Genomic DNA, 54059 nt, shown 5'->3' on the forward strand with positions numbered 1-54059 from the left:
CAAGGACCTCACCCCCGTCCTCGAATAGCCATTCGCGGGCTTATGGACGTTTTCTGAGGCCCGGAGAGGTCCATAAGCCCGCGAATGGCCGTGTCAGGCAGGGACGCGGGAGTTGAGGCCGAGCGTCTCGCGGGCGACGAGGACCCCGCCGACGAACGCGACGGGCATCACGATGATCCCGGCCACCGGGATCATGCACAGCAGCGTGGTCGGCAGGCCGAGGCCCATGCCCAGCATCCTGCGCTTGCGCAGCAGCTCCCGCCGCTCCTTCAACGCCATGCCGCGCCGGTAGAACGGCACTCCCACCAGTTCGAGCGCCATGAACCACGAGGTCACCAACGCCAGCAGGACCGGGACCACGAACTGGCCGACCAGCGGGATGAACCCGGCGAAGAACAGCGGCACCGTGAACAGCAGCGAGCGGCCGAGCAGGCGGACCGCGTCCGCGATGCCCATCCACAGCAGCGTGAAGAAGCCGAGGTCGACCGCGTCGGGGACGCCGCCGAGGTCGTCCTCGACCTTCTCCGCGATGTTCTCGTAGAACGGCCCGCCGATGGCGAGGGTGAGCGCCGAGAACAGGAAGGAGCTGAGCATCAGGCCGGCCGCGAACAGCAGGACCGATGCCGCGAAGCGCAGGACGTCCCGCGCCGTCTCCGCCCACGTGTCGGCGAACGGCGTGATCAGCAGCGCCAGCTCGTCAAGTGAGAAGAACAGCGTGACGAGCCCGCTGACCAGCAACACCGTGGTGATCACCGCGGGCAGCGCGCCGATCAGCAGCAGCCTCGGTGTACGAAGAAGAATGCCCAGTCCTTGACCGAACATCCGAAGTCCCTTGAAGAAATCGCGCACCGGGCAAATCTGTCACAACCGGACACCCGCGTGCTCGAAGTCAGTCCTTTTCAGCCTCCAATTCAACCGCGATGGCCGCCGCGATCGCGTACGTGTCGCCCACCGGGCGGGTCGGGTGGGTGGCGGCGCGCCTGCTCCAGTTGTCCGCCCGCGCGCACCAGTCGGTGAACACCGGCGGGACGCCCAGGTCCACCGTCTTGGCGAGCTCGGTGAACCACCGCTCCCAGCGGGCCCGGTAGTAGTTGCCGACCAAGCCGTGCCAGTCCCGGTTCGCGTACTCGTGGAAGACGCCGCAGCCCTTGACCGTCCAGATCGTGAGCATCGATCGGGCGTTCCACACGAGGATCTCCTCCTCGTGCGGTGTGCTCGCCCATGCGCGCGCACGCTTCTCCCACGGGCCGAGCATCCACTGCTCGTTCGTGCCGAGGATTCGGTCCGTCAGGTCGGCGTAGTGCAGGAAGCGCGCGCCGAGCCGTTCCACTTCGGGCCGGTTCTTGGCCTGGTAGGCCGCGCGCACGCGGTCGAGCACCAGTCGGGCGCGATTGGCGAGCACCTGCCGGGTCACGTCGACCAGGTCGTAGCGGTAGGTCTTGAGCTGCCGCAGCAGCGGGTGAACCCGAAGCAGCGCGGCGAGCGCGGGCTCGAACTGGTCCGGCGGGTACCGCCACGTCTTCGGCGCGAACGACGACGACGAGGTCACCGTCAGCGCCGGCTCGGCGGCGAAAGGCGTCTCGTGTGGTCCTTCGCCGCTGGTGTGGTTGGTGGACTTGTACGAGTACGCCGTGTGCAGCAGCACCCGCCACGCGGTCAGCGCGTGCTGGTCGGAGGACCCGTAGCGCCGCCGCACGTAGTCGGCGATCCAGCCGTCGAGCTCCACCGGCTGGTCGCGCCAGGTCATCTCGGTGAGCAGGTCGGCGACGACGGGGTTGTGGTAGGTGCCCTCCAACACCATCGCGGTGCCGGTGAGCCGTCCGCGGTCGTTCGCCTCGCGCACCGCGGGCAGCGTCCGGCCGGGCTCGACGAGGTTGCCGAACATGCCGAGCCGCCCGCCGAAGTTCTGGATCGTGCCCCAAGCCCAAGGGGCGCCCCAGAAGGCGTTGGTCTTGTTCCACAGCGGACCGTCGTCGGAGTCCAGGTCCAGCACGATCACGCGGTCCTTGTCGATGGACTCGATCAGCTCCTTGCGCGGGTTGCCCTGCCACGCCTGGAGCAGCCACGTCGCGTTGGGCACCGCCTTGGTGAGCGCGGCCTGCACCGCCCGCCCCGCGTCACCGATCTTGACGTCGCCGAGCACCCCGCCCTCGTGCATCAGGTCGTTGGAGTAGTGCGTCGTCGTGCCGAAGTGCTTGGCCTGCAAGCGGTAGAACTGCTCGGCCACCTGTGTCCACAACGGATCGGTTGCCGCGAGCCACCACGGGCGCGGGTGCCCGCCGTAGTCCTCCTGCGGAATCACCTTGGCGAAGGGGTTGCGCTGGGAGAAGACCTGGTCCGGCACGTGGCCGATGAACGCGGGGAAGACCGGGGTGATCCCGAGCTGCCACATGCGCTCGTTGATCCGCTGACCGAGCTCGGCGCGCTTGCGCAGCAGCTCGACGCTCACCGGGCCGCTGTATGCGGACTCGCCGTGGTCGTGGCCGGTGATCTCGCCGTACCACTGCCACGGCTGGTGCGCCGGCTGCGCGATCCACTGCCGCACCTCGAGCTCGGTGAGCCCGAAGCCCTGGAACAGCTCGTACCAGATGATCTCCTGGCCCACCAGGGACAGCGCCCGGTTGTAGCCGCTGGCCGCGAGCAGGTCGAGCTCGCGCTCCCAGTCCGCCCACGACCAGAACGGCATGGTGTAGCCGAAGACCGTGAAGTTGTAGGCATAACGGTCGGTCAGCGACGTCGTCCTGGTGATCGGTCGTCTCGGTGCGGGCAGTGTGGCGGGCAGGTCGAGCCGGTCACCGTTGGTCGACAGGTGCGCGTGCGCGACGTACTTGAGCCACCAGTGGAATCCCGACATCAGTGCGACCGGGCTGCTGGCCTTCAGCTCGATGTGGCCGTGTTTGCCCGCGATGTCGAATACGTCGAAGGCTCCGTTCGGCGGATCCATCGGGCGCAGGTCGAACTGTTGCGCCCATGCGGTATTTCCGCCGAGCAAACGGGTGATCGCGGTCCGGAGCGCTGCAGTGTCGAATGTGCGTGGACGCGAGGAATCCGCTGACGCCACACCGGGAGTGGCCGCTACCAATGCTCCGGCCAGTGCGGTCTGCAGGAAGCCGCGTCGGTGGAAACGGGTCATGTGATCGCCCCCGAATGCCGGTTTTCCCACTCACTGTCCGGGTTTCTCCGCCCGCTGGCCAGAGGCGTCATGCGAATGCAGGAGTCACACCCGCGCAGAGGATGGAAGGTTCACCGTCAGGCCGGAGGCGAGAACGCCGGAGTTCGGCAGCAGCAGCGTGCCGTCCTCGGTGGACAGCGTCACGTAGGTCAGCCCCAACGCGATCACCCGACCGGTGAACGGTCCGTTCAGCGCACCGGAGCGCACCTCGATGGTGTCGCCGACCTTGAACGGCCGCACGAACAGCACGACCAGCCCGGCGAAGACGTTGGCGAGCGTCTGCTGCGCGGCGATGCCCACGACCACACCGGTGATCGCGCCGCCGAGCAGCAGCTGCTGGATCGGCACCGCCATCAGCCCGAGCGCGGTCAGCGCGACCAGCACGTATCCGACCACCGTCACCACGATCTTGACGATGGAGCCGGGGGCCTGGAGCCCGCGTTGGCCGAAGCGGCGGTCGATGTCCCCTGCGACGAGGCGGGTCAGCGCGATCCCGCCGACCAGGAACAGCACGGTGCCACCGATGAGGAGGGTCTTGGCGAGGGCGCGGTCGTCGGGGTCGAGCAAGGAGCCCGGGGCTCCGGCCAGCGCGAGGCCGGAGACAGCAGTGACCACGGCGATGCCCAGCGGGAGAACTCTCATGCGCTTCCGGGTACCCAACGCCCCCCGCTCGGCTAACAGCCCATCGGAGGGCAGCCAGTCCCGAGCGCAGGGGATTATCCTTGGCGGAATCACCGGAATACGCGGGGAGCCGACGATGAAGTTGCGCAGAACCCCATTGGCCCTGGCGGCGGTGTGCGCCGTCGTGGTCGGGTCGGCAGTGCCGGTACTGGCGAAATCCGACGGCGCGACCATCACCAGCGGCTCGGCTCGCTTCGAGGTGCTCTCACCCACGTTGATCCGAATGGAATACGCCGCTGACCGCCGTTTCGAGGACCGCCCCACATTCAACGCGGTGAATCGAGGGCTGTCGGAGCACTCGTTCAGCAAGGCCGAGGAAAACGGTTCACTCGTCATTCGCACCGGCAAGCTGACCCTGCGGTACCGGTTGCATTCCGGTCCGTTCAGCCAGGAGAACCTGCGCGTCGACCTCGTCGCGGGGACCCAGCCGGTGACCGCGCGCCCGGCCTGGGACCTCGTCGGCTCCTGCGACTACGGCAAGCTCTGCGAGGCGGAGACCCAGCGCAACACCAACGGCGCGGTCATCGCCGACGAGCACCGCGGCTTCACCGGTCGCGGTTACGTCGCGGGCCTGACCCGCCGCAACGCCACCATCGGCTGGACCGCCCGCAAGGTCCCGGCCGGGCGGCACTCCGTCCAGGTCCGCTACGCCAACGCGGTCGCCAGCGGCGAGCCGCAGACGATGACCGTGACGGCGGGCGAGACCACCACGCAGATCGTGCTCCCGCCGACCGGCGGCTGGGCCAACCGCGCGGTCGCACGCACCACCGTCGAGCTCCCCGCCGGCGCGTCGGCGATGTCGGTCAAGTGCACCGAGCCCGGTCGCTGCGGTGTGGACATCGACAGCGTGGCGGTGACCCCGGTGGACGCGACCTACCCGGAACCGGCCGATCCGGCGCACACGGCGGCGAACCTCGGCGGCTGGCGGCGCAGCCTCGACGAAGCCGACGGTCCACGCGCGCTCTACGAAGGACTGCTCAGCCGCGACGGCTGGTACCTGCTCAACGACTCCGAGACCGGACTGGCGCGGCCGGACGGCGGGGTCGACCCGCGTCCGAAGCGGACCGGTGACTACCAGGACGGTTACTTCTTCGGCTACGGCCACGACTACCGGCAGGGCCTTCGCGACCTGCGAGAACTCACCGGACCGGCGATGTTGTTGCCGCGCTGGACGTTCGGCAACTGGTACTCGCGGTACTTCGCGCACTCCGACGCCGACTACCGCGACCAGATCGTGCCGGGCTTCCGCGCCAACAAGGTCCCGCTCGACGCGCTCGTGGTGGACACCGACTTCAAGGCGCCGAACAAGTGGAACGGATGGGACTGGGACCCCAAGTACTTCCCGGACCCCAAGGGCTTCTTCGACTGGGCGCACCGCGAGGGCATCCGGGTCTCGCTGAACATCCACCCGAGCATCGCGACGAGCGACCCCCGCTACGCCGAGGTGCGCGCCGAGCTCGGTCGCGACCTGCGGACCGGGATCTGCAACCTCGCCGAGGAGTGCCGGGTCTTCGACCTCAGTGATCCGGCCGAGTCCGCCGCGTACTTCAACCTGCACCGCAAGTTCGAGGAGCAGGGCGTCGACGTCTGGTGGCCGGACAGCTGCTGCGACGGGAGCATGGCGCGCGGCGAGGGCATCTCCCCGGACAGCGTGCTCAACGCGCAGTACGCGAAGCGCGCCGACAGCCAGGGCAAGCGGGGGTTCTCCTGGAACCGCAGCGGAAGCGGCTTCGGCGGCTACGGACTCACCCCGATCTACCCCGCGGGGCCGTGGGCGGATCATCGGTACACAGTGGACACTTCGATGGACACCACTTCCACGTGGGAGCTGCTGTCCTTCGCCTCGTACTACACGGTCCGGCGCGGCAACATCGGCATGCCGTACGAGTCGCACGACATCGGCGCCCACAACTTCCCGGAGAACGGCAACAAGCTCCCCGAAGACCTCTACGCGCGCTGGGTGCAGTTCGGCACGTTCCAACCGTTGCTGCGACTGCATTCCAACCACGGTGTGCGCCTGCCTTGGGACTACGCCGACGAGGCGAGGGACTCCGCGACGAAGTTCCTCCAGCTCCGTGAAGCCCTTGTCCCGTATACGTATTCCCTTGCGCGTCAGGCCCACGACACGGGCTTGCCGATGACGCGCGGCATGTACCTGAACTATCCGGCGTTCGAGGAGGCGTACCGCTTCGACCGCCAGTACCTCTACGGCGACGACGTGCTGGTGGCGCCGGTTGTCTCACCGGGAATGAGCGGTGTGAGCACGGATGTCTGGTTCCCGCCGGGCACGTGGATCGACTACTTCACCGGGAAGCGCTACTCCGGCCCAGGGGTGAAGACGGTGACAACGGACCTGTCGACCATGCCGGTCCTCCTCCGCGGTGGCTCGATCCTGCCCACGCGCACCGACTACGTAGACCACTCCGGACAACGGCCGCTGGACCAGGTCACGCTCGACGTGGCTACGGGCGGCTTCGGCTCGTTCTCGCTCTACGAGGACGCAGGAGACGGAAACGCCTACCGCGAGGGGGAGTTCGCGCAGACCGAGATGCGCTACACCGAGCGCATGGGCACCGGCACACTCACGATCATGCCCCGCACCGGCAGCTTCCCCGGAATGACGCCGCAACGGACGTGGACGGTGAACTTCCGTGACGTCGCCGCGCCGCGCTCCGTCAGCGTCGCCGGAGCCGGCACCCCGTTCACCTACGACAACGCCACCCGCACCCTCACCGTGAAGGCGCAGGCACCGAACGACGTGCAGACGACGGTGGTCATCACGCCACGCTGAGCTCAGTTCGTCCCGTGGCGCGGCGGATCGACCCAGCCCTGATTGCGGCCGATCTTCTGGGCGCCCAGCGCGATCGCGAGGCCGACGGCGGCACTGACGAGGTGCAGGCCGTTGTCGGCCCAGTTGATGTTCAGAAAGTTGATCTCCGGCATGAAGACCGCGAACAGCCCGAACACGAACACCGCGCCGTAGGCGACCGCCAGCACCCACCCGAACGCCGCGCTCGCCCGCAAGCCGGTCGACGCCGCCAGGCCGAACAGGCCGATGAGCAGGTGAACGAGGTTGTGCATCGGGTTCACGGCGAACCCCATCAGGTGGACGCCGTTGTCGTGTGCGAAGAAGTCGCCGAAGCCGGTCACGGCGAACCCGACGAGGCCGATGACGAAGTAGACCGCGCCGACAACGAGTGCCGTGACCTGCGGCCATGGGAACCGTGAGCTGTGCGGCGCTTCGGCCGCTGGTGTGCTGGCCATGTCCAGCGGCTACCCGATGCGATGCCCTCTATCCGCGACATTTGTCCAATACACCCCGCGTGCCCGGCTCGTACCTTCACGCCATGGAGCACATGACGCCGTACCTGAGCACCAAGGAAGCCGCGAAGGCGATCGAGTTCTACGGGCGCGCGTTCGGCGCGACCACGAAGCACGAGCCGGTCGTCATGCCGGACGGCCGGGTGGGGCACGCGGAGCTGGCGATCGGGACGGCCACGTTCATGCTGGCCGACGAGTTCCCGGAGATCGACTACGTGTCGCCGGTGTCGCAGGGCGGTGGGTCGGTCCAGCTGATGCTGACCGTCGACGACCCGGACGCCGTGTTCGAGCGGGCCGTCCAGGCCGGAGCGCACCCGGTCGAGCCGGTCACGCTCAAGGACTACGGGGCCAGGATGGGGCGCCTCACCGATCCCTTCGGGCACTCCTGGCAGATCACATCAGCCTTCTGATGGCCGAGGCGGTGCCCAGAGTGCGAGTATTCCTCGCGTGACGGAACGCAGCGTGGACATCGCCGCCTCGCCGGAGGCCGTCTACGCCCTGGTCAGCGACGTCGCGCGGCAGAGCCGCTTCGTGGTGGAGGCGACGGACGCGCGATGGCTGACCTCGGTGCGCGGCGTCGGAGCGCGGTTCCGGGCGGGAAACCGCAACGGGCTCTTCCGGTGGTGGACCACCGCCGAGGTGACCCACGCGGAGCCGGGCCGCTGCTTCGCCTACACCGTGCGGAGCTTCGGCACGCCAGTCGCGGAGTGGCGCTACGACATCCGGGCAACCGAGACGGGCTGCCGGGTCATCGAGAGCACCCGCGACCTGCGCAACCGCTTCTTCCGAGCGGTCGTCGCACCCGTGGGGACCGGTGTCGTCGACCGCGTCGGGCACAACGAGGACAACATCGAGAAGACGCTGGCGCGACTCAAGGCACTCGCGGAGGCGACATCGTGATCGTCGGCGTCACGAACGGGATGTAGGCCAGCCCCAACGGGTTCCCGCCCGCCAGCAGCGCGACGCGCGCCCGGGTCACCGCTGCGCCGATCGGCTCGCCGTGGACCAGGAAGGCGCGCAGGAGCTCCTCGGCGAACTGGTTGGCCATCCGCTCGAAGACGGTGATCTCCGTGCCGATCACACCGCAGGCGAACGCGTCCTCGACGAAGAAGCTGACGAAGTCGATCGCCCGCTCCGGCTCCAGATCCGTTGTGCGGCACCCGTTCAGGAACACCAGCGGGCGTGTCCGCGCCCACCGGAGCCGCCGCTCGTAGAGGTTGTCCGGGGTGATGCTGGGGCCGCCCCGCCGTCCCACCTGGAGGTACGGGACCTCGCCGCTCACCCCGCCGTGGCAGTAGAAGTAGACGACCTGCGGATCGCCGACGAGCCCGCGGAGGGTGCTCTCGCGGTCCTCGCCGAGCAGGTAGTCCTTCCACGGAAGCAGGTTCCGCAGCGCGTCGCGGTGCGCGGCGGTCGACTCGAAGTCCTGGTACACCCCTCCCGCCAGCCGCACACCGCCGTCGTGCGGGAGCACGGCGGGCACCGCTGGTGCCGAGCCCAGGGTCACCGGAAGCCCGAGCGCGTGCCGGAAACCCCAGAAGCCGCCCGGGCACACGACAGTCGGGTCCCAGGTCCGAGCCTGGTGGCACTGGCGGCGCAGACACGGGCCTCGCGGGACCAGGCCGAGTTCGGCAGAGGTGAGGAAGTCCTGGCACAGCGAGAGGTTCGGCGCGTTGCTGTCCAACGGGAAGTCGTAGATCATCGCGGCGGGGACGACGTGCTGTGCGCCCTCCTTCAACGCGATCTGGACGAAGCCTGGGCTGGCGAGCGCGGCACCGACCCGGTCGGCCATGTCGTAGGCGCTCTCGCGCACCGAGCGGCCCAGGGCCCGGACCAGCAGGTGGTGCAGCCGATAACCGTTGACCGCCAAAGTGATCAGGTCCTCGGTCACCTGGTCGATACTCGGATGCCGCTCATAGCGGTAGGCGAACTTCTCGCTCCACGGCTCTTCGCTTCCCCATGCGACCCGGCTCAGCGCGCCCCTGGCCATCCTGATGGCGCTCGTGAGCTGCTGGCCGGTGATGGTGGCCTCCGCGCGCAGCACGTCCGTGCCGTCCCTGGCCAGCACCCGGAGCGCGTGCGTGCCTTTGCCGTCGTCGTTGAGCAGCAGGCTCGCGCTGTGCTCGTAGCCGCTCGGCATGCTCAGCACGTCGCGTGGATCGGCGATCCTGAAGTCCACTGTGGACTCAAGTGCTCGGGGGCGGAGCTCGGGGGTCGGCGTCGTCATGGCCGAGACCACGCGGGACTGCAACAACACCTGCTGCCAGTAGATGTTGCACCGCAATCGGACCGGCCCCGCACTCGGCGGAGTGCGAACCGGGAAGAACAACCGGGTCCGATGCTCCACAATGGACGCTTGTCGGACCACGTGCGCTGATCCGTCGACGGCGAGTTCCAGCACCCCGGTCGCGGAGTCCGGGTCGAGCTCGAACCCGCCGGAGAACTCGTACAGCACGACGGTCAGCCGCGCGCCCTCCGGTAGCGAGCGCGGCAGCGGCATCGGGGTCGCCTCGATCGAGGACGCCACCGGGAGCCCGACGTCGAGCCAGAACCAGTAGCCCCACCCCGGCCGCAACGTCTGCTCCGGCGACAGCGCGTGCGAGGCGTCGGACGCCTCCGCGAACCCCGTGTTCACCACGCTCGGTGGCGGAACACGCGGTCGGGCGCCCTTGCCGGAGTCCGACGGCGGCGACGAACCCGCCGGAGCTTTCTTGTGTTTGCGGCGCCGTCGACGCAACCTGTCGCTCGTCCCCGGCCGCGAGTACGGCTGCGGTGTGACCGGTCCTCGCGGCATCGGAGGAAGTGGGGGGATCTCCGTGGACACCACGACCTGCCCGGTCGCCAGCGCCACTGGTTCCCCTGGCCGGACCACGTCAACCCGTGCCACCTGAACCGCCACGCCCGACGGGAGCGGAGGAACCTCGACGCACAGGTGGTACTCGCGCGTCTCCGCACCCCACGAGCCGGTGGGGAACCCGAGCGGCCCGCGCTGTCCGGTGATGTCGACCGGCCGGGGCGAGACCTGCCGCAGGAACCGCAGCCGGGCGGCTTTCGGCAGAGAGAGGGCCAAGTGGACGTCATCGGCGGCGGAGACCGTCGCCGTGTCCGGGCCGATGTAGTTGCACACGAAGCGGTCCGCGTACGGCGCCGCCGCGGCCGCGAAGTCCTGCCGCGGCCCGGCGGTGATCAGCATCGCGTGCGGGTGCGGCCCTTCGTGCTCGGCCAGCAGGACGGCGGCCCGCCCCAGCCAGTCCGCGAACTCCGGCCCGCCCTCCGGCCCGCCCTCCGGCCCGAGCCCGCCGACCGCCGCCTTGGCCGCCGCGCGGGTGGCCTGGCTCGCGACCACCAGGCGGGCGCCGCTCGGCAGCACCTCGGAACCGGCGACCACCGTGAACTCCACGCCGTCCTCGACCGCGTCGACCGCGCTCAGCACGTGCGCCTTGACGGCGGCGAACTCCGCGCGCTCCGAGCGGTCGAAGACGATCACCTCGGCCGTCCTGGGCAGTGGTCGCGCCGAGACCGTCAGGATCGCGTTGACCTCCCTGGAGGTCGTCGAGAGCACCTTGGGGCCGCGAACCTCGACCTCGAAGCCAAGTCGATCCAGCATGATCCGCCTCCGTCAGCGGCGCGGGCCGCCGCGCTCCGGGGCCCCGTCGGCCCCCATCGCCCCGCGGTCCGGCCCGTCCGGCAGCCGCTGTCCCGGTGCGACCTCCCGGCGCCTGCCGTCGATGAGGTAGTCGATCGTGAAGTTCTCCGACCGCCACACCAGCAGCACGAGCACCAGCAGGTAGCCGAAGAAGCCCGCGAACAACCCGATCCCGTACGCGCCGAACAGGTCGGTGCCCGCCGGGAACAACGCGAGCACGGCGCCGCCCCCGATCGCGCCGATCAGACTGACCAGGTCGGCGAAGCGCACATCGGCCGAGCGATGCCGGTTGAGGTAGTAGACGAACCAGCCCACGAGGAAACCGAACGCCCCGGCGCCGAGCAGCTGGATCGTCGTCGCCGGTTCCATGGCCGTCCTTCCACGCGAGAAAACGGGGGCGCGGTCGCGTCAGGGGCCCCTGGTTCGCCAGTTTCCCACGGGCCGTCGGAAGGCGGGCGGAAATGACAACTCCGGGCCGTTGTCCGTGACACCGGCCCTGCCCGCCGCTTCCTGGCCCCGGTTACGCCATCAGCCCGGAACGCCACGCCCAGGACGCGATCTCCACGCGGTTGCGCGCGCCGAGCTTGGACTGCACCGATGCCAGGTGCGTCTTCACCGTCGACAGCGACAGGAACAGCTCCGCACCGATCTCGGTGTTGGTCAGCCCCCGCGCCACCGCGCGCACCACGTCGAGCTCGCGCTCCGTCAGCGCCTCGCGCGGCTTCTCCGCGACGCTCTGCTGCGGCTTGTTGAAGTGCTCCAGCATCCGCACGGTGATCTGCGGCGAGATCAACGCGTCCCCGCGCTCCGCTGCCCGCACGGCCTCCACCAGCAGCGCGGGACCCGCATCCTTGAGCAGGAAGCCGCTCGCGCCGTTGGCCAGCGCGGTGTGCACGTACTCGTCCAGGTCGAACGTGGTCACCACGACGACCTTGATCGGGTCGGTGACGCCGGGGCCGCACAGCTGCCTGGTGACTTCGAGCCCGTCGAGGCCGGGCATGCGGATGTCCATCAGGCAGACGTCCGGCCGCAGCTCCTTGGCCTTGCTCACCGCCGAGATCCCGTCCCGGACGTCCGCGACGACCTCCATGTCGTCCTCGTTCTCCAGGATCATGCGGAAGCCGATCCGCACCATGTCCTGGTCGTCGGCGATGAGCACCCGGATCGTCATTGCTTGGCCTCCCCAACCGGCAGCTCGGCGAAGACCTCCCAACCGCCCCGCCAACCCCGGCCGGCCGAGAAGCGACCGCCGAGCAGCTCGACGCGTTCCCGCATTCCGACCAGACCGTAGCCGCCCGACCCGCCGATCGGATCATGGGCCGAACCCTGGCCGTCGTCGGCGATGACCACCCGGGTCCTCTCCTCCAAGCTGCTGACCTCGATCTTGATGACGGTCGCGTTCAGCGCGTGCTTGTGCGCGTTGGTCACCGCCTCCTGCACCAGGCGCAGCACGGACCGCGCGACCTCGGCGGGCACCTCCGCGCGCAGGTCGATGCGCAGCTCGATGGGCGGGCCGATCTCGCGGGCGTCCTCGACCACCTTGCGCACGTCCGCCGCGAGGTCCGCGGTCGCCGACTCCGCCGCGTCCGCCCCGATCCGGGCGTCGGAGTCGCGCAGCGTGCCGACCAGCCTGCGCATCGCGGTCAGCGCGTCACTGCCGCTGCGCGCGATACTGGGCAGAATCCGTTGCGCGGCAAGGGGGTCCTTCTCCGCGACGATCATCGCGGCCTGGGCCTGCACGACGATCCCGGTGACGTGGTGGGCCACGACGTCGTGCAGCTCGCGGGCCAGCGCGATCCGCTCCAGCTGCTGCGCGGAGGTGACCGCGTGGGTGACGGTGCGCTGGCGGTCCTTGTCCCTGGCACGGAAGTAGAGGCCGGTGCCAACGGCGAGGGCGAAGAGCATGAAGGTGGGGAAGATGGACTCGAGGTCGGTCAGCCGCCAGCGGGCGTTGACGGCGTCACGCACCTCGCTGGCGTAGAGCCCGGAGAACCAGATCACCACGACGCTCGCCGTCGACCACCTGCCCGGCCCCGAGCGGATCACGGTGGCGATCAGCACCATCAGCGCGGCGGTCTCCGACGGCGACACCGGGCTGAACACCTGCAGCGTCTCGACGCCCAGCAGCGAGTACGCCGTCGACGACCCGAAGATGGTGACCGCGCCGATGAAGGCCGCGTCGACCGGCCTGCGCGGCGAGATCACCGCGACCGCCGCCAGCAGCGTGGCCGGGGCCAGCGCGAGCACCCAGTGCCTGCTCCCGGCCGCCAGCAGCTCGGTGAGCAAAAGCAGGGCGAGCGCGGCTGCTATGGGCCACTGCCTGCGCATGAGCGACTGCCAGGCGACGAGGGAGTTGTCCACGAGTGAGCAGGCTAGGTCCTGCGGCCCCGTCCGGGGGTCGGCCACGCGGCCAGGACCGTCCTCGGCCATTCGGCCGACCGATCGGGTGAACCCCCGACCCGCTGGCCGAAGTGACCGGCCCCCTCCACCGAGCAGGGTTGTGCCCAGTAGCTCACAGCTTGGAGGAGACGGTGACAGAACCGATGGGGCAGACCCCCTTTGCCGACCGCCAGCCCATCCTCGTCGGACAGGGCCTGGTCAAGCGCTACGGGCAGACCCACGCGCTGGCCGGGGTGGACATCGCGGTCACCATCGGCGAGGTCGTCGCCATCGTCGGTCCGTCCGGCTCCGGCAAGTCCACGCTGCTGCACGTGCTGGCCGGGATCCTGCCCGCGGACGGCGGTGACGTCCTGGTCGCGGGTCGCCCGATCACGCGGCTGGGCGAGGGGGAGCGCAGCAAGCTCCGCCGTTCCGCGTTCGGGTTCGTCTTCCAGGCGGGCATGCTCGTCTCCGAGCTGACCGCGGAGGAGAACGTGGCGCTGCCGCTGCTGCTCGCGGGCGGCTCCAAGAAGCAGGCGATGAGCACCGCCCAGGAGTGGCTGATCAGGCTCGGCCTCGGTGGCATGGAGCACCGCCGCCCCGGTGAGCTCTCCGGCGGCCAGGCCCAGCGGGTTGCCATCGCCAGGGCGCTCGCCCACCGCCCCCGGGTGATCTTCGCCGACGAGCCGACCGGCGCGCTGGACTCGCGCACCGGCGAAGAGACGATCAGCGCGCTGCTGCAGGCCGCGAAGGCCACCGGCGCCGCGGTCGTCATCGTCACGCACGACCCGAACGTCGCCGCCCGCGCCCAGCGCGTCGTCGAGATCACCGACGGCCGGATCGCCGTGCGAGCCGCCGCGTGAACCCCTTCCAACTGGCCCTCCGCGTCCTGCGGGCCGACTCCCGCAGCCGCGCCTCCGCGCTGTTCACCGCGCTCGGGGTCGCGGTCGGCGTCGCACTGGTCGTCTGGCTGGCCGCGATGCCCGGCGCGATCCAGAACCGCGCCGACCGGGAGAGCTGGCGCAGCCAGTACTACAGCAGCAGCGCCGAGCAGAACGAGGCCGCCAAGGCGGTCCTGGTCGTCAAGACCAAGGACGACGTCGGCGGCAGCCGCATCGAGCGCTTCGACGTCGCCGCGCTGCGGCCGGGCGTCGAGGTCGCGCCCGGCATTCCCAAGGTGCCCGGCCCCGGCGAGGTCTACCTCTCCCCGGCGCTGGCCGAGCTCGCCGCCGAGCGGCCCGCCGAGCAGCTGGCCGACCGGTTCCCCGGCAAGGTCGTCGGCGCCGTCGGCGACGAGGCGCTGAGCTTCCCGGACGAGCTCGTCGCCATCGTCGGGCACGCGCCGCAGGACATGCCGGAAGGCGCGGTGGCGCGCGCCGACCTCAAGCGGATGCCGATGGGCGGCAACATCGACGAGCTCCTGCTGCTGCTCTCCCAGATCGGCCTGATCATCCTGATCGTGCCCTGCCTGGTGCTGGTCGCGTCGGCGGCGCGGCTCACGGCGGCGCGCCGGGAGCGCAGGCTGGCCGCGCTGCGACTGGCCGGGGCCACTCCGCGGCAGGTCATCTGGATGACCGTCGCGGAGACCGCGGTCGCCTCGGTGGCGGGCACCGTGCTCGGCCTGCTGATCGGCATCCCGCTGCGCTCGCTCACCGCGCAGATCTCCTGGGACGGCGGCACCTGGTTCCCGTCGGACTTCACCCCGAACGTCCTGCTGGTGGTCGGGGTCCTGGTGCTCGCACCGGTGCTGGTGTCCGCGGCGGCCGTGCTCGGCCTGCGCCGGGTTCTCAACCGGCCGCTCGGCGCCGCCAACCAGCACACCAAGCGGCAGCCCAGCGTCGCGCGGCTGCTGATGATCTTCGCGGCGGGCGCGGTCTTCTTCGTCGGTCTCGGCATGGCCCAGACCCGTGGCGGCACCACGTTCTTCGTGCTGGTCGGCCTTGCCGCCGTCGCGATCGCCCTGGTGTTCATCGGCCCCCTGGCGACCTCGTGGGTCGGCAAGCTGTTCACCAGCGCCTGGCGCACCCCGGCGACGCTGCTCGCCGGGCGCAGGCTGCGCGATGACCCCAAGGCCGCCTTCCGCGCCTCCTCCGGCGTCGTGCTCGCGGTCTTCGCCGGGTCGCTCGCGCTGACCATGTTCCCCGGACTGGAGTCCCGGATCGGCCACAGCGACGACACGTGGAAGGACGGCGTGATCGTCGCCGACGCCTCCGGCGTCCGGTCGCAGCAGGTCAGCGCGCTGCGCGCGGATCTGGCCACACGCGGGCTCACCGCGCCGGTGCTGGCGGTCGGCGAGGGCCGGATCGGCGGGACGGACGACGGCTCCGGCGCGTCCGCCACCGCGATGGTGATCAGCTGCGCCGACGCGGTGAAGGTCCGGCCGATCGACATCTCCGCCTGCCAGGAGGGCCCGGCGATCTACGTGCCGTCCGGCTTCCGGTTCGACGCCGGCGAGATCGTCTTCCGCGGCTACGGCGTGGGGGCGGAGAAACCGTCCAGGGTCTCCCTGCCCGCCCAGGTCGCGGTGCGCGAGTACCGCCCGAACGGCAACGGCCGCAGCGCGGTCTTCGTCGACCCGGCCCTGGTCCCGCGGGACTCCCTGTCCGTCGGCTCGGTCGTGGTGCTCAGCTCGCCGCAGAACGAGGCGGTCGTGCGCACCGCGATCGTGCGGAACCTGATCGGCGCGATGATCTACAGCAACGACGCGTACGACGCCCGGTCGAGCACCCTGCTCGGCGACCTGCGCCGGGTGACCGTGATCGGGCTGGCGATCGCCACCGTGCTCGGCGGGATGAGCGCCGGGGTCGCCGCCGCCGGGTCGGTGGTGGACCGCAGACGCACGTTCGGGGCGCTGATCGCCGCGGGAACCCCGGTGAACGTGCTGGTCAGGGCACTGCGCAGGGAGGCGATGCTGCCCGCGCTCGTCGCGACGGTCGGCGCCGGCGTCGCGGGCGGTCTTGTCGGAGCCGGACTCCTCACGCTCGCTCGGGGCGAGCTGGAGCTGAGTCTGTGGGTGGTCACGCCTGCGGTGCTGGGCCTGGTCGTTGCCCTGCTCGCCGCGGCCGCCTGCGGGCCGGTCCTGCGTAAGGTGACCGCCCGCGCGTACGCCGAGGAGTAGTCCCCGGCGTGCACCCCCTCGCGGTGGGGGCTTGGGCCGGCATCGGGGGTCGGCCCAAGCCCCCATCGCGCTGGTGCCCTGTCAGGGTTGTCCCCATCGGCCGAACGGCGAGCGAGGGACTGGCCGGACGGCCGGGGTGGAACCGGCCGCTCAGCTGATCCGAAGACCCCAGCTGACCAGCGATTCTTGTGGTGTCACGCCGGAGAGCGAGCACACGAGGAGCATCCGATGGTCACCATGATCGTTACCTGGGTCGGTATCGCCGCCGCCATGGCCGTTCTCGTGCTGATGGCGCTGTCGGACCACATGAACGACAACGCCCAGCCCGCTGGTCGCATCGCCCCCAAGCAGGCCAGGAAGACGCTGCACCGCCCGGCGGCCGCCCCGGTCGCGCGCCGCACCGTCGCCGCCCCGCGCTCGGCACACCTGCCGACCGCCGCCTGAGCCACGGCCCGAGCGCCCGCCGACCGCGTCCGCGGCGCGGGGTGTCCATCAACTGACCTCATAACCCCACCAACCGCTGTCCATGCGGTCCCGCGTCTGAATATCCTTCGAAGCCCCTGGTGCGGTTGCCGCTCCAGGCACCACGACTCGGGACTCATGGATGGCCTCGACTGAAGAACCCTTACGGTCGTTACCGATGAACCAGATGCCCGCCGGTGACGCCGCCCCCCGCAGGCGCAGGCGGATGAGCAGGCGGACGAAGACGGTGCTCAACGTCGTCGCCGGAGCTGTGCTGGTCGTCGGCGTCATGGTGGCGATCGGCGCCTGCTGGCTGTTCCGGGAGGCGGAGAGCATGGCGATCACCAGGACCGCCTTCGAGTCCGTCTCGGTCGGCCAGGCCGAGCCTGCCGCCAAGAAGCTGCTGCCCTACGGCCAGTCCAAGATCGCAACGAAGCTCGCCCGCAAGGCGGGCCTGACCGCCAAGGACCGCGGCGCCTGCCGGCACTACCTCTCCCGCGACGAGCGCGCCGCCCAGCCGGGCCACATCCTCGTCTACCGCATCTGCTTCGCGGCCGACGCCGTCGCGGCGAAGTCCCGCCTGGAGGTCGGCAACCTCTCCCCGCGCCCACCGCACCCGGTGGACAAGGCTTCGCACTGACCGGTGAACATCACCCGGATAGGGGATAGTTCACACAAGAACTGCCGCGGTTTCGCGTGATGAGCCGTTCCCCGCTCGCTCTTACCTGATGACGGGACTCCCCACCGCCGAGCAGGCGAGGGGTCCCCCGAGGTCAGGCGGCGAGAGGGGAACGCGGTGGAACAGGTGACGCTCAGGGCTCGGGTGCCCGCCGCCAGGACACCACGCAAGACCATCGCGCGAGTGGCGCACGTCGACACCGTCCCGCTCTTCCAGCAGGGGGTCGCCACCGTGCTGCGCCGCGATCCGCGCACGGAATGGGTCGGCATGGCCGGCTCCGCCGGCGCCGCGGTGACCCTGTGCCAGAACGGCAGACCCGACGTGCTGCTGCTCGACGCCGACGTGGACCCCGGCTCCCACCTGTGCCGCCTGCTCAGCGGGCTGCACCCGGACATGGTCGTGGTGACGCTGTTCCGGCAGAGCGCGCGCAGCGGCGGCGAGGTCGAGCGCGCGCGGCAGGCGGGCTCCCGCGGGTTCCTGCCCCGCGAGATCGACCCCAACCGCCTGCCGATGGCCCTGACCCTCGCGCTGGAGAACGGCTTCTACATCGAGCCCGGCATCAGCCCCCTGCTGAAGAACAGCGGCCACGCCAAGCACAGCGGTTCCCTGCTCTCCCGCCGTGAGCAGGAGGTGCTCGGCCTGATCGCGGAGGGCATGACCGCCAAGGGCATCGGCAACCGGCTCGGCGTCTCCGAGGAGACGGTCAAGACCCACATCCGCCGGATACTGCGCAAACTGGAGGCGAGGGACCGCGCCCACGCGGTCGCTCGTGCCTTCCACGCCGGGGTGCTCACACCCCGCTGAGCCCCAGGGAGCGTCACCGGTGCAGTTCGGCGGCTACACGTTCGTCACCGATGAGGGAATCCACCCGGCAGAGCTGGCCAGGGCACTGGAGGAGCGGGGGTTCACCTCGTTCTTCGTGCCCGAGCACACCCACATGCCCGTCGAGCACACGCCGTACCCCGGGGGCGGTGAGGTGCCGAGGCCGTACTTCCGCTCGCTCGACCCGCTGGTGACCCTCGCGACGGCGGCCGCGGTGACCGAGCGGCTGGTGCTGGGCACCTCGATCGCCCTGGTGATCCAGCGGGACCCGATCATCCTGGCCAAGGAGGTCGCCAGCCTCGACCACCTCTCCGGCGGCCGGGTCGAGCTCGGCGTCGGCGCGGGCTGGAACCGGCCGGAGATCGCCAACCACGGGGTGGACCCGGCGCGGCGGCTGCGCGTGCTGCGCGAGCGCGTGCTGGCGATGAAGGAGATCTGGACGTCGGAGCGCGCGGAGTTCCACGGCGAGCACGTGGACTTCGCCCCGATGTACTCCTGGCCCAAGCCGGTGCGCGCGCCGCATCCGCCTGTCCTGCTGGGTGGCTGGGGCCCGACGACCTTCGAGCGGATCACCGACTACGCGGACGGCTGGATCGCTCCGCCGCCCTTCGGCCCGGAGAAGCTGGCCGAGGGCGTCGCGGAGCTGCGCCGACGTGCTGAGGAAAAGGGGAGGCCACGACCGACGGTCACGGCCTACGTGCACGGACCCGATCAGCGGGTGATCGACGGCTTCGGCGAGGCGGGGGTCGACCGGCTGCTGCTGAGCCTGCCGGCCGCCGGGCGCGAGGAGAGCCTGCGCCGGCTCGACGAGTTCGTCACGCGGATCGCGATCTGAGTCCGGGAGACGGGGGGCCTGCGGATCAGACCAGGTTGTTCTGGCGGGCTTCCCATTCGAGGCGCTGCATGACCCACTCCTGGGCCAGGGCCGTCGGCGAGGTCTGCCGCATCTCGGCGAGCTCGCGGAGCTGCTCGTTCGCCATCAGCTGCAGGCGCAGCTGGAGGACCTGGGCGGTGCCGAAGCGGCGTCCGGTCCCGGTGGTCTCGACATCTGCTTCGGGGGCCAGTGCGGCGAGGTAGGAGTCCAGCTCGTTGTCGGGAGCCAGGGTCTCCGGTTGCGGCACTGGCGAGCGATGGCGTCCGGTCTTCATTCGTCCAAGCACGACGGAGAGGGTAACGGCTGGATTGCGAGCCGGTGTGGTCCGTGACGTGTGTCACGGGCAGACGTCTCGGGCATTCTCCCGCACGCATGGAGAGGCCCCCGCGCCAGGGGGAGGAACGCGGGGGCCGGAGGGGATCTCCACAGGCGCTGACCGGGGGGTGTCAGCGGTTCAGATTGTTGCACGCGCACGCGTCCGTTGACAGGGGAAGAATTCAACTTTTTTGGCCAAGTTCTTTCGAAGCACCCCGTCTGATCGGCGCGTATCAACCCTTCAAGATCACTTCCCGTTGGGCTGCTGTTGCTGCAGCTCGGCCTTCGAGGGCCTGGTGTCGACCGTCCCGAGCGCCAGCCCCGCGCCGACCACGGCGGCCAGCGCGACGGCGAGCGCGACGACCGCGACCACCGGGCGCGTCCGGCTCGTCACGACCCGCTCGCGACCGCGTACCCGGCCTCGGTGACCGCCGCGTCGACCTCGGCGTCGGACAGTTCTCGGGTGCTGGTCACGGTGACCGTGCCGGAGCTCAGCTCGACGTCGACGGCGGTCACGCCGGCCACCTCGGACAGCTCTTCGGTCACCGAGGCGACGCAGTGCCCGCATGTCATGCCGGTGACCACGTAGTTGCTGGTCACGGTGTTGGTGCTCACGCTCACGAACTCTCTCCTGGGTGTCTCTGCGACTTGACCAACCGGGCGATGGCCTCGGCGGCCTCCCTGACCTTCTCCTGTGCGGCGGCGTCGCTGGTCCGCGCGGCCTGGGGCACGCAGCCGGCCATGTGCTCCTCGAACAGTTCCAGCGCGACGGACTGCAACGTCCTGGTCGCGACGCCCTGGGCGAGCACGTCGACGCAGTAGGTGTCCTCGTCCACCATGCGCTGGAGCCCGCGCACCTGTCCCTCCACCCGGCGAAGGCGGCGGAGGTGGGCGTCCTTGCGCTTGGCGTACGGCCAGGAACCGCTGTCGCTCATGACGGAATGTACCCCCGAGGGGTATTGAAGGTCGGCCGAACCGAATGACCCACCCCAGTCTCCCGCGCGCCCGGTGGTCCGGCACTCGCGGGGGCGTGGTCGCTGAATCGAAACCGGAGTGCACCCCAGATGGTTACTCAGGGTTTTGACTGAATCACTCTGCGGGGGGCTGCGATCGGTTCTAGCGGTAGATAACCTGCGCCGGAAGCCCAAGTCGGGGAGGCGCGATGTACGGGTCGCTCGAAGTCAAAAAGTTCTTGTGGGAACAGGGTGAGTCGGTCAGCAGGCAGTCGGGCGGAGTGCCCATGCCGCGTAATGGCGACCCCTCACGGATCTCGGACGAGCAGGTGCACAGGGCCAGGGTCGCGGTCGCCCGCGGGGCCTTAGGAGCCGAGGACTGCCGGATGCTGCTGGACATGCTCGGGCTGGTTCCCGGGGAGGACGGTGTGCCACCGGTCCAACGCTGACCTGGGCTGGAGATGTCTTAGTAGGACTGGAGAAGTGAGGTGGGGACAGCTCGGCTTGGGCCGGTGTCCCCACCTCACCTCGTTCGCGGGACGCTCCCGTGTCACTCGTCCCGCCTGGTGCGGCTCCCCCGAGACGCGCACCCCCCGGGCGCATCTGCTCCACCGAACGACCCGGTTGATCCTTTGCGTCTTTCGGGGCTTTTTCGAAAGATACCTGTGCGCTGCTTTGGCGGCAATCGCAGTTATTTGTCATCGCCCGGTCGCGATTCGTGACCGCAATAGGCCAAATCGGTATTGATTCCCCGCGTCGCGTGTCGGCGCCATTACTTCCCGTGTTCGCCGTTCACATCCGGAGTCCCCAGCCGCCGTCACTGACGAGTGTCTGCCCGGTTATCCAGGCCCCCGCGTCCGTCACCAGCCAGCCGATCAGGTCCGCGGTGTCGCCCGGCTGCCCCCAGCGCCCCATCGGCATCCGCCCGGCCACCCGGTCCCGTGTCTCCTCGGTGGCCCACCCGGTGTCAACCGGGCCGGGGTTCACGCAGTTCACGGTCACTCTCTTCGGTGCGAGAGCGCCCGCCAGGCTCGCGGTCACCTGCTGCAGGGCGCCCTTGGAGGCGACGTAGGGCAGCTCGTTCGGCATCGCGCCGTAGTGCTGCCCGGAGGTGAACAGGACGATCCGTCCGCCCGGTCGGTCGTGGTCGCGCACGGCGTCGAAGCGCTGCGTGAGCAACAGCGACCCCCGAACGTTCACGGCGTAGGTCAGGTCGAGCTCGGCAGCGGTCAGCTCGGTCAGGCCCTGTTCGCTGCTGCGCGCGTGAGCCGCCACCACGATGTCGATCGCGCCGAACGCGGCCACGGTCGCGTCGACCACCGCGGCGGGCGCCTCGGGGTCGGCGAAGTCGGCAGCCACGTGCTCGATTCGCCCAGCTCCCTCGGGCAGTCGCCGCCGCAGTTCCTCGATGACGTAGATCACACCAAGTGGGTCGGCACCCCAGGGTTGGTCGGCGTCATGGGGCTCCCACGAGTGCGCGAGCACATCCGCTCCGAGGCTCGCCAAGCGCTCTGCCACGGCAAACGCGATTCCGGCCCGCCTGCTGACCCCGGTCACGAGCGCGGTTCTGCCGCGCAGGGGGAACTCCCGCATGAGCTCAGCCTGTCAGCTCCGACAAGTCCTTTTCGCAGGTCAGGGTCCTTGGGGACCCCCGTTTTGTATTTGCTGGACCCTCTGCCCTATGCTTTCGGTACTCCCAACGGACAGCCGGGAGGCAAGGTCGGGTTGGTCACCGAACTGGCCTGGTCCCCATCGTCTAGCGGCCTAGGACTCCGCCCTTTCAAGGCGGCAGCGCGGGTTCGAATCCCGTTGGGGGCACGCAGTACCGTAGTTCGCAGTAAGGAAATGCCACGAGGCCCCGTGGCGCAGTTGGTTAGCGCGTCGCCCTGTCACGGCGAAGGTCGCGGGTTCGAGTCCCGTCGGGGTCGCCAAGCTCCCAGGTTTCTGGGAGCAAGGCCAGGTAGCTCAGTTGGTACGAGCGACCGCCTGAAAAGCGGTAGGTCGGCGGTTCGACCCCGCCCCTGGCCACAACACATGAGCTGCGAAAAGAAGCCCCAGCCGCATCGGCTGGGGCTTCTGTCGTTCCTGGGGCTCGTTCTGCGCGACGTGTGGTGCGGGACCGGGTGGGCCGACGATCTTTTTCAGCGTTGCTCTAGCAAATAAGCTACTTGCTATGGGCTCCTCTGACCTCACCGCTGCGGCGGTCCTTGCCGCAGTCCACGAGTTCGATCGCCTTGGCAGAGAAGCGTTCCTGGCGCGGTACGGCTACCACGAGAACCGCTGGTACCTGCTGAAGCACGACGGCCGGGAGTATGACGTGGCGACCATCGTGGGGGCTGCGTACGGGTATCTGCCCGGCGGTTCGCCAGTCGAGGGCACCGATCCCCTCCCTGATAAGCGAGCCAAGGAGATCTTGGAAGGACTCACGTTCTCCGTCCAGGAGGTTCGAGGTCCTGCCTGGACTCGCGAGGAGATCATCCTCGCCTGCGACTTGTTGAAGCAGAACGGCTGGCGCGCCCTGAGCACCGACGACGACCGAGTGATCGAGCTGTCGAAGACTTTGCAGAAGCTCGGCGCGCACCCGGCGGAGGTGCGGGGGCCGAAGTACCGCAACCTCAACGGGGTCAAACGTAAGACGGCCGACCTCGCAACTCGCCTTCCTGGTTATCCGGGAAAGCAGACCAGGGGTAACAGGCTGGACAGTGAGGTGCTCCTGGACTTCCTCGAACGCCCTGAGGAGATGGAAGAGGTCGCCCGCGGCATCCTCCGAGGCGTGGAGAACGGCGAGTTCGAAGGGCTTCCCGATCTCCCGGACGATGAGGACGGCGATGGTGCTGACGAGGGACGGCTGCTGCTGCGGCGTCACCTCGTGCGAGAGCGCAACCGGCCGTTGCGGAACAAGAAGATCAACTCTGTGCTGCGGGAGAAGAACTGCTTGGAGTGCGAGGTTTGCGGCTTCGACTTTGAGAAGGTCTACGGTGATCGGGGAGCCAGGTTCGCCGAGTGCCACCACGCCGTTCCGCTCCACGTGTCTGGCGAAGTGCAGAGCAAGCTCGACGATCTGGTCATCCTGTGTTCGAACTGCCACAGGATGATCCACCGGGGACGCCGGTGGCTGACCCCGCCAGAGCTGCGTGAGCTCGTGCTGGCCCGTCGCGAGCGCGCCGCGCCGGCGGTGTGAGCGCGTGCCGCCAGAAACGCACAACTCTGTAACTTACATCGATGTACGTTTATCCTGGCTGGGTGAGCTTCTACGGGCGAGCACCACATAGGAGCTCAAGCCTAGGGAGGTCCTCCACGTGGTAACACCACCGCACCGCCCCCTGGCACCCACACCCACGCGCCCCTCGTTTCGCGTTATGGAGCCTTAGCGCGAAACGAGAGTGCTCTTTTGCGCGTTAAGTTTCCATAGCGCGAAACCCCGGCCACGCCAGTCGGCCCACGCGCGCACGGGGGCATGGGAGCAACACGGGGCTACTCCCTGAACGCTCACTCTGAAACTGAAAAGCGGTAGGTCGGCGGTTCGACCCCGCCCCTGGCCACAACACATGAACATCACGAACCCCCACCGGATCCGGTGGGGGTTCGTTTGTTTTCCGTCCCGCTCCCTCGCACCCCCGTGGTCTTTCGCACGAGAACGGGGGTGGAGTGCGGCGGGCGGTCAGCGCATGAAGTCCGGGAGCCAGTCGTCGTCGAAGTGGATCAGGACGAGAGCCTGGTCGTCGTGCAGCTTCGGCCGGGGCCAGCGCTTGCCGTCCGGGTCTGAGGCCTCCGCCGTGCGGACCGCGTCCAGGACCGCGTGCAGTCCTTCATCGGAGGCCTGGTCGAGCAGGGCGGTCCAGTCGGCGAACAGGCCGTAGTCGTCCACGCCGCAGGAGACGCCGTCGCTGGCCATCACCACGCTCTGCACCTGGTCTCTCGGCCAGCTGGACCGGATCGCCTGTCTTGCCGCGGCCGGGTCGGCCTCGGCGACCCAGAAACCGCCCTCGCGGTTGCGCCACGCGCCGACCTCCGCCGCCGAGGAGCGCAGCAGCTCCACGTGCTCCTCGCCGTACCCGCCGCCTTCGCGGAGGTGCTCGCGGTAGCTGCTGCTGGGGCGGGGCAGGTTGGCCAGCCGGGTGTCGCTGACCACGTGCACGTCGCCGATGGTGAAGGTCACCACCGGGCTGTCGGCGAGGACCAGGGCGTCGACGTGGTCGTCGGTCCAGCGCACCATCGCCACGGTGCTCGACGGGGAGCTGCCCGGCTTGAGGCTGTAGTCCTCGGCCATCGTGCCGATCGCCGTCTCCAGCAGTTCGGTGAGGTCGACCGAGGGGTCCCTGCTCAGCCCGCGCCGGAGGTAGTCGCCGAGGCACTCGGCGTACCAGCCCCCGGAGCGGGCGCGTGGTTGCAGCGTGGTCGCGCCGTCGAGCAGGACGACGGCATGGGGGAGCACGACTATCTGGTCCTCGTTGGCTCGCACGTCGCCGTCGATGCGGACGCCGGCGCGCTCAGCCATGTCGATCAGCGGCACCCCTCGACATTAGAGGGCGGAACCGACAACGAAGATCTACGAGGCCGTTTGCACCCGGGTGGGCGCACGCAATGCCACGGATGGCAGAAAGAACTGCACCGCCGGTCCAATGCCCAGCGCGTAGAGCACCGTGCCCACGCCGACGGTGCCGCCGAGCAGCCAGCCGAGCACCAGAACGCTCAGCTCGATTCCGGTGCGCACCAAGCGGATCGAGGCACCGGTCCGCGCGGCGAGACCGGTCATCAGGCCGTCGCGCGGGCCGGGGCCGAGCCGGGCGCCGACGTAGACCGCGCAGGCGAGGCCGTTGAGCACCACGCTGGCCACCATCGCGACGACCTGGGCCCACAGGACGGTCACCTCGGGCAGGAGGGCCAGGGTCGCGTCCACCGCGAGTGCGATCACGACGACGTTGGCCACCGTGCCGATGCCCGGCACCTGCCGCAGCGGTAACCAGGCCAGCAGGACCACCAGGCCGGTGATCGCCGTGACCGTGCCGAAGCTCAGGCCGATGCGCGTGGTGAGGCCCTCGTGCAGCACGTCCCACGGGTCCAGGCCCAGGCCCGCCCGCACCATCAGCCCCATGCTCGCGCCGTAGAGGGCGAGACCGGCGAAGAGCTGGGTGAAGCGGCGGAGGGGCCGGTAGGAGAGCGGGAGGGCGCTGAGGTCCACGGATGCCATGCCGCCATCCTGCGAAGCGATTGGCCTTTACTTCGAGAGCCAATTCTGAACAATTGGCCGCATGGGTGTCTCTCTTCCGGCGGGAAGCCGGATCGCGGGCGGTCGATTGGCCGGTTTCCTGGGATCGTGGCGGCGGCCGGACGGCCGGGGCGCCGCCGTGGACCTCGCCGCGGCGCTGCGGCTGCTGATCCTGGACGGGCGGTTGCCGGTCGGCACCCGGCTGCCCGCCGAGCGCGAGCTCGCCGAGGCGCTCGGCGTCAGCCGCACCCTGGTCACCGCGGCCATGGACGCGCTGCGGGACGCGGGCATGGTCGCCAGCAGGCGCGGCGCGGGCTCGTGGATCTCGGTGCCCGGCAAGGAACCCGACCTGACGGGCTGGGCGCTGCACCCGCCGCCGGAGGTCATCGACATGGCGCACGCGTCGCCGTTCGCGCCGCCGGAGCTGGCCGCCGCGGTCGACCGAGCCCGGCTGCGGCTGCCCGAGCTGCTGCCCAGCCACGGCTACCACTCCTTCGGGCTGCCGGAGACGCGGGAGCTCATCGCGCGGCGCTACACCGAGCGCGGCCTGCCGACGACGCCCGACCAGGTCATGATCACCAATGGGGCGCAGCACGCGCTCGCGCTGGTGTTGCGGCTGCACGTCGGCCCGGGGCAGCGGGTGCTCGTGGACAACCCGACCTATCCCTCCGCCGTGGACGGGATCAGGGCGGCGCACGCGCTGCCGGTCGCGGTTCCGCTCGGTCCGGACGGCTGGGACCTGGACAGCGTCGAGGCCACCCTGCGCCAAGCCGCACCGAGGCTGGCCTACTTCGTCGTGGACTTCCAGAACCCCACCGGCCTGCGGATGCCGGCGGCGGACCGGGAGCGGCTGGCGGCGGCGCTGCGCCGGACCAGGACGCTGACCATGGTGGACGAGACCCTGGTCGAGCTGGACCTGGAGGGCGACCCGCTGGACGGCCCGCCGCCGTTGTCCGCCTTCGCCGAGGACTGGGTCGTCGCGGCCGGGTCGGCGAGCAAGGCGTACTGGGGCGGGCTGCGGCTGGGCTGGCTGCGCGCGCCCGTGGAGCTGGTGCACCGGTTGGCGGAGGCCCGGCCCTCGCTCGACCTCGGCTCCCCGGCCTTCGAGCAGCTCGTGCTCGGCGAGCTGCTCGCCGAGGGCGACACCGTGCTCGCGCCGCGCAGGAAGGAGTTCGCGCACCGCAGGGACATGATGATCGGCCTGCTCGCCGAGCACTGTCCTGAGTGGACGGTCGATCGGCCTGGAGGTGGGCTGAACCTCTGGTGTGACTTGGGAAAGCCACTGAGCACCCAGCTGGCGATGGCCGTGAACCGGCTCGGTGTGCAGGTCGTTCCCGGCTCGCGCTTCGCCGCGCACGGCGGGTTGGAGCACTGGATGCGGCTGCCCTACACGCTGCCGGAGGACCAGCTCACCGAGGCCGTCCGCCGCATCGGCCTCGCCTGGAACGGCCTGGCTGAGCCGGCTCGGTCGTCGATCGGAATCGCCTGAGCTACAACAGGATCTGACTGACCGTGTGGATCAGCAGCCCGGCGAGCGCGCCGACAACGGTGCCGTTGATCCGGATGAACTGCAGGTCCCGCCCGACCTGGATCTCGATCTTGCGCGAGGCCTCCTCCGCGTCCCAGCGCTGCACGGTCTCGGTGATCAGCCCGCTGATCTCGTTCCGGTAGTTGACCACCACGTACATCGCGGCGCCCTCCAGCCAGCCGTCGGACTTCGCCCGCAGCGCCGGGTCGGAGACCAGCCGGTCGCCGAGCTTGAGCAGCCCGTCCCGCAGCCGCTTCCGCAGCTCGCTCGACGGGTCCTCGGCGGCGGCCAGCAGCATCTTCTTGGCCGCGCTCCACGCAGATCCGGTCAGCTTCTGCGCGTCGGGGTGGGCGAGCACCTGCTGCTTGAGCTGCTCGGCGCGCTCCATCGTCTCCGGATCGCGCTGGAGGTCGTCGGCGAACTCGGTGAGGAACTTGTCGATCGCCTCGCGCATCGGGTGGTCCGGGTCGGCGCGCACCTTGGCGGTGAACTTCACCAGCTCCTTGTTCACCCGCTCCGCGAGCAGGCTGTCCATGAACTTCGGCGACCAGCTCGGCGCGCGGTCGCTGACCAGTTTGGACACCGCGTCGGGGTGGTCGCGGACCCACTCGTGCGCGCGGTCGCAGAGCAGGTCCACCAGCCGGTGGTGGGTGCCGTCGGCGAACATCTGGCCGAGCAGCCTGCCCAGCGGCGGTCCCCACGGGCGGTCGACGATCTTGCGCAGCACGGCCTGCTCCAGCACCGCCTGCACGTCCTCGTCACGCAGGACGGCGACCGCGCCCCGCACGATGGTCGCGGCTTCCGCGGTGACCCGGTCCGCGTGCTCCGGCTTGGCCAGCCACTCGCCGAGCCTGGCGGAGAAGCCGACCCGCCGCAGCTTGTCCCGCACCACGTCCTCGGACAGGAAGTTCGTCTCGACGAAGGTGCCGAGGTTGCGGCCGAGGTCGTCCTTGCGGGTCGGGATGATCGCGGTGTGCGGGATCGGCAGCCCGAGCGGGCGGCGGAACAGCGCGGTCACCGCGAACCAGTCGGCGAGCGCGCCGACCATGCCCGCTTCGGCCGCCGACCGGACGTAGCCGACCCAGCCGGGAGCGCCGAGTGACTCCTGCCACCTGGTGACGGCGAAGACGAGCGTGGCCCCGAGCAGGAAGCACAGCGCCACCAGCTTCATCCTGCGCAGGTCGCGCAGCTTCACGTGCTCTCGGGGTGTCAGGGGGGCCACCCCTCGATTCTTACCGGTGTTTGGCCGGCGGGGTGTCGAGGAAGCAGGATCACGACGTGGCTAATCGTGCTCTCGTCTCCCGGCTCCAGCCGTTCACCTCGACGATCTTCGCCGAGATGACCGCACTCGCCCAGCGCACCGGTGCGGTCAACCTCGGTCAGGGTTTCCCGGACACCGACGGTCCGGCGAGCATGCTCGACGCGGCGCGGGCCGCCATCGCCGACGGCGTCAACCAGTACCCGCCGGGCCCCGGACAGCCCGACCTGCGTGCGGCGATCGTGGAGCACCGCCGCCGCTACGGCACCGTCTACGACGCCGACTCCGAGGTCCTGGTCACCGTTGGCGCGACCGAGGCCATCGCCGCGGCACTGCTCGGACTGGTCGAGCCGGGTGAGGAGGTCGTGCTGGTCGAGCCGTACTACGACTCCTACGCCGCCTCCGTCGCGCTGGCCGGAGCGGTGCGCAAGGTCGTCTCCCTGGTGCCGGACGGCGACCGGTTCGCCCTGGACCTGGACGGGCTGCGCGCCGCGATGGGACCTCGGACCAGAGCGATCCTGGTCAACACCCCGCACAACCCGACCGGCACCGTCTACACCGCCGAGGAGCTCGCCGAAATCGCCCGCCTGTGCCAGGAGCACGACGTCATCGCGATCACCGACGAGGTCTACGAGCACCTGCTCTTCGACGGCCGCACGCACACCCCGCTCGCCTCGTTGCCCGGCATGGCCGAGCGCACCCTGACGATCTCCAGCTCCGGCAAGACCTTCAGCGCGACCGGCTGGAAGATCGGCTGGATCTGCGGTCCCGCCGAGCTGGTCGCCGCCGCCCGCGCCGCCAAGCAGTTCCTCACCTTCGTCGGCGGCGCGCCGTTCCAGCCCGCCGTCGCACACGCCCTGCGCACCGAGCTCGACTGGGTCGAGCAGCAGCGGCTTTCCTTGCAGGACAAGCGAAACCGGATCTCCGCGGGACTCGCGGAGGCGGGGTTCGGCGTGCACGCCAGCGAGGGCACGTACTTCGTCTGCGCCGACGTCCGCCCGCTCGGGTTCGAGGACGGCTACGAGCTGTGCCGTGCTCTCCCCGAGCGGATCGGCGTCGCCGCCGTGCCGGTGCAGGTCTTCACCGACAACAAGGAGAACTGGCGGCACCTCGTGCGCTTCGCCTTCTGCAAGCGTGACGAGGTGCTGGACGAGGCCGTGCGGAGGCTGCACAAGCTCGCCTCCTAGACGCGCACCCAGTCCGTTGCCAGAGGCCGCGATCCCGCGCTCCGAAGCACGAAGCTGATGGGCCCGGCGGGCACGTCGCGCACCGCGAACCGTCCGCCGGGACCGAGTTCGCCGACCGTGCCCTCCGGATGCCACAGCTCCAGCTCGAAGCCGGGCGGCGCGGCGAGCGCGCCCGCGATGTCGAGCCGTCCGCCCATCGGCACCAGGTCGACGTCGAGCGTCGCCCCGCTGCCCGCGTACGCCAGCAGCCGTCGTGGGCCCCGGGCGCGGGCGCCCGGCCAGGACGAGTCGGCCACCTGCGGCAGCCGGTCCGCTCCCAACCGCCGACGCGCCGCGGCCAGGCTCGCCGCGTGGGTCTCCTGCGGGGGATCGAGCTCCCGCAGCAGCGAGCAGAGGTCGGTGAGGAGCGTCATCGGCCCGTTCCCGTCCTCGCGAGCTTGCGGCGCAGCGTGTGCAGGCACCGCAGCCGCATCGGTCCGACGCTGCTCTCGGCGATGCCCAGCGACCTGGCCAGCCGCGCGTAGCCGACACCCGGCTGGAAGGCCAGCACCCACAGCAGCCGTTGGCACCGCTCCGGCAGGTCGGCGAACGCCCGCCACAGCTCCCTGCGGCTGTTCGCGCTGATCAGCTCGTCCTCCGGGCCACCGCCCGGCTCGGCCCGGTCGAGCAGTGGCGGCTCCAGCGGCGTCTCCCGGTACCGGTCGGCCCGAACCCGCAAGGCCTCGCGGCGGGCTGTGGTCACCAGCCAGCCGGGCAGCCGCTCCGGATCGCGCAGCGTGTCCAGCCGCTCCGCCAGCCTCAGCCAGGTCAGCTGGGCGACGTCGGCGGCGTCGGCCCTGGTGAGCCGGTGCGCCCGCGCGGTCGCCCACACCAGTCGCTGGTAGCGCTCGACGAGCGCCCGCCACGCCCGTTCCTCGCCCGCCTTCGCCCTGGTGACCAGCCGCGGCAGCTCGTCCTCCCCCGAAGCCCCCGCCGTGTCAGCCGTCCCGGCTGTCTCGCCCTCTCCGTCCACAACGCTCTCCCCTTCGTGCGGTCGTCGGTGGTGCCCCGGGCGATGGGACTCGGCCGCGCACCGCACGGGATCCACCGCTCGCCGGATCGGGTGGGCCGACACGCCCGGGGCTCGCGAACGGAGCACACCCTTCGGCCCAAAGATCTCCAGATGATCAGGGCTCGATCGGGCAAACAGGACCGCGGTGCGGTTCCCCGGTACATCCCCGGTGCCGGTACCGGCGGTGAAAAGCCAGGTCATCGGCCGGAACACGAGTGATCTACCCCGGTTACTCTGCGTAGGAACAGCTGCGCCGCCGGGGATCGAGGGGGCACCGGAACGCCAGGTCGGACGCGCTCGTCACGCGTGCGCCGAGCGCTCACTCGACCGGGTGGAGCCACGCACCGTCATCGCAGGCCAGCGGCCCACCCCCGAGTGGAGCACCGAGCAGCCTTTCCGGGTGGTTAATTGCGGGTAGGCTCGCCAACGGCGCCGGGTGGAACAAACATTGTCAATCGCAGCGGTTCCCGAGCGTGTTACGTCTTTGGTGATCGGCAGGTGGTGGTGACGGTGTCCAGCACCGGAACGGTGCGCAGCTGGGGAGAGAGGCTGCGCGCTGTTGCCGTACGGCTGGCCGTCATGGGTGGTCTGGCTGCGGCCACCTGGCTGGCTACGGCCACCACCGCGAATGCCGACGAGACGTCGGCCCGCGTCGACGTTCTGAGCCCGTCGGTCGTCTTGGAGCAGGGCCAGCGACCGGCGGATGCCGCGACGCGGGCCGACGCTCTCGTCGAACCGGCTGCGACCGGCAGGGGCTCCTCGGCCCGAGTGCGCTCGGTCGCCCCCGCCGTCACGGCGGCCCCGCGACCCCAGGAGACCGAGCAGGTCGCCGGGACCAGCGAGCAGGCCGACCCCGCGTCCCGCCGTTCCGAGCTGCGCCAGCTGGTCAAGGACCTGCTGCGGCTCCGGCTGACGCCGCCCGCGACCGACCCGGCCGAGGACCCGGGATCCGGAGGCTCCGGAACGACCAAGCCGTTGCCGATCCCCGACCCCGAGCTGCCGAACCTGCTCCCGGCCGGTCCCGAGGACCCGCCGCTGGGCAACCACTCCTCCGGAGAGGTCTCCGCTGAACGGCCGAGGCCGCTCCCGCTGCCCGACCCCGGGCCCGTGGTCACGCTGCCCGCCCCGGACGTCCCGCCGCCCGCCGAGGCCCCCGTCGAGAGCGCCGCGGTCCGGCACACCACCGTCCAGCACGTCGCCAAGGCCGGCCTCGCGCGTTCCGCGCTCTCGCCGGACGGCGCCGGTGACTCCAAGAAGGACCGAGTCCCCACGCTGCCGCGCGAGGACTCGGGTCCGAACCCGGTGCAGACCGGGACCTCGCCCGCGAGCAACGGCCTCACCGAGGGCGGTCCTCAGCGCACGGCCGCCGGGCTGCCCGCCACGTTGCTCCCCCCGACGCCGGCGCTGTCGGTGACCGGCGTCGTCTACGGCGACGGTGTCGTTCCGGTCGCGGGCTTCCTGAGCCGCCCGGCCACCTCCCCGGACTGAACCCCGCACCGCTGGCGCGGTTGGGGTGTGCGCAGTTCTAGTTGATCTTGCTCATGCTTCGGCGCCGACCGTCTGTGCAACGGTCGTGACGCCCTTCCCGACCGGCGCGGCGCCCACGGGTTCCCTCCGGCCGCTTTTGTCCTGAGCCGTGCCGGATCTCGGTTCCCCCGCCGATGAGCCCGTGGGCGCCCGCCCCGCTCGGCCCCGACAGTCCGTCCACTGTGAACACCCCACTGTGAACACCCCGGTACCACCCGATTCCGACCGACCGCGCCCGGCCGGGTCGGGTTTACAGCCCCGGCGTCGCGTTGCCCCCGCGACGCCGGGGCTTCTTACTGCCCGGGTTCTCCTGGCGCCGGCCGGTCAGGGCCTGGCGCGTTCGCGGAAGGCGCGGGCCTTCTCCCGGTTGCCGCACACCCGCATCGAGCACCACGACCGCGAGCGGTTGCGGGAGCGGTCGTAGAAGGCCCACTGGCAGTTGTGCGCCGGGCAGATCTTGAAGCGGTCCCAGTCGCCCGCGATGGCCAGCCGCAGCGCCGCCGCGAGGAACGTGCCCGCCGCCGTGGTCGGCGCGAGCACCGGGATGCCGCCGCGCAGTTCGGTGCGCAGGTCCACCGCGATGTCCGGGACGTGCTCGCGGCCCGCGACCGCCTCGCGCAGCGCGTCCCGGAGCTGCCGCACGTCGGAGGGCTCACCGGGTGCCGAGACGTCGTTGGACCTCGCCCAGAGCCGCCACTCGTCGACGTCGTCGAGGACGTCCGTGTGCTTCTCCTCGTCGCGGGTATTCAGGAACGCGAGCAGGAGATCCACGTCGTGGTCGGTGTTCCAGGCGGTCACCGGTCCACTGTACGACCGGGAACGGTTGCGACCCGCCCGGCTAACCGTCATACTCCGAACACTGGTTAGTAACCCTCGTAAAATTCTCAGTGGTTAGCAGTGGGAGGAACGGCATGGCCGAGAAGCGCAGCCTTCAGCTGGAGTCCGTGGTGCTCGACTGCCCGGAACCGTTGGCGCTCGCGGCGTTCTACAACGAGCTGCTCGGCTGGAACGGCGTCGAAGGTGACGACAACTGGGCGACCGTGACCGGCCCTGGTCCGGGTGGGGGCACGGTGAGCTTCCAGCGCGACCCGGGGTTCCGCGCGCCGACCTGGCCGGAGGGGGAGCGTCCGCAGATGCTGCACCTGGACATCCGCGTCGACGACATCGACGTCGAGCACGAGCGCACGGTCGCGCTGGGTGCCCGGCCGCTCGGCGAGACGCAGGGCACATCCAACAACGGGTTCCGGGTCTACGCCGATCCGGCGGGGCATCCGTTCTGCCTCGTCGCCTGAGTACGGCTCGGCTCGGCGGGGATGGTGGCACTGGGCCGCCCGGCATGCGCTGACCCGGGCGACCCAGTCACACCGTCCACACCTCGGGGGGCACTGATGTCAGTGCGGACGGTATGCCCCAGCGCCTCACGGATGCGGCTTGAGAGCCGGACAACCCGAGTCGGCGTAGTCCCTGTTGTACTCGAAATGCCAGGGTTCGTTGGCATATCGGCGACACCAGCCTAGTGACCCGGCGGTGCGCTCCAACCATGCTGCCGATGCGCGGGGCTGCACGTCCACTGCGAGCCCGCTCACATGCAAAGATTTAGAAGGCGGTAACACGTACCGCTCGGTCAGCTCGCGGTCGCCGTTGTAGCGCTCCAGAGCTTCCTCGAACTCGGCTTCCTGCGCCGCGACGCTGCGTTTCGCCTCGTGCGCGCACAGGGTGACGCCCTTGGTCGCCGCCTCCTCCTTCGCCTTCTTCCACGCCTTGGCGGCCGCGGCGACCATGCCCTTGGTGTCCTTGTCGTGGTAGCTCGGATCGACGGAGCAGGTGCCCCGCTGGGTCTTCCGCTCGTTCTCGCCCTTGGGGGCGCCGCCCTCCGGGGGGATGAAGGTCATCTCCGGCAGCGGATCCGGCGGCATGGCGCGCGCCGCCCTGCTGTCGGACTGGGTGCCCGCGGGTGGCGTGGTCGTGGCGGTCTCGACCTCGCGCAGATCGCCGACCACGCTGCCGATGGCGCCGATGACGGCGCCGACCAGCGCGCCAGCTGCAACCAGCCCGACGGCTCTGCGCACTTCGTCTCCCGTGGTCGAAAGGGCTTCCTTGATCACATACGGCGCGGGGTGGCGCCGAGTTGCACGGGAGCGGATGAACCGCATCAGGAAACTGGAAGGCGCTCGGTTGTGCTCGCGCGGTGACGTCCGGCCACCGAGGACGGGACATCCGCGATACGCGGCCTACCGCGCTCAGTGGAGGGGGCAGGCGATGCGGCCGAAGGCCTGGGCCCCGGTGAATGAATGCATTTCCATGCAGGTACTTCTGCTGTGTTCTGGAAGAACGACTAGACTTTGCCGTGCTGGTCAGATGATGAAGTCGAGGATTCCCTCGATGAAATCGTCCTCCTCGTCCTTCTTCCTCTTCTTCCGCTCTTCCTCGGTTTCCGGCCGACTCTCGTCGGCTTCGCGCCGCTTGCGCTCGTAGTGCCTGCTGGAGGCGGCTACAAGCTGTTCGAGCTCGCCGAAGTCCAAGTACAGGCCCTTGCAGCCCCGGCATTGGTCGACGTGCACGCCGTTGCGTTCATAGGAGATCATCACGTCATTGCATTTCGGGCAGATCACCGCGTCAGATTACGCGGATTCCAGTTCCCAGTGGTGTCCTCCGAAAGGCTCGTCGAGCCACAGCCATTGGCCGTCCTTGCTCACCGTCACCCGGAATTGTTCGCGTCGCGGTTCGCCGAGTTCGCGCCACCGCTCGTAGGCCAGCTCGGTCTCGTCCCACAGCCGTCGCGGGCCGCCCTGTTCGACCCGGTGGTGACCCCGCTCGGAGGTGTGCCGGACCCACGAGCCGTCCGGGTGCAGCAACCAGCTCTGCCGCACGTCGCCGTCCGCGGTCCCGGCCGCGTGGCGGACTCCGGGCAGCGCCAGGCCCGCGAAGAACTCGAACGCGCTCGCCGGGCTGGTCACCACGTTCATGCCGAGGGTGGTCGTTGCCGACGGCGCGGACCGGTCGGCGACGGGACGCAGCAGCTCGGTCACCTCCGGCCCGCGGTGGGCGCGCAACGGCATGAACCTGCCGTCCGCGGGCAGCACGGTGCCTTCGGCCGTGCCGTTGCGGCCCGCGGTGATGCGCACCAGACCGGCGCCGATCGGCCGGTGCAGCGTGGTGACGATCTGTCCACCCACGACGGTCTGTGCCAACCAGGGCAACGGGATCCGGGACACGGCGCAGGTGGCGAGCACGCGGTCGTAGGGCGCGGTCGGTGGGTAGCCCGACTCTCCGTCCGCGGTCGCCAGGACCGGCCGGTAGCCCGCGCGCTCCAGGTTCGCGGCCGCCCTGCGCAGGACGATCGGATCAACGTCCACTGTGGACACATTGCGCGGGCCGAGCCGATGGCACAGCAGGGCCGCGTTGTAGCCGGTCCCGGTGCCGATCTCCAGCACCTTCTCGCCGCCCCGGATGCCCAGCGCGTCGAGCATGACCGCCATGATGGTCGGCATGCTGGACGAGGAGGTCGCGGTGCCGGAGATCCGGCCCTGCCGCCTGGCGAGCTCCCAGCGGCGGTCGTCGCAGTCCAGCTGCGTCACCCACACCCAGTCCGAGTAGACCAGGTCGAGCCATTCGTGGTCGGAGTCGGCCACCGCCGTCCAGCCACCGTCGGCGTGCGGGCGGAAGAAGCGCGGCAGGAACATGTGCCTCGGCACCTGTTCGAAGGCCGCGCGCCAGTAGGGGTCGGTCAACGCGCCCTGGTTGGCCAGCGTCGCGGCCATCCGGTTGCGCAGCCGTTGTGCCTTGCGCTTGCTCCATTCGCCCATGGCGCACCTCGGCGTTCACGGTAACCCGCCGGGCCGCTCCGCGCCTTCAGCCGAACAGGGCAGTGCCTGCGGCAAAGCCCCCGGCCGCCGCCAGGACCCCGGCCACGATGCTGCCGAGCGCGTTCAGCAGCGCGGTCCGCCTGGCGCCCTGCTCCAGCAGGTGGAAGGTGTCGTAGCCGAAGGTCGAGTAGGTGGTCAGGGCGCCGCAGAACCCGGTGCCGAGCAACGCGACGGCAGGGGTCGACGCGGCCGCGCCGGTGAGCGCGCCGAGCACGAACGAGCCGAGCACGTTGACGGCGAATATTCCCCGGATGCCCAGGCGCTGGCTCGCCAGGTACCGCAGTGGCGCACCGATTCCGGCTCCGAGTGCGACGAGGAGGACGGTCATCGCGCGAGCCTCGCCCCCATCGCGACGGCGGCGAGCGCCGCGAGCAGCGTGCCGACGACGTAGAGCCCTGTCAGCAGGAGGTGTCCACCGGCGAGCAGGCGCTCGGTCTCCACCGCGAAGCCGGAGAACGTGGTGAAGCCGCCGAGTACGCCCGTCCCGAGGAACAGGCGGCGCAAACCCTTGGCGGGCAAGGACATCAGCATCCCGATGAGTAGGCAGCCGATGACGTTCACGCCGAAGGTGGACCAGGGGAAGCCCGCCGCCTGGACCGGCACCGCGGCGGCGATGCCGTACCTGGCGAGGGCTCCGAGGATGCCGCCCGCCGCGACGGTGAGCAGTGCCGAGGCCTGTTCGCGCACGTCGCGACGGTAGTACCGGCGAGTGTGGGCAAGGCCACCGCCCCGGTGCAAGCACTCTGCTTGCAAGAGCTAGCACGTGTGCGTACTGTCGGGTAACAGCGAGAGGAGGTGGCCGGATGGGCCGGGTCGAGAAAGCCGTCAGCGACGTCAACGAGGCCGTTGTCGGCACGGTCCGCGACATTGGTGAGTACATCCGGACGCAGCGCTCCAACGCGCAGATCTCCTTGCGGCAGCTGGCGAAGCAGGCCGGGGTGTCCAACCCGTACCTGAGCCAGATCGAGCGGGGGCTGCGCAAGCCGAGCGCGGAGATCCTGCAGCAGATCGCCAAGGGGCTGCGGATCTCGGCCGAGGCGCTCTACGTGCAGGCCGGAATCCTCGAGGAGCGCGAGGGCGGTGTCGTCGTCGACGCCGTGCTCGCCGACACCGAACTCACCGAGCGGCAGAAGCAGGTGCTGCTCGACGTCTACGAAACCTTCAGGCGGGAGAACCGCGCCACACCGTCCACTGTGGACAAGAAGGACCACGCGGACGACGAAGGCGACCCGTCGAACGACACTCGCGATCACTGAGGAGAGAACAACCATGGCTACGCTGCCGACCGCCCAGGATGTCCGCAACGCCCGCGAGCAGGCGAGCGCCGTCGTCACCACGGTGCTGGAGCAGGCCCGCACCCCGCTGCTGGCCGCGCTCGGCGCGGGTGACCTGGCCGCCAAGGCCGTCGTCGACGCGCTCGGCAAGGCCCGCGAGGCCGCCAAGGACGGCGCCGAGGCCGCCAAGTCCGCCGCCGACGAGCTGCCTAAGGACCTGACCGGCCTGCGCGCCAAGCTGGAGCCCGCCGAGCTGCGCAAGCTCGTCGACGCCTACACCCAGGCCGCCCTGCAGCTCTACGGCTACCTCGCCGAGCGCGGCGAGGAGGCGCTGGAGACCCTGCGCAACACCCCGCAGCTGCAGAAGGCGCTGTCCCAGGTCGAGGAGGGCACCAAGGTCGCCCAGGGCCGCGTCGAGGAGGTCGTGACCGACGTCCGCGAGCTCGCCGACGACGTGCTCGGCAAGGTCACCCGCCGCACCCGTGCCGCCGGTGAGAAGGTCGCCGACGCGACCGAGCGCGCCGCCGAGGACGTGGCCGAGGCCGTCGTCGACGCCGGTGCCGAGGCCGCCTCCGCGACCCGCAGCACCACCCGCAAGGCCGCCAACCGCACCGAGGCCGCCAAGCCCGCCGCCAAGTCCACCGCGGCGAAGAAGAGCACCAACGGCAAGGCCAACGCCTGAGCCGCAGCACCCCCGGACAGGGCCCCTGATCACTCCCGTGGATCAGGGGCCCTGATCCATGCCGCGACTTCCTGGGGCTCCCGACCGGCGGCTCAGCCCGTACGCTGGAGTTGTGCTTAGGCCTGACGCAGTGATTCTGCTCCTCATCTACTGGGCGGCGATCCCGTTCGGTGTCTACGCGTTCGGCCACGCCCTGATGCAGCGTGCCGATGCCTTCACCGTCGCGGACAAGCTCACCAAGCCGGCCTGGCTCGGCATCTCCGGCGGCGGTACCGCGGCCCTGGTCCTGTTCCAGTTCGGCGGTCCTGGGACGTTCTTCTGGATGGCCGGGCTCGTCGCGGTGCTGGTCTACATCGTCGACGTGCGGCCGAGAGTGGTCGAGGTCCAGCGCGGCCCCCGCTGGTGAGCCGGGTTCTCCGGCACGCGCACGGCTCGGGTGACCCGGTCACCCTCGTCGTGCCCGGTCTGGGAACGACGCCCGGCGAGGCCAGGCTGCCCGCCTCGGGCCTGTCCGGAACCCGGGTGGTGCTGACCCTGCCCGGCCACGGCGACGCCCCCGACGCCCCGTCCGGCTACTGGCGCTACGAGCGGGTCGCCGACGACGTGGACGCCATCGCCGCCGAGGTCGGCGCGACCGCCGCGATCGGCACCTCGCTCGGCGCCGCCGCGTTGATCAACCTGGTCGCCCGCGAGCCGCGGCGCTTCGAGCGGCTGGCGCTGCTGATCCCCGCCGCGCTCGACCGGCCGCGCACCGACCCGGACCTGCCGCTGCTGCGCCAAGCCGCCGCCGTGGCCCGTGGTGACCGCGACGAGCTGCGCGAGCTCGTGCTGGAGCACCTGCCCGCCGGGATCGACCTCGGCGACTACGTCGAGACCAGGATCGACGCGCTGCTGCGGCTCGGTGACGCGCTCGTCGCCCTGCCCGGCCAGGCCCCGCTGACCGATCCGGCGCAGGTGGCCGACGTGACCGCCGACGTGCTCGTGATCGCGGCGACCGGCGACGGCCAGCACCCGCAGGAAGTGGGTGCCGCGGTCGCCGCCGCCTTCCCCCGCGGGCGGCTCGAAGTGCTGCCGACGCCCGCGCCGCTGATCACGCACCGCCCTCGGGTGCGGGCGCTGCTGGGGGAGTGGCTGCGTGGCGTGTGACCGGCCCCGCCGTGGGTAGCCGTAGTGCATGGCCGAGTACCTGAAGAGAATCGCGTTCATGGTGGCCGACGAGGGCATCGAGCAGGTCGAGCTGACCTCGCCGTGGCAGGCCGTGCTGGACGTGCCCGCCGAACCACGACTGATCGGGCCGGAGCTTGGCACGGTGCGCGGGTTCAACCATCTGGAACCAGCCGACGAGTTCTCTGTGGACGTCGCGCTCGCGGACGCCGCGCCCGCCGACTACGCCGGTCTGGTGCTGCCCGGTGGGGTGGCCAACGCGGACAAGCTCCGGATGAACCCGCACGCCGTGCGGTTCGTGCGGGACTTCATCGCCGCCGGCAAGCCGATCGCGGCGATCTGCCACGCGCCCTGGCTGCTCGTCGAGGCGGATGTGCTGCGGGGCAAGACCTTGACCTCCTACCCCAGCCTGGCCACCGACATCCGCAACGCCGGTGGGGAGTGGGTGGACGAGGAGGTCTTCGTGTGTCCCGGCAACGGGTGGCACCTGGTCACCAGCCGCACGCCGAAGGACCTCGACGCCTTCAACGCCGCGGCGCTGAAGGCTTTCGGGTTGTGATTAGCCTGGGCGCATGACCTGGACCATCGCCGGAAGCCTCACCGTCGTGCCCGCGACGGACCACCCCGAACTGCTCGCCGAGCCGGTCGCCAAGGCGCTCAGCGCGCTGCCCGACGCCGACCGGGACCGCGTCGGGGTCGCCGAGATCGATCCGGAGCTGGCCGACACCGCCGCCTTCTGCGAGAAGTACGGCTCTCCGCTGGAGGCATCGGCGAACTGCGTGGTGATCAGCGGCAAGCGCGGCGACGTGGTGCGCTTCGGCGCCTGCCTGGTGCTGGCGACCACCCGGGCCGACGTGAACGGCCTCGCCCGCAAGCGCCTGGACGCGCGCAAGGCGTCCTTCGCACCGATGGACGAGGCGGTCAGCCTGACTGGCATGGCCTACGGCGGCATCACGCCCCTGGGGCTGCCGGAGGGCTGGCCGATCCTGCTGGACACCGCCGTCGCAGCCGCGCCGGAACTGGTGATCGGCAGCGGCGTGCGCCACAGCAAGCTGCTGGTGCCGGGGGACGTGCTCGCGCGGCTGGCGTTCGCCGAGGTCGTCGAAGGACTGGGGCGTCCGGCGACATGACCATGCCGGACTACGAGGTCGAGGCCGCCCGCTATGACGAGAGCCGGGGCGGCCAGCCGCGTGCTCGGGCGGCCGCGACCGCGATCGAGACGCTGCTGCCCGCCGGTCCGGTCCTCGACGTTGCGGTGGGGACCGGGATCGTCGCGGCGGCGATGGCGCGCCCGGTGATCGGCGTTGACCTCTCCTCGGCGATGCTGGGACACGCGTCGCGGCGGTTGCCAGGACGCGTGGCGCGAGCCGACGCGCGGAGCCTGCCGGTCGCGTCGGACAGCGTCTCCGCAGTGACCGCGATCTGGCTGCTGCACCTGATGCCCGACTCCGAGGCGGTGGTGCGCGAGGTCGCTCGCGTGCTCCGGCGCGGCGGTGTGTTCGTGTGCACCGTGGACAAGCGGGCGGCGCATCGGCTCGCGGAGGGCAATCCCGCGTTGCCGGGAGCGCGTGACGAGCGTTCCCGCGTGGAGGCGCTGGGCGCGCGGTACGGGCTCGCGGTGTCCGGTGAGGGCTCGTTCGTGGGCTACGGGCAGGACTACGAGCCGGTGTTCCCACTGCTCGCGCTCACGAAGAAGCAGTGAACGGATCGTTCACTCGTTCTCAGTGGAACACCACGGTCCGGTTGCCGTGCACCAGCACGCGGTCCTCGATGTGCCAGCGCAGCCCACGGGCGAGCACGACCTTCTCGATGTCGCGGCCCTTGCGGACCATGTCGGCGCTGCTGTCGGTGTGGTCGACCCGGATCACGTCCTGCTCCACGATCGGCCCGGCGTCGAGCTCTGCCGTGACGTAGTGACAGGTCGCGCCGACGAGCTTCACCCCGCGCGTGTAGGCCTGGTGGTAGGGCCGTGCGCCGATGAACGACGGCAGGAAGCTGTGGTGGATGTTGAGCGCCTTGCCCGCCCACGCCGCGCACAGCTCCGGCGGCAGCACCTGCATGAACCGGGCGAGCACCACGGCGTCCGGGTGGTGGGAGTCGACGATCTGCCGGATCTGGTTGAAGGCCGCGTCCTTGCCCTCCGGGTTCTCACCGGGGCCGGGGAAGGGCACGTGGTGGAACGGGATGCCGTGCGCTCTGGTGATCCCGGCCAGGTCGGCGTGGTTGCCGATCACGGCGCGCACGTCCACGTCCAGCTCACCGGAGGCGACCCGCCCGAGCAGGTCGTACAGGCAGTGCCCGGCCTTGGACACGAGGATCACCACGCGGCGCGGCACCCCGGTGTCGGAGACCCGCCAGTCGGTGCGGCTGCCCAGCTCGGCGGCGACCGTGGCGAACCGACTGCGCAGCTCGGCCGCGTCGAAGGGCAGCGAGTCCGCGCGGACCTCCTGGCGGGTGAAGAACCAGTTGGTGTCGCGGTCGGTGTGGTAGGCGGCCTCCACGATCCATCCGCCGAACTCCGCGAGGAACGTCGAGATCTTGGCGACGATCCCCGAGCGGTCGGGACAGCCGAGGGTGATGACGTAGCGGCGTTCAGCGCTGGACATGGCTGGTCAGTCTGTCAGGCCACCACGATCGAGCGATGCCCTGCCCGCCTGTGCCGTGGCCGGAAACACCCCGTGCCGCCTTCGTCGGCGCGCTAGATGGTGGGGAGGGCGGCGAAGAGGGACTGGTCGCCGGTGCGGATCGCCGTGCTCGGGCGGTTCCAGATCGCGCGGTAGACCGCGTCCGCCGTTCCCGCAAGCGTCGCGTCCGTGTTGATCGCCGAGTCCTGCAACGGCGTCACCTCGGCGGGTTTCCCCGCTCGCAGCACGATGGTCCAGGCGCGGCCCGCGTCCGCCGCGTGGAAGAGGATCGTCCCGGAGGCGTGGGTGTCGCGGAGCGCCACCAACGGGGTCCAGCCCAGGGCCTCGTCGATGCCGTCCGCCGCGAACTCCGGGGCGAAGGTCAACCGGGACTCCACGCCCAGCGCCAGTTCCGCGTCCAGCCGGTGGATCGCGGTCTCGTGCGCCATGCGGCGGCTCCAGAAGTGCGCCCGCTGTGGCAGGTCCGGCAGGAACGTCCACACCTCGGCGTCCGGGCCCGCCGCGCGAAGTCGTTGCGCCAGCAGGGAAGTCTGTTCCTGCCAGTAGCTGAGCAACCGCTCCCAGCCCGTCGGCACCTCGGGGAACTCGGCCCGGTCCGTCGCCGGTCCCGCCTCGATGATCGACCGCACCCAGCCGTGCGCGCGGGCCACGTGCGCGACCAGGTCGCCGACGGTCCACTCCGGGCAGGTCGGCACCGCGGCGTCCGGTCCCGCCTTGACCGCCGCGTCCCGCAGTGCTGCCGAGTGTTCGATGATCTGTGCGACGAGGTCGGCGTGCTCCATGCCCGACACCCTATGCGCGCCAAGCGTTCAGAGGCGGGGGAGACTTTCCACAAGCTCATGTGAACCGGTGGTCACGGCGGTGCTCGGGCGCCCCCAGACCGCGCGGTAGACCGCGTCCGCCGTGCCCGCCACCACCGCGTCGGTGTGCATCGCCGCGTCCGGTGCCGACGTCACCTCGGGATTCTGGCCGGGGCGCACGGTCATGGTCCACGCCCGGCCCGCGTCGGCGGCGTGGAACAGGATCGTGCCGCCCGTGGTCACCGCGCTGGAGTCACCGATCGCCCGCAGACCCAGCCGCTCGTCGATGCCGTCCGCCGCGAACTCCGGGGCGAAGGTCAGCCGGGACTCCACGCCCAGCGCCAGTTCCGCGTCCAGCCGGTGGATCGCGGTCTCGTGCGCCATTCTGCGGGCCCACGCCCGCACGGTGCGCTCCGCCGCCCCGGGGAACATCCAGGTCGGTGCGAGCGGGTCCAGGTCCGTGAAGCGGCGGACCATCGTGCTGAGCGCGGTGTCCCACCACTCCAGCAGCTCGTCCCACCGCTGCGGTGCCCGCGGGAAGTCCGGGCGCACCGTGATGTCTTCCGCCACAAGGATTTCGCCGACCCGGGCGTGCACCCTCGCGATGTGGCGCACGAGGTCGAGCACCGTCCAGCCCGGGCACGACGGGACCTCGGCGTCCGGCCCCGCTTCCACTGCCGCGCCTCGCATCGCCGCCGCCTGCACCAGGATGTGATCCACGAACTCGGCATGCTCCATGTCCCGACACTAGGACTCCGGAGCGACCGCCGACCAGTCGACGGTGACCTCGCCGAGGCGCCAGCGGCGGTGGTTGTCGCGCACCGGCCAGCCGCGTTCGGCGAACATCCGGACCGCCTCCGCCCACCTCGCGCGGGGGCCGAACGGCACGAACGGCGCGGCGTTCGCCCAGCAACCGTCCAAATCGGACAGCAGCTCGTGCACGCGCTCACCGGGGATGTTGCGGTGGATCAACGACTTCGGCAGCCGTTCGGCCAGCTCCGACGGCGCCTCGATGTCCGAGGGCAGGCAGGAGAAGGTCATCGTCAGCGGGCCCGAGGCGTCCAGGGTGACCCAGCAGCAGCGCCTGCCGATCTCGTCGCACGTGCCCTCCACCAGCAGCCCGCCCGGGGCGAGGCCGTCGAGGATCGTGCGCCAGGCCTGCTCCGCGTCGGCCTCGGTGTACTGGCGCAGCACGTTGAACGCGCGCACCAGCACCGGATGCCGCCCTGCCAGCTCGAAGCCACCCCTGCGGAACTCCAGCAGCGGGGGCTCGGCCGCGGCGACGCCCGCCGCGACGCGCTCGGCGTCGATCTCCAGGCCGAGCATCCGCAGGTCGGGGCGGACCGGGCGCAGCCGCTGGGCCATCTCCACCGTGGTCACCGGCGACGAGCCGTAGCCGAGGTCGATGACCAGCGGGTCCGCCGCGCGCCGCAGGACCTCGGTCACCAGCGGGTTCGCCGCCATCCAGCGGTCGACCCTGCGCAGCCGGTTGGGGTTGGTCGTGCCCCGGGTCGGCAGGCCGAGCGCACGGGCTCGGCCCGCCGCGAACCTGGGCTTGCGGCGCGCCTGGTTCACGAGTTCCCGCTCACGAGATCTCGCGCAGCCAGCTCAGCGTGAAGGTGTTCTCCGCGTCCAGCAGCCTGCCGATCTGCTCGACGATCGCCTTCTCCACCTTGCCGCCGACGAACGGCAGCGAGACCCGCACCTCCAGCGCGCTCAGCAGCTCCGCGCCCATCGCGCTCGGCCGCAGCTGCAGCGAGCAGTTGATCGACGCCGGCGCCCCTGGCACCGAGGCCACCACGGTGCCGACCGCGCCCTCGCCCGCCTGGCGCCAGCGCTCGGTGCGCTCGATCACCAGGTCGCCGTTGATCAGCGAGCGCACGAAGGACGGCAGCTTGTCCGAGGGGACGCCCTGCTTGAGCACCGCCTTGCTCTCACCGCCCACGGTGGTCTCGTGCGAGACGAGTTCCGCCTTGGCGCCGCCGACCGCGGCGAGCCTGGCCCGCAGGTACTCGGCGTCGGTGAGCGCCGCGAGCAGCGCGGGCGCGGGGAAGGGGAACTCGTGTGAGGTCTCGGTGCTGGTGGCCACGGCGCGTCAGGCTACCGTTGACGGTCGTGACCACACCGCCGTCCGCCACCGAACCCGTCGTGCTCGCCGACCACACGACGCTGCGCCTTGGCGGCCCAGCGGCCCGGTTCGTCAACGCCACCACCGCGGCCGAGCTGGTCGAGGTCGTCACCGCCGCCGACTCCGCGCGGGAACCGCTGCTCGTGCTGGGGGGCGGGTCCAACCTGGTGATCTCCGACGCGGGCTTCGACGGCACCGTGGTCCGGGTCGGCACCTCCGGCCGCCGCATCGACCGCCTCAGCGACGGCCGCGTGCAGCTGACCGTCGAGGCCGGCGAGGACTGGGACGAGGTGGTCGCGCACACCGTCGCCAACGACCTCGGCGGGCTGGAGTGCCTCTCCGGCATCCCCGGCCTCGTCGGCGCTACCCCGGTGCAGAACGTCGGCGCGTACGGCGTGGAGATCACCGACGTGCTGGTGTCGGTGGACCTGCTCGACCGGGAGAGCGGCCAGGTGCGGATGGTGCCCGCCGCCGAGCTCGGGCTGGCGTACCGGACCAGCGTGCTCAAGGGCAAGGACAACGCCGTCGTGCTGCGCGCGCGGTTCGCCCTGACCGACGGCGGGCGCTCGGCGCCCATCGCCTACGCCGAGCTGGCGCGGACGCTCGGCGTCGAGGTCGGTGACCGCGCGCCGGTCGGCGAGGTGCGCAAGGTCGTGCTGGAACTCAGGCGCGGCAAGGGAATGGTGCTCGACGCGGTCGACAACGACACGTGGAGCGCCGGCTCCTTCTTCACCAACCCGATCCTCGCCGAGGACGAGCTGCCCGCGGTGCTGGACCGGGTCGCGGCCAGGGTCGGCGCGGACGTGGCGATGCCGCGCTACCCGGCGACCGAGGGGCACCTGAAGCTCTCCGCCGCGTGGCTGATCGAGCGCGCCGGGTTCGGCAAGGGGCACAGCGCGCGGGACGGCCGGGTCTCCTTGTCCACCAAGCACACCCTCGCGTTGACCAACCGGGGCTCGGCGAGCACCGCTGACCTGCTGGCGCTCGCCGCCGAGGTGCGCGACGGCGTTCGGGCGGCCTTCGGCGTCCGGTTGCACCCGGAGCCGGTGTTGATCGGCTGCGAACTGTAGGCCTCGCAGCGCGTTGATCACTGCTCCTATGGCAAATACCTACGCGGCCGAGGGCCGTTCGGGTGACGTCGTGTGACGATTGTCTTACTGCGCGTGTTTCATGGGATGTGCGGATGCCGGCTCTGACGAGGAGGGCATCATGGCGGGCAATTCCCGGGCCTGGCGCAGGGACGAGATCCGGCCGGTGAAGCGGCGGGTCGAAGACGACTTTCTCGATCTCCCAGGAGTCGTCGGCGTCGACATCATCGAGAAGCGCGTCGCGGGGCTTCCGACCGGCCGGTTGTCGATCGCGGTGTCGGTGCTGGACAAGCGGCCCGCCGACCGCTTGCCCGCGTGGCAACTGCTGCCGAGGGAGGTCGAGGGCGTCCCGGTGGACGTGGTGCGCGACACCGTGGTGATCCACACCGCGCTGATGCGCGCCGACTCCGCCCCGGAGCCGCCGCCGGAGGCGTACTCGACGCTGGTCGGCGGGATCAGCGTGGGACCGTGCAGGCCGATCCGGCTCGGCCCGCCGCAGGCGCCGGAGTACGGCGAGTACGTCACGGTGGGCACCCTCGGCGTCCTGGTCACCGATCGGCTGGGCAGCGGGGAGGTGCTCGGGCTGACCAGTTTCCACGTCGCGTGCGTCGACGACGGCTGGACCATCGGCGACCAGATGACCCATCCGTCCAGAGTGGACGGTGGAAGGTGTGCGGAGGACGTGTGCGGCAGCCTCGCCCGCGGGGCGCTGTCGTCCAGAGTGGACGGTGCGCTGATCGGGCTGGCGCCCGGTCGTCCCTATGCGCCCGCCATCGTCGGCATCGGCCGGGTCTGCGGGCACACCCCGGCCCGTGTCGGCGCCCCCGTCCGCAAGCGCGGCCGCTCGACCGGGCTGACCGCGGGGCTGGTGGTGTCGGTGGACGCCACGGTGCAGCTGGACTACGGCAACGGGCTCGGCGTGCGCCGGATGCGCGACCAGGTCCGGGTCGAGGTGGCCGGGGGCCGCTTCGGCGACCGGGGTGACTCCGGGGCCGCCGTCGTCGACCAGTCCGGTCGCGTTGTGGGCCTCTACTTCGCGGGGAACCAGTGCGGAACGGTGGGCTACGCCAACCCCATCGACCGCGTCCTCACCGAGTTGGTCGTCGACGTTTTCACCGGTTGAGGCGATCTTGGGTCATCCGGGGTGACGACCGTCACACCCGATTCGGCGCACCCTCCGCTTCACCTCGAACGTCTTGGGAGCGGTGCACGATCGTGCGCATGGGCAGGTGGAGGTCGATGGTCGTGGATGTACGGGACCGGCGGAGACAGGGCAGAGCTCGGCGCGTTGTCGGGATGACGGGCATCGCGGTGGCTGCGGTTCTCTCGTTGGTCGCGTGCACCGGCGGTGGCGGGGAGCAGGCCAAGCAGCAGCAGGAGGAGGTGCCCCCGGTCGCCAAGGTCGCGATGGACCCGGCCGACGGCGCCAAGGACGTCAGCCCGGCCACCCCGGTCAAGGTCACCGTCACCCAGGGCACGCTGACCGAGGTCACGCTGTCCAACGCCGACGGCAAGCCGGTCAAGGGCGAGCTGGCCGCGGACAAGCTGAGCTGGTCGAGCACGGAGAAGCTGGCCTTCGACAAGACCTACACGTGGTCCAGCAAGGCCACCGGCACCGACAACAAGCAGGTCGAGGCCAAGGGCGGCTTCACCACGCTGAAGCCGGCCAAGCAGATCCGGGCGACGGTCAACCCGACCGACAACGCCGTTGTCGGCATCGCCATGCCGATCAAGGTCGAGTTCGACGCGAAGGTCAAGGACAAGGCCGCCGCCGAGAAGGCGCTGACCGTGGAGAGCACGCCCAAGGTCGAGGGCGCGTGGGCCTGGCTCAACGACCGCGAGGTGCACTTCCGGCCGAAGGAGTACTGGCCGGCCAATACCAAGGTCAAGGTGCGCGCGGAGCTCTACGGGATCAACTACGGCGACGGCAACTACGGCCGGGCCGACCTGTCCACGCAGTTCAGCGTCGGCCGGGCGCAGATCGTGAAGGCGTACACGCCGTCGCACAAGCTCGTGGTCGAGCGGGACGGTCAGACCGTGGCGACCTACAACGCCAGCTACGGCAAGGACAACGACGCCAACCTGAACACGCCCAACGGCACCTACATCGTGATGCAGAAGAACGCCGTCGAGCGGATGGACAACCCGAAGTACGGCTACACCAACGTCATGAAGAAGTGGGCCGTCCGGATCTCCAACCACGGCGAGTTCATCCACGAGAACAACGACAACGCGTCCAACATCGGCCGCGCCAACACCTCGCACGGCTGCGCCAACCTGATGGAAGCCGACGCGAAGAAGTTCTTCGACAGCGCCCTGATCGGCGACCCGGTCGAGGTCACCGGCTCCAAGGGCTCCATCGCCCCGCAGTACGACGTCTACGACTGGCAGCTCTCGTGGTCCCAGTGGACGGCCAAGTCCGCCCTGCGCTGACACTGTGAGTTCGGAAACTCCGCGGTCGCGGCGCCGGGGAGTTTCCGGGTTCACTGGCACGGTGCGACTCTCGGAGTTGAGTGGTGCCGACGGGGTTCGGCTCGCCGTCGTGGAGGCCGGGCCCCAGGAGGCTCCGCCGGTGATCCTGCTGCACGGGTGGGCGCAGTCGGCCCGCTCCTGGGCGGCTCAGCTCGCCGATGAGCGGTTGACCTCGGAGTTCCGCCTCATCGCCGCCGACCTGCGTGGGCACGGCGGCTCCGAAGCCCCCGTCGGGGGATACGACCGACCGGCCACCTGGGCGGGCGACGTCGCCGCCCTGCTGGCGCACGCGGGCAGGCCCCCGGTGCTCGTTGGCTGGTCCTACGGCGGCCTGGTGATCGCCGACTACCTGCGGGAACACGGCTCCGGCGCGCTCGCGGGCATCGCGCTCGTCGGCGCGATCACGGAGATCGGCCGCCATCGCGAGGGCGGCAGAACCGCCGCCGTCATGCGCGCCGCGCTGCCCGCCGCCCTGGACACCGATCCGGCCGTCGCGGTGCCCGCGTTGCACGCGTTCATCGACGGCATGGCCGCTCGACCACTGCCCGGTGAGCTCGCGCAGGCCGCGCTCGGCGCCGCGCTGAGCACTCCGCCCGCTGTCCGTGGCGCGCTGTTCCGCCGCGACGTCGGCAGCGCCGACGTGCTCGCCGCTCTCACTGTTCCGGCGCTGGTCGTCCACGGCCTTGACGACCAGGTCGTCGACCCGGCAGCGGGCCGTTATGCCGCCGACCTCATCCCCGGCGCCGCGACCAGCTGGTATCCCGGGTGCGGCCACCTGCCCTTCGTGGAGCACGCCGACCGTTTCAACGCCGAGCTGGCCGAGTTCGTCGAGCGTTGTTGTGGGGAGGGACCGTGACCAGGCGGATCGCGGTGCTCGCGATGCACACCTCGCCGCTGGAGCAGCCGGGCACCGGCGACGCGGGCGGCATGAACGTCTACGTCGCGCAGACCAGCAGGCGGCTCGCGGCCCGGGGCGTCGATGTCGAGGTGTTCACCAGGGCGAACGCCACGGGTCTGCCGCCGTCGGTGGAGATGGTCCCCGGGGTGACCGTGCGGCACGTGGCCGCAGGGCCGCCTGAGCTGGACAAGAACGACCTGCCCGCCCACGTCCCGGAGTTCACCGCCGGGGTGATCGCGGCTGGACGCGGTGGCTACGACGTCGTGCACTCGCACTACTGGCTGGCCGGGCAGGCCGGGATCAGGGCCAAACGCGCGTGGAAGGTGCCGCTCGTGCACACCGCGCACACGCTGGCCAAGGTCAAGAACGCCGCACTCGCCGACGGCGAGCGGCCGGAGCCGCGAGCGCGGGTGCTCGGTGAGGAGCTCCTGGCCGCCGAGGCGGACCGGCTCGTGGTCAACACCGAGGTCGAGGCGGAGGAGCTGCGCGAGCTGTACAACGCCCGCGCCGAGCAGGTCCTGACCATTCCGCCCGGGGTGGACCTCGACTGCTTCACCCCGGGCGACCGGGCAGGCGCGCGTGCCGAGCTCGGTCTGCCCGCCGACGCGCTCGTTCCCGCCTTCGTGGGCCGCATCCAGCCGCTGAAGGCCCCGGACGTGCTGCTGCGCGCCACGGCCGAGCTGGTCGCCCGCGCGCCGTCCCTGCGCGAGCGCCTGGTCACCCTCGTCGTTGGCGGCCCGTCGGGCACCGGGCTGGACCAGCCGGAGCTGTTGCAGCGGCTCGCGGCCGAGCTCGGCGTCGCCGACGTGGTCCGCTTCCTGCCGCCGCGCTCCGGCGCCGCGCTCGCCCAGGTCTACCGGGCCGCCGACGTGGTCGCGGTGCCCAGCCACAGCGAGTCCTTCGGCCTGGTCGCGCTGGAGGCGCAGGCGTGCGGCACCCCGGTCGCGGCGACCGCCGTCGGCGGGCTGCCGATCGCGGTGGCCGACGGCGTCTCCGGGCTGCTGCTGCCGGACCACCTGACCGCGCGGTGGGCGGACGCGCTCGCGAAGATCGCGCTCGATCCGGTACGGCACGCGGCCATGTCCGCCGCCGCCGTGCGGCATGCGGGACGCTTCTCCTGGGAACGCACGACGGAGGGGTTGTTGGCCGCTTACGCCGACGCCGCGCGAACGGAGGTCGGGGCATGCGCGTCGAGGAGCTGATCGAGTCCACTTTGGACGAACGCGAGCTCGCGTGGCAGAGCAAGGAGGAGGGCAAGTACTTCGTCACGCTGCCCGGGACGAAGAAGCTCCAGACGAACTGCTGGCTGATCGTGGGCCGGGAGGCGCTGCTGGTCGAGGCGTTCGTCTGCCGCCAGCCCGACGGCAACCACGAGGACGTCTACCGGTTCCTGTTGCGCCGCAACGCGAAGCTCTACGGCGTGCACTACACCCTCGACGCAGAGGGGGACATCTACCTGGTCGGACGGGTCGGACTGCACGCGGTGACCGCCGACGAGCTGGACCGGCTGCTCGGCCAGGTGCTGGAGGCGGCCGACGGCGACTTCAACAGCCTGCTGGAGATCGGGTTCGCCGACGCGATCCGGCGGGAGTGGGCCTGGCGGGTCTCGCGCGGGGAGTCCCTCGCCAACCTGAGGTCCTTCAAGCACCTGGTCGGCGACGCCGAGTCCTAATCGTGACCCCCGGCTGACGAACGCGAACGCGGCCACGCTCCGTCCTTGTGGCAAGCCGTCAACCGTCCGAGGGGGAGAACCACGTGACCCGACGTCTCGGCACCGCGCTCGGTGCCGTCCTGCTGCTGGGGTTGTTGGCCGGATGTGGTTCCGGCGCAACGAGTTCCCGCAACGCGGAGCCCGCGTTCGACATGGCGTCCCCCGCGCCGGCGGACGGCAGGCGGGGCGCAGGTGAGGGCGGCACCGGCCTCTCGCCGGAGCAGAAGGCGGCACCGGAGCGCAAGCCCGTGCAGCCCGTGCCCTCCGCCGAGCCCGTGAACTCGGTTTCCCCGCAGCGCCAACTGATCCGCACCGCCCGGTTGGAGCTGAGGGCCGCCGATGTCGCGGAGGCGGTCGGCCGCGGCAAGGAGGCGGCGACCAGGGCGGGTGGGTTCGCGGGCGCAGAGGAGGCCAGGGAGAGCCGCGCGACGCTGACCCTGCGCGTTCCCTCGGACAAGCTCGACGGGGTGCTCGACGAGCTCGGCCGCCTCGGGGAGGTCTCCCTCCGGGACGTGCGCTCCACCGACGTCACCGACCAGCTCGTGGACACGCAGAGCCGGATCGCCTCGCAGCGCGCCAGCGTGGACCGCGTCCGCGCCCTGCTGGAGCGCGCCAACACCGTCGGCGAGGTCGTGCAGGTGGAGGGCGAGCTGACCCGCCGCCAGGCCGATCTCGAAGCGCTGCAACGGCGTCTGGAGTCGATGAGCAACCAGGTCGCGATGTCCACGGTGACGCTCACCGTGACCAAGACGTCCGCGCCGTCAGCCGCCGCTGCGGACTCGGGATTCCTGGCCGGTCTGGAAAGTGGCTGGAAAGCGTTGCTGGCCTTCGGTTCCGGGCTGTTGACCGCGATCGGGGCAGTGCTGCCGTTCGCCGTCGTGATCGCGGTTCCCGTTGTGGCGCTGGTGATCTGGCTGCGCCGTCGCAGGGCCGTCGCCGCACCGGTCCCGGCAGCTGCCGCCGCCTCGGCTGAGGAGTAGGGACGGTGGAGCGGCTCGGGAGAGAGGGGGAGTCGCGAGCTCGAGCCGCTCCACGTGTGTCCCCGGCCGGATCGCAGGTGGGGGGCACCTGGAACGTCCGGGCGGGCCGCGGTTCGACGGGGGATGCGAACCGCGCGGCGCCCCACCGGATCGGGGAATGCGTGGGAGCCGACCGGCGAGGGCCCTGCCAACTTGTCAGAAGCCGACAGCCGATCACAACCCTGCTTCGTTACTCCATTCGAGTGTTATTAGGTGTGCGAAGTAACGGAGAGATATCGGGTTCCTGCAGGTGGCGGATGCCTTGACCTTGGCTTGTGAGGCCGGTCACGATGAGGCGCCGCCACCTGGGCAACCACCCGACGGAGGGACGTTCATGATCTTTCGGAGCCCGTTCCCCGATGTTGAGATCCCCGATGTGGGGCTGCCGGAGCTGCTGTTCGGCGACATCTCCGGCCGCGCGGCCAACCCCGCGCTCGTGGACGGCTCCTCCGGCCGCACGCTGAGCTACGGCGAACTCGCCGCGATGGTCGACAAGGTCGCGGCGGCGCTGGCCGCCCGTGGCGTCGCGAAGGGTGACGTGGTGGGGATCTTCAGCCCCAACACGCCCTTCTACGCCGTGGCCTTCCACGGCATCCTGCGCGCGGGCGCGGCGGCGACGACGGTCAACTCCCTCTACACCGCCGACGAGCTGGCCTCGCAGCTGCGCGACTCCGGGGCGACGAGGCTGTTCACCATCTCCGCCTTCCTCGACCGCGCGGAGGCGGCGGCCAAGGCCGAGGGCGTGCGGGTCTCCGAGATCGTCGTGATGGACGGGGCCGAGGGGCACCCGAGCCTGGCCGACCTGCTCGCCACGGATGCGGCGCCACCCGATGTGGTGATCAACGCCGAGACCGACCTGGCGGTGCTGCCGTACTCCTCCGGCACGACCGGGCGAGCCAAGGGCGTGATGCTCACGCACCGCAACCTGGTCGCGAACATCCTCCAGGTGCAGCAGCTGATCGACGTCGGCGAGCACACCAGAGTCCTCGCGATGCTGCCGTTCTTCCACATCTACGGCATGCAGGTGACCATGAACGCCGCGCTGTACGCGGGCGCGGCGGTGGTGACCATGCCCAAGTTCGAGCTGCCGGAGTTCCTGCGGGTCGTCTCCGAGCACCGCACCGACCGGGTCTACATCGCCCCGCCGGTCGCGGTCGCGCTGGCCAAGCACCCGATCGTCGACTCCTACGACCTCTCCCCGATGAAGGTGCTCTTCTCCGGGGCCGCGCCGCTGGACGAGGAGCTGGCGGCGGCGGTGCGCGCGCGGCTGGGCTGCACGATCCGCCAGGGCTACGGCATGACCGAGATGAGCCCGGTCAGCCACATGATCCCGGACGACCGCGATGACATCTCCATCGGCACGGTCGGCGTGATCATCCCGAACATGGAGTGCAAGCTCGTCGACCCCGGCACCGGCGAGGAGGTCGGCGAGGGCGTGCCAGGTGAGCTGTGGTGCAAGGGTCCCAACGTGATGGCGGGCTACCTGAACAACCGGGACGCCACCGACGCGACGCTGGACACCGATGGCTTCCTGCACACCGGCGACGTGGCGGTCATCGACGCCGATGGCGTCGTCTCGATCGTCGACAGGGTCAAGGAGCTGATCAAGTACAAGGGCTACCAGGTGCCGCCCGCCGAGCTGGAGGCGCTGCTGCTGACCCATCCGCTCATCGCGGACGCGGCCGTGATCGGCGTGCGCGACTCCGAGGGCGAGGAGGTGCCCAAGGCCTTCGTCGTGCGCCAGCAGGCCGCCGAGCTGGACGCCGCGGCGGTGATGGCCTTCGTGGCGGAGAAGGTCGCGCCGTACAAGAAGGTCCGCGTGGTGGAGTTCCTGGACGCGATCCCCAAGTCGGCCAGCGGCAAGATCCTCCGCAAGGACCTGCGCGCCCGCGAGAACTGACGTGAACCCCGTTTCGTGCTCGTAGTGGGCGAAAAACGACTCGCGAAACCCCGCTATGAGCACGAAACGGGGGGATCAGGAGCTGAACTTCACGCTCATGAGGCCGCTCGCGTTCGACTGGTGATGTTCGTTCTCCTTGGTACCGCGGGAAAACGTGTCACTCCCGGCCCACCGCGGGTGGCTGGTTCCCACGAGGTTCGAAAGCTTTCCGCGTTCGCCGTTGGCGGTTG

60 protein-coding genes and 3 tRNA genes (1 of these 63 only partly in view) are annotated in these 54059 nt (G+C 70.6%); 34 read left to right on the forward strand and 29 right to left on the reverse strand.

Translation table 11 applies throughout. The features are described 5' to 3' along the window. Positions 1 to 28, forward strand: partial view of a GntR family transcriptional regulator gene (locus tag ACFFQA_RS14365; protein ID WP_377852402.1) — the 3' portion only. It extends 641 nt beyond the left edge of the window; 28 of the gene's 669 nt are visible here — the last part of the coding sequence; the start codon falls outside the window, past its left edge; the stop codon is at positions 26 to 28. A 65-nt stretch (positions 29 to 93) separates the two neighbouring features. Here ACFFQA_RS14365 and ACFFQA_RS14370 read toward each other — a convergent pair whose 3' ends face one another. From ACFFQA_RS14370 to ACFFQA_RS14380, 3 genes are all read right to left on the reverse strand, one after another. Continuing rightward, on the reverse strand, positions 94 to 849 hold the full coding sequence (locus tag ACFFQA_RS14370) for an EI24 domain-containing protein (RefSeq protein ID WP_377852403.1): 756 nt from the start codon (positions 847 to 849) through the stop codon (positions 94 to 96). A gap of 40 nt (positions 850 to 889) precedes the next feature. Then, positions 890 to 3133: an alpha-N-acetylglucosaminidase gene (locus ACFFQA_RS14375; protein ID WP_377852404.1), complete on the reverse strand. Its 2244-nt coding sequence runs from the start codon at positions 3131 to 3133 to the stop codon at positions 890 to 892. Between the two features lie 84 nt (positions 3134 to 3217). Next, a complete protein-coding gene (locus ACFFQA_RS14380) occupies positions 3218 to 3814 on the reverse strand; it encodes a mechanosensitive ion channel domain-containing protein (protein ID WP_377852405.1) in 597 nt (198 codons plus the stop codon). Between the two features lie 115 nt (positions 3815 to 3929). On the opposite strand from ACFFQA_RS14380, the gene ACFFQA_RS14385 reads away from it, so the two are divergent. Then, positions 3930 to 6644 (forward strand): TIM-barrel domain-containing protein, encoded by a 2715-nt coding sequence (locus ACFFQA_RS14385; protein ID WP_377852406.1) that lies wholly within the window; start codon positions 3930 to 3932, stop codon positions 6642 to 6644. A gap of 2 nt (positions 6645 to 6646) precedes the next feature. Here ACFFQA_RS14385 and ACFFQA_RS14390 read toward each other — a convergent pair whose 3' ends face one another. After that, the gene (locus ACFFQA_RS14390; protein ID WP_377852407.1) at positions 6647 to 7117 is read right to left on the reverse strand and encodes a DUF4383 domain-containing protein; all 471 of its coding nucleotides are present in this window, start codon (positions 7115 to 7117) and stop codon (positions 6647 to 6649) included. Positions 7118 to 7200: 83 nt separating this feature from the next. Between ACFFQA_RS14390 and ACFFQA_RS14395 the strand changes: the two genes are divergently transcribed. Together ACFFQA_RS14395 and ACFFQA_RS14400 are read left to right on the forward strand one after the other, a co-directional pair. Beyond that, positions 7201 to 7584 (forward strand): VOC family protein, encoded by a 384-nt coding sequence (locus ACFFQA_RS14395; protein WP_377852408.1) that lies wholly within the window; start codon positions 7201 to 7203, stop codon positions 7582 to 7584. A 37-nt stretch (positions 7585 to 7621) separates the two neighbouring features. Then, positions 7622 to 8074, forward strand: a complete 453-nt coding sequence (locus ACFFQA_RS14400; RefSeq protein WP_377852409.1) for an SRPBCC family protein — start codon at positions 7622 to 7624, stop codon at positions 8072 to 8074. On the opposite strand, the gene ACFFQA_RS14405 is transcribed toward ACFFQA_RS14400, so the two are convergent. The 4 genes from ACFFQA_RS14405 to ACFFQA_RS14420 all read right to left on the reverse strand — a co-directional run bounded on the left by ACFFQA_RS14405 (position 8046) and on the right by ACFFQA_RS14420 (position 13181). Then, entirely contained in the window at positions 8046 to 10781 is a 2736-nt protein-coding gene (locus ACFFQA_RS14405) for a CHAT domain-containing protein (RefSeq protein WP_377852410.1), read from the reverse strand. The genes ACFFQA_RS14400 and ACFFQA_RS14405 overlap by 29 nt on opposite strands. Before the next feature lie 12 nt (positions 10782 to 10793). Beyond that, positions 10794 to 11189 carry a hypothetical protein gene (locus ACFFQA_RS14410; RefSeq protein WP_377852411.1) on the reverse strand — a complete coding sequence of 132 codons (396 nt, stop codon included), beginning with the start codon at positions 11187 to 11189 and terminating at the stop codon, positions 10794 to 10796. A 151-nt stretch (positions 11190 to 11340) separates the two neighbouring features. Next, entirely contained in the window at positions 11341 to 11991 is a 651-nt protein-coding gene (locus ACFFQA_RS14415; protein ID WP_377852412.1) for a response regulator, read from the reverse strand. Further along, on the reverse strand, positions 11988 to 13181 hold the full coding sequence (locus ACFFQA_RS14420; RefSeq protein WP_377852413.1) for a sensor histidine kinase: 1194 nt from the start codon (positions 13179 to 13181) through the stop codon (positions 11988 to 11990). Before ACFFQA_RS14420 ends, ACFFQA_RS14415 begins: the two co-directional genes overlap by 4 nt. A gap of 182 nt (positions 13182 to 13363) precedes the next feature. On the opposite strand from ACFFQA_RS14420, the gene ACFFQA_RS14425 reads away from it, so the two are divergent. From ACFFQA_RS14425 to ACFFQA_RS14450, 6 genes are all read left to right on the forward strand, one after another. Continuing rightward, entirely contained in the window at positions 13364 to 14062 is a 699-nt protein-coding gene (locus ACFFQA_RS14425; RefSeq protein ID WP_377852639.1) for an ABC transporter ATP-binding protein, read from the forward strand. Further along, complete coding sequence (locus ACFFQA_RS14430; RefSeq protein ID WP_377852414.1) at positions 14059 to 16317, forward strand: FtsX-like permease family protein; 2259 nt, start codon at positions 14059 to 14061, stop codon at positions 16315 to 16317. The genes ACFFQA_RS14425 and ACFFQA_RS14430 overlap by 4 nt, the downstream gene beginning before the upstream one ends. 228 nt (positions 16318 to 16545) lie before the next feature. Beyond that, positions 16546 to 16761 (forward strand): hypothetical protein, encoded by a 216-nt coding sequence (locus ACFFQA_RS14435; RefSeq protein WP_377852415.1) that lies wholly within the window; start codon positions 16546 to 16548, stop codon positions 16759 to 16761. 196 nt (positions 16762 to 16957) lie between these two features. Then, positions 16958 to 17419, forward strand: a complete 462-nt coding sequence (locus ACFFQA_RS14440; protein WP_377852416.1) for a hypothetical protein — start codon at positions 16958 to 16960, stop codon at positions 17417 to 17419. A 165-nt stretch (positions 17420 to 17584) separates the two neighbouring features. Further along, positions 17585 to 18262, forward strand: a complete 678-nt coding sequence (locus ACFFQA_RS14445) for a response regulator transcription factor (RefSeq protein WP_377852417.1) — start codon at positions 17585 to 17587, stop codon at positions 18260 to 18262. 19 nt (positions 18263 to 18281) lie between these two features. Then, positions 18282 to 19115 (forward strand): LLM class F420-dependent oxidoreductase, encoded by an 834-nt coding sequence (locus ACFFQA_RS14450; RefSeq protein WP_377852418.1) that lies wholly within the window; start codon positions 18282 to 18284, stop codon positions 19113 to 19115. 25 nt (positions 19116 to 19140) lie between these two features. On the opposite strand, the gene ACFFQA_RS14455 is transcribed toward ACFFQA_RS14450, so the two are convergent. The 4 genes from ACFFQA_RS14455 to ACFFQA_RS14470 all read right to left on the reverse strand — a co-directional run bounded on the left by ACFFQA_RS14455 (position 19141) and on the right by ACFFQA_RS14470 (position 20404). Next, positions 19141 to 19440: a hypothetical protein gene (locus tag ACFFQA_RS14455; RefSeq protein ID WP_377852419.1), complete on the reverse strand. Its 300-nt coding sequence runs from the start codon at positions 19438 to 19440 to the stop codon at positions 19141 to 19143. A 276-nt stretch (positions 19441 to 19716) separates the two neighbouring features. Next, positions 19717 to 19863, reverse strand: a complete 147-nt coding sequence (locus ACFFQA_RS14460) for a hypothetical protein (protein WP_377852420.1) — start codon at positions 19861 to 19863, stop codon at positions 19717 to 19719. Beyond that, complete coding sequence (locus tag ACFFQA_RS14465; protein ID WP_377852640.1) at positions 19860 to 20042, reverse strand: heavy-metal-associated domain-containing protein; 183 nt, start codon at positions 20040 to 20042, stop codon at positions 19860 to 19862. Before ACFFQA_RS14465 ends, ACFFQA_RS14460 begins: the two co-directional genes overlap by 4 nt. Positions 20043 to 20086: 44 nt before the next feature. Then, positions 20087 to 20404 carry a metal-sensitive transcriptional regulator gene (locus tag ACFFQA_RS14470; RefSeq protein WP_377852421.1) on the reverse strand — a complete coding sequence of 106 codons (318 nt, stop codon included), beginning with the start codon at positions 20402 to 20404 and terminating at the stop codon, positions 20087 to 20089. A 305-nt stretch (positions 20405 to 20709) separates the two neighbouring features. On the opposite strand from ACFFQA_RS14470, the gene ACFFQA_RS14475 reads away from it, so the two are divergent. Further along, positions 20710 to 20871: a hypothetical protein gene (locus tag ACFFQA_RS14475; protein WP_377852422.1), complete on the forward strand. Its 162-nt coding sequence runs from the start codon at positions 20710 to 20712 to the stop codon at positions 20869 to 20871. A gap of 343 nt (positions 20872 to 21214) precedes the next feature. On the opposite strand, the gene ACFFQA_RS14480 is transcribed toward ACFFQA_RS14475, so the two are convergent. Further along, positions 21215 to 22015 carry an SDR family oxidoreductase gene (locus ACFFQA_RS14480; RefSeq protein WP_377852424.1) on the reverse strand — a complete coding sequence of 267 codons (801 nt, stop codon included), beginning with the start codon at positions 22013 to 22015 and terminating at the stop codon, positions 21215 to 21217. A gap of 152 nt (positions 22016 to 22167) precedes the next feature. Here ACFFQA_RS14480 and ACFFQA_RS14485 point away from each other — a divergent pair. The 4 genes from ACFFQA_RS14485 to ACFFQA_RS14500 all read left to right on the forward strand — a co-directional run bounded on the left by ACFFQA_RS14485 (position 22168) and on the right by ACFFQA_RS14500 (position 23603). Beyond that, a tRNA-Glu gene (locus ACFFQA_RS14485) sits at positions 22168 to 22240 on the forward strand. Positions 22241 to 22276: 36 nt separating this feature from the next. Continuing rightward, positions 22277 to 22353 (forward strand) — tRNA-Asp (locus tag ACFFQA_RS14490). A gap of 23 nt (positions 22354 to 22376) precedes the next feature. Then, positions 22377 to 22450: transfer RNA gene (locus ACFFQA_RS14495), tRNA-Phe, on the forward strand. 145 nt (positions 22451 to 22595) lie between these two features. Further along, positions 22596 to 23603: an HNH endonuclease gene (locus ACFFQA_RS14500; protein ID WP_377852426.1), complete on the forward strand. Its 1008-nt coding sequence runs from the start codon at positions 22596 to 22598 to the stop codon at positions 23601 to 23603. Between the two features lie 480 nt (positions 23604 to 24083). Here the strand turns inward: ACFFQA_RS14500 and ACFFQA_RS14505 are convergent, their stop codons facing one another. After that, positions 24084 to 24935 (reverse strand): protein phosphatase 2C domain-containing protein, encoded by an 852-nt coding sequence (locus ACFFQA_RS14505; RefSeq protein WP_377852428.1) that lies wholly within the window; start codon positions 24933 to 24935, stop codon positions 24084 to 24086. A 36-nt stretch (positions 24936 to 24971) separates the two neighbouring features. Further along, a complete protein-coding gene (gene yczE / locus ACFFQA_RS14510) occupies positions 24972 to 25613 on the reverse strand; it encodes a membrane protein YczE (protein WP_377852430.1) in 642 nt (213 codons plus the stop codon). A 61-nt stretch (positions 25614 to 25674) separates the two neighbouring features. On the opposite strand from yczE, the gene yczR reads away from it, so the two are divergent. Beyond that, a complete protein-coding gene (gene yczR / locus ACFFQA_RS14515; protein ID WP_377852432.1) occupies positions 25675 to 27120 on the forward strand; it encodes a MocR-like transcription factor YczR in 1446 nt (481 codons plus the stop codon). Position 27121: 1 nt separating this feature from the next. Here the strand turns inward: yczR and ACFFQA_RS14520 are convergent, their stop codons facing one another. Then, positions 27122 to 28330 (reverse strand): DUF445 domain-containing protein, encoded by a 1209-nt coding sequence (locus ACFFQA_RS14520; protein ID WP_377852641.1) that lies wholly within the window; start codon positions 28328 to 28330, stop codon positions 27122 to 27124. Positions 28331 to 28437: 107 nt separating this feature from the next. Here ACFFQA_RS14520 and ACFFQA_RS14525 point away from each other — a divergent pair, with 107 nt between their 5' ends. After that, positions 28438 to 29604, forward strand: coding sequence for a pyridoxal phosphate-dependent aminotransferase (locus ACFFQA_RS14525; protein WP_377852434.1), 1167 nt, complete (start codon positions 28438 to 28440; stop codon positions 29602 to 29604). Here ACFFQA_RS14525 and ACFFQA_RS14530 read toward each other — a convergent pair. Next, the gene (locus ACFFQA_RS14530; RefSeq protein WP_377852436.1) at positions 29601 to 30017 is read right to left on the reverse strand and encodes a hypothetical protein; all 417 of its coding nucleotides are present in this window, start codon (positions 30015 to 30017) and stop codon (positions 29601 to 29603) included. The two genes, ACFFQA_RS14525 and ACFFQA_RS14530, sit on opposite strands and share 4 nt — an antisense overlap. Next, positions 30014 to 30616: an RNA polymerase sigma factor gene (locus ACFFQA_RS14535; RefSeq protein WP_377852438.1), complete on the reverse strand. Its 603-nt coding sequence runs from the start codon at positions 30614 to 30616 to the stop codon at positions 30014 to 30016. Before ACFFQA_RS14535 ends, ACFFQA_RS14530 begins: the two co-directional genes overlap by 4 nt. 549 nt (positions 30617 to 31165) lie before the next feature. Here ACFFQA_RS14535 and ACFFQA_RS14540 point away from each other — a divergent pair. Further along, a complete protein-coding gene (locus ACFFQA_RS14540) occupies positions 31166 to 32143 on the forward strand; it encodes a hypothetical protein (RefSeq protein WP_377852440.1) in 978 nt (325 codons plus the stop codon). A gap of 363 nt (positions 32144 to 32506) precedes the next feature. Here the strand turns inward: ACFFQA_RS14540 and ACFFQA_RS14545 are convergent, their stop codons facing one another. Beyond that, complete coding sequence (locus ACFFQA_RS14545; protein WP_377852442.1) at positions 32507 to 32980, reverse strand: CGNR zinc finger domain-containing protein; 474 nt, start codon at positions 32978 to 32980, stop codon at positions 32507 to 32509. Positions 32981 to 33093: 113 nt separating this feature from the next. Here ACFFQA_RS14545 and ACFFQA_RS14550 point away from each other — a divergent pair, with 113 nt between their 5' ends. Next, positions 33094 to 33474, forward strand: coding sequence for a VOC family protein (locus tag ACFFQA_RS14550; protein ID WP_377852444.1), 381 nt, complete (start codon positions 33094 to 33096; stop codon positions 33472 to 33474). Between the two features lie 126 nt (positions 33475 to 33600). Here the strand turns inward: ACFFQA_RS14550 and ACFFQA_RS14555 are convergent, their stop codons facing one another. The 5 genes from ACFFQA_RS14555 to ACFFQA_RS14575 all read right to left on the reverse strand — a co-directional run bounded on the left by ACFFQA_RS14555 (position 33601) and on the right by ACFFQA_RS14575 (position 36735). Next, a complete protein-coding gene (locus ACFFQA_RS14555) occupies positions 33601 to 34335 on the reverse strand; it encodes a D-alanyl-D-alanine carboxypeptidase family protein (protein WP_377852446.1) in 735 nt (244 codons plus the stop codon). Between the two features lie 201 nt (positions 34336 to 34536). Continuing rightward, positions 34537 to 34767 carry a TFIIB-type zinc ribbon-containing protein gene (locus tag ACFFQA_RS14560; protein ID WP_377852448.1) on the reverse strand — a complete coding sequence of 77 codons (231 nt, stop codon included), beginning with the start codon at positions 34765 to 34767 and terminating at the stop codon, positions 34537 to 34539. Between the two features lie 36 nt (positions 34768 to 34803). Further along, positions 34804 to 35988, reverse strand: coding sequence for an ATP-grasp peptide maturase system methyltransferase (gene tgmC / locus ACFFQA_RS14565; RefSeq protein WP_377852450.1), 1185 nt, complete (start codon positions 35986 to 35988; stop codon positions 34804 to 34806). Positions 35989 to 36034: 46 nt separating this feature from the next. After that, positions 36035 to 36376 (reverse strand): fluoride efflux transporter FluC, encoded by a 342-nt coding sequence (locus ACFFQA_RS14570; RefSeq protein WP_377852452.1) that lies wholly within the window; start codon positions 36374 to 36376, stop codon positions 36035 to 36037. After that, positions 36373 to 36735: a fluoride efflux transporter FluC gene (locus tag ACFFQA_RS14575; RefSeq protein WP_377852454.1), complete on the reverse strand. Its 363-nt coding sequence runs from the start codon at positions 36733 to 36735 to the stop codon at positions 36373 to 36375. The genes ACFFQA_RS14570 and ACFFQA_RS14575 overlap by 4 nt, the downstream gene beginning before the upstream one ends. Before the next feature lie 116 nt (positions 36736 to 36851). Here ACFFQA_RS14575 and ACFFQA_RS14580 point away from each other — a divergent pair, with 116 nt between their 5' ends. From ACFFQA_RS14580 to ACFFQA_RS14610, 7 genes are all read left to right on the forward strand, one after another. Beyond that, complete coding sequence (locus tag ACFFQA_RS14580) at positions 36852 to 37304, forward strand: helix-turn-helix domain-containing protein (protein ID WP_377852456.1); 453 nt, start codon at positions 36852 to 36854, stop codon at positions 37302 to 37304. Positions 37305 to 37317: 13 nt separating this feature from the next. After that, positions 37318 to 38004, forward strand: a complete 687-nt coding sequence (locus tag ACFFQA_RS14585) for a hypothetical protein (RefSeq protein ID WP_377852458.1) — start codon at positions 37318 to 37320, stop codon at positions 38002 to 38004. A 130-nt stretch (positions 38005 to 38134) separates the two neighbouring features. Further along, positions 38135 to 38410, forward strand: a complete 276-nt coding sequence (locus ACFFQA_RS14590) for a DUF2516 family protein (protein WP_377852460.1) — start codon at positions 38135 to 38137, stop codon at positions 38408 to 38410. Further along, a complete protein-coding gene (locus tag ACFFQA_RS14595; protein WP_377852462.1) occupies positions 38407 to 39150 on the forward strand; it encodes an alpha/beta fold hydrolase in 744 nt (247 codons plus the stop codon). Before ACFFQA_RS14590 ends, ACFFQA_RS14595 begins: the two co-directional genes overlap by 4 nt. A 28-nt stretch (positions 39151 to 39178) precedes the next feature. Next, positions 39179 to 39727, forward strand: a complete 549-nt coding sequence (locus tag ACFFQA_RS14600; protein ID WP_377852464.1) for a type 1 glutamine amidotransferase domain-containing protein — start codon at positions 39179 to 39181, stop codon at positions 39725 to 39727. Positions 39728 to 39740: 13 nt separating this feature from the next. Continuing rightward, entirely contained in the window at positions 39741 to 40298 is a 558-nt protein-coding gene (locus ACFFQA_RS14605; RefSeq protein ID WP_377852466.1) for a YbaK/EbsC family protein, read from the forward strand. Beyond that, complete coding sequence (locus ACFFQA_RS14610) at positions 40295 to 40870, forward strand: class I SAM-dependent methyltransferase (RefSeq protein WP_377852467.1); 576 nt, start codon at positions 40295 to 40297, stop codon at positions 40868 to 40870. Before ACFFQA_RS14605 ends, ACFFQA_RS14610 begins: the two co-directional genes overlap by 4 nt. A 19-nt stretch (positions 40871 to 40889) precedes the next feature. Here the strand turns inward: ACFFQA_RS14610 and purU are convergent, their stop codons facing one another. The 5 genes from purU to ACFFQA_RS14635 form a co-directional block, all read right to left on the reverse strand. Then, a complete protein-coding gene (gene purU / locus ACFFQA_RS14615; RefSeq protein WP_377852469.1) occupies positions 40890 to 41774 on the reverse strand; it encodes a formyltetrahydrofolate deformylase in 885 nt (294 codons plus the stop codon). 92 nt (positions 41775 to 41866) lie between these two features. Next, on the reverse strand, positions 41867 to 42595 hold the full coding sequence (locus ACFFQA_RS14620) for a maleylpyruvate isomerase family mycothiol-dependent enzyme (protein WP_377852472.1): 729 nt from the start codon (positions 42593 to 42595) through the stop codon (positions 41867 to 41869). Positions 42596 to 42622: 27 nt separating this feature from the next. Further along, complete coding sequence (locus tag ACFFQA_RS14625; RefSeq protein WP_377852474.1) at positions 42623 to 43351, reverse strand: maleylpyruvate isomerase family mycothiol-dependent enzyme; 729 nt, start codon at positions 43349 to 43351, stop codon at positions 42623 to 42625. A gap of 9 nt (positions 43352 to 43360) precedes the next feature. Beyond that, the gene (locus ACFFQA_RS14630) at positions 43361 to 44188 is read right to left on the reverse strand and encodes a class I SAM-dependent methyltransferase (protein ID WP_377852476.1); all 828 of its coding nucleotides are present in this window, start codon (positions 44186 to 44188) and stop codon (positions 43361 to 43363) included. Between the two features lie 10 nt (positions 44189 to 44198). Next, a complete protein-coding gene (locus tag ACFFQA_RS14635; protein WP_377852478.1) occupies positions 44199 to 44702 on the reverse strand; it encodes a DUF2505 domain-containing protein in 504 nt (167 codons plus the stop codon). 26 nt (positions 44703 to 44728) lie between these two features. Here ACFFQA_RS14635 and ACFFQA_RS14640 point away from each other — a divergent pair, with 26 nt between their 5' ends. The 8 genes from ACFFQA_RS14640 to ACFFQA_RS14675 all read left to right on the forward strand — a co-directional run bounded on the left by ACFFQA_RS14640 (position 44729) and on the right by ACFFQA_RS14675 (position 53829). Beyond that, complete coding sequence (locus ACFFQA_RS14640) at positions 44729 to 45811, forward strand: UDP-N-acetylmuramate dehydrogenase (RefSeq protein WP_377852480.1); 1083 nt, start codon at positions 44729 to 44731, stop codon at positions 45809 to 45811. A gap of 139 nt (positions 45812 to 45950) precedes the next feature. Beyond that, a complete protein-coding gene (locus ACFFQA_RS14645) occupies positions 45951 to 46952 on the forward strand; it encodes a chymotrypsin family serine protease (RefSeq protein ID WP_377852482.1) in 1002 nt (333 codons plus the stop codon). A gap of 173 nt (positions 46953 to 47125) precedes the next feature. After that, the gene (locus ACFFQA_RS14650; protein WP_377852484.1) at positions 47126 to 48262 is read left to right on the forward strand and encodes a L,D-transpeptidase; all 1137 of its coding nucleotides are present in this window, start codon (positions 47126 to 47128) and stop codon (positions 48260 to 48262) included. Positions 48263 to 48323: 61 nt separating this feature from the next. Beyond that, complete coding sequence (locus ACFFQA_RS14655; protein WP_377852486.1) at positions 48324 to 49157, forward strand: alpha/beta fold hydrolase; 834 nt, start codon at positions 48324 to 48326, stop codon at positions 49155 to 49157. Between the two features lie 23 nt (positions 49158 to 49180). After that, positions 49181 to 50401: a D-inositol-3-phosphate glycosyltransferase gene (mshA, locus tag ACFFQA_RS14660; protein WP_377852642.1), complete on the forward strand. Its 1221-nt coding sequence runs from the start codon at positions 49181 to 49183 to the stop codon at positions 50399 to 50401. Further along, positions 50383 to 50871 (forward strand): type III secretion system chaperone family protein, encoded by a 489-nt coding sequence (locus ACFFQA_RS14665; protein WP_377852487.1) that lies wholly within the window; start codon positions 50383 to 50385, stop codon positions 50869 to 50871. Before mshA ends, ACFFQA_RS14665 begins: the two co-directional genes overlap by 19 nt. A gap of 83 nt (positions 50872 to 50954) precedes the next feature. Then, the gene (locus tag ACFFQA_RS14670; RefSeq protein WP_377852488.1) at positions 50955 to 51890 is read left to right on the forward strand and encodes a DUF4349 domain-containing protein; all 936 of its coding nucleotides are present in this window, start codon (positions 50955 to 50957) and stop codon (positions 51888 to 51890) included. A 373-nt stretch (positions 51891 to 52263) separates the two neighbouring features. After that, complete coding sequence (locus ACFFQA_RS14675; RefSeq protein ID WP_377852489.1) at positions 52264 to 53829, forward strand: AMP-binding protein; 1566 nt, start codon at positions 52264 to 52266, stop codon at positions 53827 to 53829. The last annotated feature ends 230 nt before the right edge of the window (positions 53830 to 54059 follow it).

Origin of the sequence: Allokutzneria oryzae (assembly GCF_042429765.1) — a bacterium.
Lineage (GTDB): Bacteria > Actinomycetota > Actinomycetes > Mycobacteriales > Pseudonocardiaceae > Allokutzneria > Allokutzneria oryzae.

Excerpts from the sequence above, each read along its gene's own strand:
- ACFFQA_RS14375 (WP_377852404.1), bottom strand. The coding sequence starts at position 3,133 with ATGACCCGTTTCCACCGACGCGGCTTCCTGCAGACCGCACTGGCCGGA.
- ACFFQA_RS14380 (WP_377852405.1), bottom strand. The coding sequence starts at position 3,814 with ATGAGAGTTCTCCCGCTGGGCATCGCCGTGGTCACTGCTGTCTCCGGC.
- ACFFQA_RS14385 (WP_377852406.1), top strand. The coding sequence starts at position 3,930 with ATGAAGTTGCGCAGAACCCCATTGGCCCTGGCGGCGGTGTGCGCCGTC.
- ACFFQA_RS14390 (WP_377852407.1), bottom strand. The coding sequence starts at position 7,117 with ATGGCCAGCACACCAGCGGCCGAAGCGCCGCACAGCTCACGGTTCCCA.
- ACFFQA_RS14395 (WP_377852408.1), top strand. The coding sequence starts at position 7,201 with ATGGAGCACATGACGCCGTACCTGAGCACCAAGGAAGCCGCGAAGGCG.
- ACFFQA_RS14405 (WP_377852410.1), bottom strand. The coding sequence starts at position 10,781 with ATGCTGGATCGACTTGGCTTCGAGGTCGAGGTTCGCGGCCCCAAGGTG.
- ACFFQA_RS14410 (WP_377852411.1), bottom strand. The coding sequence starts at position 11,189 with ATGGAACCGGCGACGACGATCCAGCTGCTCGGCGCCGGGGCGTTCGGT.
- ACFFQA_RS14415 (WP_377852412.1), bottom strand. The coding sequence starts at position 11,991 with ATGACGATCCGGGTGCTCATCGCCGACGACCAGGACATGGTGCGGATC.
- ACFFQA_RS14425 (WP_377852639.1), top strand. The coding sequence starts at position 13,364 with ATGGGGCAGACCCCCTTTGCCGACCGCCAGCCCATCCTCGTCGGACAG.
- ACFFQA_RS14435 (WP_377852415.1), top strand. The coding sequence starts at position 16,546 with ATGGTCACCATGATCGTTACCTGGGTCGGTATCGCCGCCGCCATGGCC.
- ACFFQA_RS14440 (WP_377852416.1), top strand. The coding sequence starts at position 16,958 with ATGAACCAGATGCCCGCCGGTGACGCCGCCCCCCGCAGGCGCAGGCGG.
- ACFFQA_RS14465 (WP_377852640.1), bottom strand. The coding sequence starts at position 20,042 with ATGACATGCGGGCACTGCGTCGCCTCGGTGACCGAAGAGCTGTCCGAG.
- ACFFQA_RS14470 (WP_377852421.1), bottom strand. The coding sequence starts at position 20,404 with ATGAGCGACAGCGGTTCCTGGCCGTACGCCAAGCGCAAGGACGCCCAC.
- ACFFQA_RS14475 (WP_377852422.1), top strand. The coding sequence starts at position 20,710 with ATGCCGCGTAATGGCGACCCCTCACGGATCTCGGACGAGCAGGTGCAC.
- ACFFQA_RS14480 (WP_377852424.1), bottom strand. The coding sequence starts at position 22,015 with ATGCGGGAGTTCCCCCTGCGCGGCAGAACCGCGCTCGTGACCGGGGTC.
- ACFFQA_RS14500 (WP_377852426.1), top strand. The coding sequence starts at position 22,596 with ATGGGCTCCTCTGACCTCACCGCTGCGGCGGTCCTTGCCGCAGTCCAC.
- yczE (WP_377852430.1), bottom strand. The coding sequence starts at position 25,613 with ATGGCATCCGTGGACCTCAGCGCCCTCCCGCTCTCCTACCGGCCCCTC.
- yczR (WP_377852432.1), top strand. The coding sequence starts at position 25,675 with ATGGGTGTCTCTCTTCCGGCGGGAAGCCGGATCGCGGGCGGTCGATTG.
- ACFFQA_RS14520 (WP_377852641.1), bottom strand. The coding sequence starts at position 28,330 with ATGAAGCTGGTGGCGCTGTGCTTCCTGCTCGGGGCCACGCTCGTCTTC.
- ACFFQA_RS14530 (WP_377852436.1), bottom strand. The coding sequence starts at position 30,017 with ATGACGCTCCTCACCGACCTCTGCTCGCTGCTGCGGGAGCTCGATCCC.
- ACFFQA_RS14550 (WP_377852444.1), top strand. The coding sequence starts at position 33,094 with ATGGCCGAGAAGCGCAGCCTTCAGCTGGAGTCCGTGGTGCTCGACTGC.
- ACFFQA_RS14555 (WP_377852446.1), bottom strand. The coding sequence starts at position 34,335 with ATGCGGTTCATCCGCTCCCGTGCAACTCGGCGCCACCCCGCGCCGTAT.
- ACFFQA_RS14560 (WP_377852448.1), bottom strand. The coding sequence starts at position 34,767 with ATGATCTCCTATGAACGCAACGGCGTGCACGTCGACCAATGCCGGGGC.
- tgmC (WP_377852450.1), bottom strand. The coding sequence starts at position 35,988 with ATGGGCGAATGGAGCAAGCGCAAGGCACAACGGCTGCGCAACCGGATG.
- ACFFQA_RS14570 (WP_377852452.1), bottom strand. The coding sequence starts at position 36,376 with ATGACCGTCCTCCTCGTCGCACTCGGAGCCGGAATCGGTGCGCCACTG.
- ACFFQA_RS14580 (WP_377852456.1), top strand. The coding sequence starts at position 36,852 with ATGGGCCGGGTCGAGAAAGCCGTCAGCGACGTCAACGAGGCCGTTGTC.
- ACFFQA_RS14585 (WP_377852458.1), top strand. The coding sequence starts at position 37,318 with ATGGCTACGCTGCCGACCGCCCAGGATGTCCGCAACGCCCGCGAGCAG.
- ACFFQA_RS14600 (WP_377852464.1), top strand. The coding sequence starts at position 39,179 with ATGGCCGAGTACCTGAAGAGAATCGCGTTCATGGTGGCCGACGAGGGC.
- ACFFQA_RS14605 (WP_377852466.1), top strand. The coding sequence starts at position 39,741 with ATGACCTGGACCATCGCCGGAAGCCTCACCGTCGTGCCCGCGACGGAC.
- ACFFQA_RS14610 (WP_377852467.1), top strand. The coding sequence starts at position 40,295 with ATGACCATGCCGGACTACGAGGTCGAGGCCGCCCGCTATGACGAGAGC.
- purU (WP_377852469.1), bottom strand. The coding sequence starts at position 41,774 with ATGTCCAGCGCTGAACGCCGCTACGTCATCACCCTCGGCTGTCCCGAC.
- ACFFQA_RS14620 (WP_377852472.1), bottom strand. The coding sequence starts at position 42,595 with ATGGAGCACGCCGACCTCGTCGCACAGATCATCGAACACTCGGCAGCA.
- ACFFQA_RS14625 (WP_377852474.1), bottom strand. The coding sequence starts at position 43,351 with ATGGAGCATGCCGAGTTCGTGGATCACATCCTGGTGCAGGCGGCGGCG.
- ACFFQA_RS14645 (WP_377852482.1), top strand. The coding sequence starts at position 45,951 with ATGGCGGGCAATTCCCGGGCCTGGCGCAGGGACGAGATCCGGCCGGTG.
- ACFFQA_RS14650 (WP_377852484.1), top strand. The coding sequence starts at position 47,126 with ATGACGGGCATCGCGGTGGCTGCGGTTCTCTCGTTGGTCGCGTGCACC.
- mshA (WP_377852642.1), top strand. The coding sequence starts at position 49,181 with ATGCACACCTCGCCGCTGGAGCAGCCGGGCACCGGCGACGCGGGCGGC.
- ACFFQA_RS14665 (WP_377852487.1), top strand. The coding sequence starts at position 50,383 with ATGCGCGTCGAGGAGCTGATCGAGTCCACTTTGGACGAACGCGAGCTC.
- ACFFQA_RS14675 (WP_377852489.1), top strand. The coding sequence starts at position 52,264 with ATGATCTTTCGGAGCCCGTTCCCCGATGTTGAGATCCCCGATGTGGGG.